Origin of the sequence: Streptomyces sp. NPDC029216 (genome assembly GCF_040648015.1) — a bacterium.
Classification (GTDB): Bacteria; Actinomycetota; Actinomycetes; order Streptomycetales; family Streptomycetaceae; genus Streptomyces.
Window position 1 is genome coordinate 56,388 of the sequence record NZ_JBEZWL010000009.1, and the last position, 54,084, is coordinate 110,471.

Genomic DNA, 54,084 nt, shown 5'->3' on the forward strand with positions numbered 1-54,084 from the left:
GCAGCAGCGACACCAGCAGCTGCGCGCCCACGGTCAGCGACCGGGCCAGCGGCACCCGCCGCGCCCCGGCGCCCACCGCGGCCTGCACGGCCAGCAGCAGGGCCGCCTGGACCAGCCAGCCGGAGGTCTCCACCAGCGGGGCCAGCGACCAGGAGGTCAGCAGCGTCGCCAGCGTTCCGAACAGCGTCACGCGCGTCCGCCCGCTCATCCCAGGCCTCCGGGTGTGTGCGTGCCGAGGGGGGCGTTCCCGGCCTGCCGCCACAGTTCGGCGAAGGCGGCGCCGGGCGGGACGGCCAGTGCCGTCCAGCCCGCGTCGCGCAGCCCGCGCAGCCGTTCCTCCACCCGCGAGGGCGCTCCGGCCCACAGTGCGGAGTCCAGTACGAACGCCACGGCGGCCGCGCTGCGCTGCCGCATCCGGGCCGCCATCTCGCTCTGTTCCTCGTCCAGGTCGCCGAAGAAGGCGACCAGCAGTCCGTCGCCGCCCGGGGAGCCGGAGCCCGGCCCGCCGCGCAGCGTGTCGTAGGCGCGGCTCAGGCCCGCGCCCTCGGAGTGGCCGACGATCGCGAGGGTGTCCATCATCAGCCCGGCCGCCTCGGCGGACTCCGGGCCCGAGCCGGAGGTTCCGCCGGCGAAGGCGCCGGCGCCGGGCACCGAGTCGCCGGTGTCGGTGAGCAGCCGCGCCGCGAAGCCCTGCTCCAGGACGTGCAGCAGGGTGGAGGCGGCGGCCGAGACCGCCCACTCGAACGCGGAGTCGGGGCCGGCGCCCTCGTAGGCGAGGTAGCGGGTGTCCAGCAGGACGGTGGCCTTGCTGCGCTGGGGCTGCTCCTCGCGGCGGACCATCAGCTCGCCGTAGCGGGCGGTGGAGCGCCAGTGGACCCGGCGCAGGTCGTCGCCGCGCCGGTAGGTGCGGGGGATCACGTCGTCCTCGCCGGCCAGGGCCAGGGAGCGGCGGGTGCCGTCGCCGTGGCCGCCCGCCTCGCCGGTCATCCGGACCGCGGGCAGGGGCTGGGTGCGCGGGACGACGGTGAGGGTGTCGTAGGCGGTGAAGGAGCGGGTCAGCTCGACCATCCCGAAGGGGTCGGTGAGCCGCAGCTGGAGGGGGCCCAGCGGGTAGCGGCCGCGCAGGTCGGAGCGGACCCGGTAGGACACCTCGCGGCGCCCGCCCTGCTCGACCCGGTCCAGTACGAAACGGGGCCGGGGCCCCAGCACGTAGGGCACCCGGTCCTGGAGCATCAGCAGCCCCGTGGGCATCCGGGAGACGTTCTCCAGCCGCAGCTGCACCCGGGCCTCGCCGCCGGCGGCCACCCGCGGCGGGGTCAGCCGGCGGCCGGCGGTGACCTGGTGGCGGGTGCGGTGCAGGGCCAGGACGCAGATCAGCGGCAGGACGACGAGCAGCAGCCCGACCCGCAGCAGCTGGCCCTGACCGAGGACGTACGCGCAGACGGCGGCGGCGGCCCCGGCGGCGAGGAACGAGCGGCCCCGGGTGGTGAGCCCGGACAGCGAGGCGCGCACCCCGCCGGGGTTCCGGGCGTGCCCGCCGGCGCCGTGCGGGGCACCGGCGGCCATCAGAAGCTCCGGGCGCCCGCGCCGGGCGGCACCTCGCCGCGGGTGTGCGCGGCGGGGACCGGCGTGCGCTGGAGGATGTCGTGGACGACCTGCTCGGCGGTGCGCCGGTTCAGCTGGGCCTGCGCGGTGGGCAGGAGCCGGTGCGCGAGGACGGGCGCGGCCAGCTGCTGGACGTCGTCGGGCAGCACGTATTCGCGGCCGGACAGGGCGGCGCCGGCCTTGACGGCGCGCAGCAGGTGCAGGGTGGCGCGGGGGGAGGCGCCCAGGCGCAGGTCCGGGTGGCTGCGGGTGGCGGAGACCAGGTCGACGACGTAGCGCTTGACCGGCGCGGCCACGTACACCTCGCGGACGGCCTCTATCAGCTTGACGATGTCGTGGGCGTGCGCGACGGCGGTGAGGTCGTCGAGCGGGGAGAGCCCGCCGTGCACGTCGAGCATCTCCAGCTCGGCCTCGGGGCTGGGGTAGCCGACGGAGACGCGGGCCATGAAGCGGTCGCGCTGGGCCTCGGGGAGGGGGTAGGTGCCCTCCATCTCGACCGGGTTCTGGGTCGCGACGACCATGAACGGGCTGGGCAGGGCGTAGGTGGTGCCGTCGATGGTGACCTGCCGCTCCTCCATGGACTCCAGCAGTGCCGACTGGGTCTTGGGGGAGGCGCGGTTGATCTCGTCGCCGATGACGATCTGGGCGAAGATCGCGCCCGGCTTGAACTCGAACTCGCGGCGCTGCTGGTCGTAGATGCTGACGCCGGTGATGTCCGAGGGCAGCAGGTCCGGGGTGAACTGGATGCGCTGGACCGAGCAGTCGATGGACTTGGCCAGGGTCTTGGCCAGCATCGTCTTGCCGACGCCGGGCACGTCCTCGATGAGCAGGTGGCCCTCGGCCAGCAGCACCGTCAGCGCGAGGCGGACGACCTCGGGCTTGCCCTCGATCACGCGCTCGACCGACTGGCGGACCCGCTCGGCCGTGCTGGTCAGATCAGCGAGGCTCGCTCGGTCGTCGTACGTGGTCACCTGTTCTCCTCGGCCCTTTCCCAGGGCCGACGCCCTTGGCGCATGGACCGGCCCACCCCGAAACACGGACACCGCCACGGAGGGGTGCCGGGCGACGTCTCACCGCATTCTTGACGGCGTCCGGCGCTCTGTCACTCAGGTGGCCGGATCGATCTCCCGCAGGAGCCCGGTGTGCACGTCGAAGACGAAGCCTCGCACATCGTCCCGGTGGGGCAGGAAGGGGTTCGTACGAACCCGCTGCATGGACTGGCGCACGTCCTGGTCCACGTCGCGGAAGGCCTCGACGGCCCAGGCGGGGCGCTGGCCGACCTCGTCCTCCAGCTCGTGCCGGAAGTCCTCGGTCAGGCTTTCGAGACCACATCCCGTGTGGTGGATCAGTATCACGGCCCGGGTGCCCAGGGCGCGCTGGCTGATGGTGAGCGAGCGGATGGTGTCGTCGGTGACCACGCCGCCCGCGTTGCGGATGGTGTGGCAGTCGCCGAGCTCCAGGCCGAGGGCCTTGTGCAGGTCGAGGCGGGCGTCCATGCAGGCCACGACGGCCACGTGCAGGACGGGCCGGGCGTCCATGCCCGGGTCGGTGAACGCGGCTGCGTAACGGCGGTTGGCCGCGACGAGCCTGTCCGTGACGGACTCGCCGCCGGATGCCGTGGGCGCGGGGTGTGCGGGCAGGGATGCGGATGTCGTCATGGATACGACGTTAGTGGTCACAGCCCGCCCGGGCATGGGGTGAGGAGGGACAAAGAAGGTCAACAATGCTTGTTGTGAGCTAACCCACAGGAGTGAGACGGAGGCCGCTGTCCGGGTGATTCACGGCTTTTGCGGGTGCGGCCGGGGAAGGGCGCACCGCGTGCGGGGCGGTTCGTTGACCGGGGCGGGCGTTGCACTAAAGTGACGCGAACCGGCCGGAGCCCGGCCCCACCGGCCGCCCGGCCCCCTGGTAACACTCCGCGTGCGCGGCGCGGCGTATGCCTGCCGCGCCGTTATCTGAGAGGGCGCTTTGACTAGCGAGTCCCGACATGTCCCGGTGATGCTCCAGCGGTGCCTGGACCTGTTGGCCCCGGCGCTGGAGAGGCCGGGGGCCGTCGTCGTCGACTGCACCCTCGGCCTCGGCGGCCACAGCGAGGCCCTGCTGACCCGGTTCCCCGAGGTACGCCTGATCGGCCTGGACCGCGACAAGGAGGCCCTGCGGCTCTCCGGCGAGCGCCTCGCCCCCTTCGGCGACCGGGCCACCCTCGTCCACGCGATCTACGCCGACCTCGCCGAGGTCCTCGACGGCCTGGGGCTGCCGACGGTCCAGGGCATCCTCTTCGACCTCGGCGTCTCCTCCATGCAGCTCGACGAGGCCGACCGCGGGTTCGCCTACGCCCAGGACGCCCCGCTGGACATGCGCATGGACCAGACGACCGGCATCAGCGCCGCCGAGGTCCTCAACACCTACGCCCCCGGCGAGCTCGTCCGCATCCTGCGCCAGTACGGCGAGGAGAAGCAGGCCAAGCGGATCGTCTCCGCGATCGTGCGCGAGCGCGAGAAGGAGCCCTTCACCAACAGCGCCCGCCTGGTCGAGCTGATCCGCGACGCGCTGCCCCAGGCGGCCAAGCGCACCGGCGGCAACCCCGCCAAGCGGACCTTCCAGGCCCTGCGCATCGAGGTCAACGGGGAGCTGGCCGGACTGGAGCGGGCCATCCCGGCCGCGGTCGACCGGATCTCGGTCGGCGGGCGGATCGCGGTCCTCTCCTACCACTCCCTGGAGGACCGGCTCGTCAAGCAGGTCTTCGCGGCCGGCGCCACCTCCACGGCCCCGCCCGGGCTGCCCGTCGTACCGGAGAAGTACCAGCCGAAGCTGAAGCTGCTCACGCGCGGCGCGGAACTGCCCACGGAGGAGGAGATCGCCGAGAACCGGCGGGCCGCCCCGGCCCGGTTCCGTGGCGTCGAGCGCATCCGCGAGGCGCGGCTGTGACCAAGGCCGGGAAGGCGGCGGGGAGGGCCGGGAAGGTGGCCACGCTGACCCGCGGGCAGGCGGCCCGCCTGGTACGGGGCGGCCGGCCCGGCGGGCCCCGCACCGGCTCCGGCGGCACCCGGCAGGCGGCGAAGATGCCGTTCGTGCTGCTGGTCGTGGCACTGCTGGCCGGGGGCCTGATCAGCCTGCTGCTGCTGAACTCGGCGCTCAACCAGGGGTCCTTCCAGCTGAGCAAGCTGAAGAAGGAGACCACCGCGCTGACCGACGAGCAGCAGGCGCTCCAGCGGGACGTCGACGGGTACTCCGCCCCCGACGCCCTCCAGCGGCGGGCCCGCGAGCTGGGCCTGGTGCCCGGCGGCAGCCCCGTCTTCCTCGGGCCCGACGGGAAGACCGCCGGCAGCCCGGTGGTGGCGGAGGCCCCGCCGCCGCCGTCCCCGGCCCCCTCCTCCGCGCCGCCCGCGCCCGTCCCGGCCGCCACGCAGAACCCGGACGGTCCGGTCCAGCCCGCCGCGAGCGGGACCCCGCAGCCCACCCCGACCCCAGGCAGGTGACGCAGTGACGCGGACCCCGAGCTCCGCCCGGTTCCCTGCGGGGCGGGCTGGAAAACCGGGCGGCAGCCCCGGGTCGCCCACGCGGCCGCCCCTGGCCCATGGCGGGCCGGTGTCGCGACAGGCGGCGGGCGCGTGAGCGCCAGGGTGCCGGGGCCGGGCAGGCCCCGGACCGGTGGCCGGGTCGGCGCGCAGCGCACCCCGCACACCATCCGGCTCGGCAACCCGCGGCCCCGGCTGCGCCTCGTCGGCGTCGGGCTCACCCTCGTGATGCTCGCCTTCGTCGTCCGGCTCCTCCAGGTGCAGGCCGTCGACGCCTCCGCGTACTCCGCCAAGGCCACCGAGAACCGCTTCGCCAGCTACCGCCTGGCCGCCGAGCGCGGGGAGATCACCGACCGCAAGGGCGTCGCCCTGGCCACCAGCGTCGACGCGTACGACATCACCGCCGACCCGAAGATGTTCACCCCCCAGGAGAGCAAGGCCCCCGACGCCCCCGAGCAGGCCGCCGCCCTCCTCGCGCCCATCCTCGGCAAGGACGCCAAAGAGCTCGCCGCCCGGCTGAAGACCAAGGACACCCGCTACGTGGTCCTGGCCCGCCGGCAGACCCCCCAGGTCTGGAACCAGATCAAGGACCTCAAGAAGCTCTTCGCCGACAAGGCGGCCGCCGACAAGCGCAACAACGGCCCCGGCGCCAACGTCATCGCCGGCGTGTTCAACGAGAACAGCAGCAAACGCGTGTACCCGAACGGCGACCTCGCCGCCGGGATACTGGGCTACGTCAACGCCGAGGGCAAGGGCGGCGGCGGCCTGGAGTCCGCCCTCGACAAGAAGCTGACCGGCAAGGACGGCGAGATCACCTACGCCCAGTCCGGCGGCCGCCGCGTGCCCACCGCCGGCTCCCACGAGAAGCCCGCCGTGCCCGGCGACGACATCGAGCTGACCATCGACCGCGACATCCAGTGGGCCGCGCAGAGCGCCATCACCGAGCAGGTCGAGAAGTCCGGCGCCGACCGCGGCTACGTCGTCGTCCAGGACACCCGCACCGGCGAGGTCCTCGCCATGGCCAACGCCCCCGGCTTCGACCCCAACGACCTCAGCCGGGCCAGCTCCGCCGCCATGGGCAACGCCGCCCTCCAGGACGTCTACGAGCCCGGCTCCACCGCCAAGGTGGTCTCGATGGCCGCCGTCCTGGAGGAGAAGAAGGCCACCCCCGACACCCACGTCGAGGTCCCCAACCGGCTGCACCGCGGCGACCGGCTCTTCAAGGACGACGTCGACCACCCCACCTGGTACCTGACCCTCAACGGGGTCCTCGCCAAGTCCTCCAACATCGGCACCATCCTGGCCACCGGCCAGCTCGGCGCCACCCAGCCCGAGGCCAACAAGGTCCTGTACTCCTACCTGGACAAGTTCGGCATCGGACGGCCCACCGGCCTGAACTACCCCGGCGAGTCCCGCGGCATCCTCGCCAAGCCGGAGGCCTGGTCCACCTCGCAGCAGTACACGATCCCCTTCGGCCAGGGCCTGTCCCTCAACGCCATGCAGGCCGCCTCCGTCTACTCGACGATCGCCAACGGCGGGGTCCGCATCACCCCGACCCTGGTGCGCGGCAGCAAAGGACCCGACGGCCGCTTCACGCCGGCCCCGGCGCCCGAACAGACCCGCGTGATCAGCCAGGGGACCGCCAAGACCCTCTCCGAGATGCTCGAATCCGTGGTCGACGACCAGGAGGGCACCGGAACCAAGGCGAAGATCCCCGGCTACCGGGTCGGCGGCAAGACCGGCACCTCCAACCGGGTGGATCCGGCCACCGGCCGCTACAAGGGCTACACCGCCTCCTTCGCCGGCTTCGCCCCCGCCGACAACCCGCGGATCACCGTCTACTGCGCGATCCAGAACCCCACCAAGGGCAGCTACTTCGGCGGCCAGATCTGCGGCCCGATCTACAAGACGGTCATGGAGTTCGCACTCAAGACCCTCCAGGTCGCGCCCACCGGAAAGGCCCCCGCGGGCCTCCCGGTGACCTACGGATCCGCTCCGCCGCCCGCCGCCCCGAACAGCGCGCAGCCCAGTCCGCAGCCCGGACAGTGAACCGACCCTCCCACCACCCACGCGTGAGGCTCCATCAGTGACAACGATCACCCCGAAACCCGGGAACCAGACGGCCGAAGCCGCCCAGGACGGGCCCTCGCTTCGCGAGCGGCCCGCCGCGCCCGGTACGCTCACCGCCGTGCCCCACGCTGATCAGCCCAGAACCGCCCAGAAAGACGCCCCGGCAGCGCCGCCGGGAGCGCCCCGGCCCGTGAACGCCCGCCCGACCCCCCTGGGCGAGCTGGCCGGCCTCCTGGGTCTGCCCGAGTCCGGCGCCGCTCAGATCACCGGCATCACGCACGACTCCCGTGCCGTGCGCCCCGGCGACCTGTACGCGGCCCTGCCCGGCGCCCGGCTGCACGGCGCCGACTTCGCCGCCCAGGCGGCCGCCCTCGGCGCCGCCGCCGTGCTGACCGACCCGCAGGGCGCCGAACGCGCCGCCGCGACCGGCCTGCCCGTCCTGGCCGTCGCCGACCCGCGCGGCCGGATGGGCGAGCTCGCCGCCGAGATCTACGCCCGCCCCGGCGAAGCCCTGCTCCAGCTCGGCATCACCGGCACCTCCGGCAAGACCACCACCGCCTACCTCGTCGAGGGCGGGCTGCGCGCGGCGGGCAAGACCACCGGACTGGTGGGCACCGTCGAGATGCGCATCGGCGACGAGCGCATCAAGTCCGAGCGCACCACCCCCGAGGCCACCGACCTCCAGGCCCTGTTCGCCGTCATGCGCGAACGCGGCGTCGAGGCCGTCGCCATGGAGGTCTCCAGCCACGCCCTGGTGCTGGGCCGGGTCGACGGCTGCGTCTTCGACGTCGCCGTCTTCAACAACCTCAGCCCGGAGCACATGGAGTTCCACTCCGACATGGAGGACTACTTCCAGGCCAAGGCACAGCTCTTCACCGAGCGCCGCGCCCGCCTGGGCGTGGTCAACGTCGACGACGAGTACGGACGCCGCCTCGCCAAGGAGTCGCCGATCCCGGTCGTCACCTTCTCGGCCGCCGGGGACCCGGCCGCCGACTGGCGCGCCCAGGACGTGGTCAGCGGCCACATGGACTCCACCCTGACCCTGGTCGGGCCGGAAGGACAGCGCGTACGGGCCAAGGCCCCGCTGCCCGGCCCGTTCAACGTCGCCAACACCGTCGCCGCCGTCGTCACCCTCGCCGCCGCCGGACTCGACCCGCAGACCGCCGCCGACGGCGTCGCCGCGGTTCCGGGCGTCCCCGGCCGGCTGGAGCGGGTCGACGCGGGACAGCCGTACCTGGCCGTCGTCGACTACGCCCACAAGACGGACGCCGTCGAGTCCGTGCTGCGCGCCCTGCGCGAGGTCACCGCCGGAAAGCTGCACATCGTGCTCGGCTGCGGCGGCGACCGCGACACCACCAAGCGCGGCCCGATGGGCGCCGCGGCGGCCCGGTACGCCGACACCGCCGTCCTGACCTCCGACAACCCACGCTCCGAGGACCCGCTGAAGATCCTCGCCGCGATGTTCGAGGGCGCCGTCTCCGTCCCCGCCGAGGAGCGCGCCGCCGTCCTCGTCGACGCCGACCGGGCCGCGGCCATCGCCGCCGCCGTCGCGCGCGCCGAGGCCGGCGACACCGTGCTCGTCGCGGGCAAGGGCCACGAGCAGGGCCAGGACACCGCGGGCGTCGTACGCCCCTTCGACGACCGCGCCGTGCTCCGCGCCGCCATCGAGAACCAGCAGCTCAGCGTCCGACAGGCCGAGGTGGACCAGTGATCGCCCTTTCCCTCGCCGAGATCGCCGACATCACCGGCGGGCGGCCCCACGACATACCGGATCCCTCCGCGACGGTCAGCGGCCCGGTCGTCATCGACTCCCGTCAGGTGGAGCCCGGCAGCCTCTTCGCCGCCTTCGCGGGCGAGCACGTCGACGGCCACGACTACGCCGAGCGCGCGGTCGCCGCCGGCGCCGCCGCCGTCCTGGCCGCCCGGCCCGTCGGCGTCCCCTCGATCGTGGTCGAGGACGTGGAGAGGGCGCTCGGCGCCCTCGCCCGTGCCGTCGTCGGCCGGCTCGGCACCGACGTGGTCGCACTGACCGGCTCGGCCGGCAAGACCTCCACCAAGGACCTGATCGCCCAGGTGCTCCAGCACCACGCCCCCACCGTGTGGACGCCGGGCTCCCTCAACAACGAGATCGGCCTGCCGCTCACGGCCCTGAAGGCCACCGCGGAAACCCGGCACCTGGTCCTGGAGATGGGCGCCCGAGGCATCGGCCACATCGCCTACCTCACCGGTCTGACCCCGCCGCGCATCGGCCTCGTCCTGAACGTCGGCACCGCCCACATCGGCGAGTTCGGCGGCCGCGAGGCCATCGCCCGGGCCAAGGGGGAGCTGGTCGAGGCCCTGCCGTCGGAGGCCGACGGCGGGGTCGCCGTCCTCAACGCCGACGACCTGCTGGTGCGCGCGATGGCCACCCGCACGAAGGCCCGTACGGTCCTCTTCGGCGAGGCCGAGGACGCGGACGTACGCGCCACCGAAGTGCGGATGACGCCCGCGGGACAGCCCTCCTTCACACTCCACACACCGACCGGGTGCAGCGATGTGACCTTGCGCCTGTACGGTGAGCACCACGTGTCGAACGCGCTCGCCGCGGCCGCCGTCGCCCATGTCCTGGGCATGCCAGTCGAGGAGATCGCCACCGCGCTCTCCGGGGCGGGCACCCTGTCCCGGTGGCGCATGGAGGTCACCGAGCGGGCGGACGGCGTCACGATCGTCAACGACGCCTACAACGCGAACCCCGAATCCATGCGGGCCGCCCTGCGCGCACTGGCCGCGATGGGCGGCGCCGGCAAGGAGGGCGGGGGACGTACGTGGGCGGTGCTCGGTCCCATGGCCGAGCTCGGTGACGCGTCGCTGGCCGAGCACGACGCGGTGGGGCGGCTTGCCGTCCGGCTCAACGTGAGCAGGCTCGTGGCAGTCGGGGGCAGGGAAGCGTCCTGGCTGCAGCTGGGCGCATATAACGAGGGTTCGTGGGGTGAGGAGTCGGTGCTCGTGTCCGACGCGCAGGCGGCTGTCGACCTGTTGCGCAGTGAACTGCGCCCGGGGGACGTCGTGCTGGTGAAGGCTTCCAGGTCGGTCGGTCTGGAGCGGGTGGCGCTGGCGCTGCTCCAGGGCGAGGGCGAGGTTGCCGGCCGATGAGGCAGATCCTGTTCGCCGGTGTCATCGGCATGTTCTTCACCGTCATCGGCACCCCGCTGCTGATCAAGCTGCTGGCCCGCAAGGGCTACGGCCAGTTCATCCGCGACGACGGCCCGCGCGGCCACGCCGGCAAGAAGGGCACGCCCACCATGGGCGGTATCTCCTTCATCCTGGCCACGCTCATCGCATACGCCCTGACGAAGGTCATCACAGGCGAGGAGCCGTCCTTCTCGGGCCTGCTGGTCCTGTTCCTGATGGCGGGCATGGGCCTGGTCGGCTACCTCGACGACTACATCAAGATCGTCAAGCGGCGCTCGCTCGGTCTGCGCGCCAAGGCCAAGATGGCCGGCCAGCTGATCGTCGGCATCGCCTTCGCGGTGCTCGCGCTCCAGTTCAAGGACTCGCGCGGGCTCGCCCCGGCCTCGACCAAGCTCTCGTTCGTCACGGACTTCGGCTGGGCCATCGGCCCGGTGCTGTTCGTGGTCTGGGCCCTGTTCATGATCCTGGCCATGTCCAACGGCGTGAACCTGACCGACGGTCTGGACGGCCTCGCCACCGGCGCCGCCGTGATGGTCTTCGGCGCCTACACCTTCATCGGCGTCTGGCAGTTCCAGGAGTCCTGCGCCAACGCGGCGACCCTGACCAATCCGAACGCCTGCTTCGAGGTCCGAGACCCACTGGACCTCGCGGTCGTCGCCTCCGCCCTCATGGGAGCCTGCTTCGGCTTCCTGTGGTGGAACACCTCGCCCGCCAAGATCTTCATGGGCGACACCGGCTCGCTCGCGCTCGGCGGCGCGCTCGCGGGTCTCGCCATCTGCTCCCGCACGGAGTTCCTGATGGCCCTCCTCGGCGGCCTCTTCGTGCTCATCACGATGTCGGTCGTCATCCAGGTCGGCTCCTTCAAGCTGACCGGCAAGCGAGTCTTCCGAATGGCCCCGCTCCAGCACCACTTCGAACTCAAGGGCTGGTCCGAAGTCCTCGTCGTGGTCCGCTTCTGGATCATCCAGGGCATGTGCGTGATCGTGGGTCTCGGCCTCTTCTACGCGGGATGGGCAGCGGACAAGTGACCCCCTGGCAGGACCGGAACATCACCGTCGCCGGCCTCGGCGTGAGCGGCATCAGCGCCGCCCGCGCCCTGGCCGGCCTCGGCGCCGTCGTGACCGTCGTCGACGGCGGCGACAGCGAGGGCCACCGGGCCCGCGCCGCCGAGCTGGAGGCGGAGGCCAAGGGCGTCACCGTGCGCCTGGGCGACGCCGAGACCCTCCCCGAGGGCACCGAGCTCGTCGTCACCTCGCCCGGCTGGAAGCCCGACAGCCCGCTGTTCGCGGCCGCCGCCGCGGCCGGGGTGGACGTCGTGGGCGACGTCGAGATCGCCTGGCGGCTGCGCGGCGAGAACGCCGCCCCCTGGCTCGCGATCACCGGCACCAACGGCAAGACCACCACCACCCAGATGCTGGCCTCGATCCTGCGGGCGGCCGGTCTGAAGACCGCGGCCGTCGGCAACATCGGCACCCCCATCATCGACGTGGTCACCGGCGAGGAGACGTACGACGTCTTCGCCGTGGAACTCTCCAGCTACCAGCTGCACTGGGCGCCCTCCGTACGGGCCCACTCGGCGGCCGTGCTCAACCTGGCCCCGGACCACCTCGACTGGCACGGCTCCATGGAGGCGTACGCCGCCGACAAGGGCCGCATCTACGAGGGCAACACGGTCGCCTGCGTCTACAACGTCGCCGACCCGGCCACCGAGCGGCTGGTCGAGGAGGCCGACGTCGAGGAGGGCTGCCGGGCCATCGGCTTCACCCTCGGCGCCCCCGCCCCCTCCATGCTCGGCGTGGTCGACGGGATCCTCGTCGACCGGGCGTTCGTGCAGGACCGGCAGAAGAACGCGCAGGAGCTGGCGCACGTCGACGACGTCAACCCGCCCGCCCCGCACAACATCGCCAACGCCCTCGCCGCGGCCGCCCTGGCCCGCGCCTTCGGCGTCGAGCCGCGCGCCGTGCGCGACGGGCTGCGCGACTTCCGCCCCGACGCGCACCGCGTGGCGTACGTGGACGAGGTCGACGGGGTCCGCTACGTCGACGACTCCAAGGCCACCAACACCCACGCGGCCGAGGCCTCCCTGGCGGCCTTCGAGCCGGTCGTCTGGATCGCCGGCGGCCTCGCCAAGGGCGCGACCTTCGACGAGCTCGTGCAGAAGTCCGCGAAGCGGCTGCGCGGCGTGGTGCTCATGGGCGCCGACCGGGCGCTGATCGCCGAGGCGCTGGCGCGACACGCGCCCGAGGTCCCGGTGACCGACCTCGAACGGACCGACACTGGGGCGATGCTCGCAGCGGTCCGGGAGGCGGCCCGGCTCGCGGAACCCGGGGACACCGTCCTGCTGGCACCCGCGTGCGCCTCGATGGACATGTTCGCGAACTACAACAAGCGGGGCGACGCGTTCGCCGACGCGGTGCGCGAACTCGCCTCCGGGAGCGCCGCGGACCCGGCCTAGCCGAGGGCGCCCGACAGGTTCCCTCCGGCCGGCTGCTCGCCCCGTACGAGTGGAGGGGAAGATCACAGATGCCGGCCAGACAGATGCTGCCGGGACGGCGGCCCCCCGCCGTCAAGGCGCAGGGCCGCAAACGTCCCGCCCCCGCCGACCGGCGGCCCGCCCGGCGCGGGCCGCTGGAGCGGCTGCGGCGTACGCGGCGGCAGTTGACGAAGGCCTGGGACCGCCCGCTCACGGCGTATTACCTGATTTTCGGCAGCTCGCTGCTCATCACCGTGCTCGGCCTGGTGATGGTCTACTCGGCGTCCATGATCAAGGCCCTCCAGCTGGGCCTGGGGGACGCCTACTTCTTCAAGAAGCAGTTCCTGGCCGCCGTCATCGGCGGCGTCCTCCTGTTCGCCGCCTCGCGCATGCCGGTCAAACTCCACCGCGCGCTGTCGTACCCCGTGCTCGCCGGCACCCTGTTCCTGATGGTCCTGGTCCAGGTCCCCGGGATAGGGATCTCCATCAACGGCAACCAGAACTGGATCTCCCTGGGCGGCCCCTTCATGCTCCAGCCCAGCGAGTTCGGCAAGCTGGCGCTGATCCTGTGGGGCGCCGACCTGCTGGCCCGCAAGGGCGACAAGGGGCTGCTGACCCAGTGGAAGCACCTGTTGGTGCCGCTCGTCCCGGTCGCCTTCCTGCTCCTCGGACTGATCATGCTCGGCGGGGACATGGGCACCGCGATGATCCTCGGAGCCGTCCTGTTCGGCCTGTTGTGGCTCGCCGGGGCGCCCACGCGGATGTTCGTCGGCGTGCTCGTCTTCGCGGGTGTGATCGTCGCACTGCTCATCAAGACCAGCCCCCACCGCATGGACCGGCTCGCCTGCATCGGGGCGACCGAACCGGGCAGGAACGACCTCTGCTGGCAGGCCGTGCACGGGATCTACGCCCTCGCGTCCGGCGGATGGTTCGGTTCCGGTCTGGGTGCGAGTGTGGAAAAATGGGGGCAACTGCCCGAAGCCCATACCGACTTCATCTTTGCCATCACCGGTGAGGAACTGGGCCTGGCGGGGACGCTGTCGGTGCTCGCCCTGTTCGCGGCCCTAGGCTATGCGGGTATCCGCGTGGCCGGACGCACGGAGGACTCCTTCGTACGGTATGCCGCGGGAGGCGTGACCACCTGGATCACGGCCCAGGCCGTGATCAACATCGGTGCGGTGCTCGGTCTGCTGCCGATCGCAGGGGTACCCCTCCCGCTGTTCTCCTACGGGGGGTCCGCCCTGCTGCCGACCATGTTCGCGGTCGGGCTGCTCATCGCGTTCGCGAGGGAGGAGCCGGCGGCGCGCGCGGCGCTCGCGATGCGAAAGCCGGGAGCCGGCTGGAGGCGGAGCGGGCCGATATGGAAGTCGATGAGACGGCGCGTCAAGAGGCGTCCGTCCGGAGAGCGGTGAATTTCGGTGCATGTCGTACTCGCCGGTGGGGGGACCGCCGGCCACATCGAGCCGGCGCTCGCCCTCGCGGATGCCCTGCGCAGGCAGGACCCGACCGTGGGCATCACCGCCCTCGGCACGGAACGCGGCCTTGAAACCCGCCTCGTACCGGAGCGCGGCTACGAACTGGGACTCATCCCCGCCGTGCCGCTGCCGCGCAAGCCCACCCCGGAGCTGATCACCGTCCCCGGGCGGCTGCGCGGCACCATCAAGGCCGCCGAGGAGATCCTCGTACGCACCAAGGCCGACGTGGTCGTCGGCTTCGGCGGCTACGTGGCCCTGCCCGGCTACCTCGCCGCCAAGCGGCTCGGGGTGCCGATCATCGTCCACGAGGCCAACGCCCGGCCCGGACTGGCCAACAAGATCGGCTCCCGCTACGCACACGCCGTCGCCGTCTCCACCCCCGACAGCAAGCTGCGCGGCGCCCGCTACGTGGGCATCCCGCTGCGCCGCTCCATCTCCACCCTCGACCGGGCCGCCGTCCGCCCCGAGGCGCGGGCCGTGTTCGGCCTGGACCCCAACCTGCCGACGCTGCTCGTCTCCGGCGGCTCGCAGGGCGCCCGCCGCCTCAACGAGACCATCCAGCAGGCCGCGCCGACCCTCCAGCGCTCCGGGATCCAGATCCTGCACGCGGTCGGCCCGAAGAACGAACTGCCGCGTGTCGACAACATGCCCGGGATGCCGCCCTACGTCCCGGTACCGTACGTGGACCGGATGGACCTCGCGTACGCCGCCGCCGACATGATGCTGTGCCGCGCGGGCGCGATGACCGTCGCCGAACTCTCCGCCGTCGGACTGCCGGCCGCCTACGTACCGCTGCCCATCGGCAACGGCGAACAGCGGCTCAACGCCCAGCCGGTGGTCAAGGCCGGCGGCGGCCTCCTCGTCGACGACGCGGAACTGACGCCCGACTGGGTGCTCGGCCAGGTCCTGCCGGTGCTGTCCGATCCGCACCGCCTGTACGAGATGTCCCGCGCCGCCGCCGAGTTCGGCCGCCGGGACGCCGACGATCTCCTCGTCGGCCTCGTCTACGAGGCGGTCGCGGCCGCACGCGGTTGACCGCAGACCCAGGAGGCGCAGGAGTGGCCGGAGCGACGACGGCACGACGCGGACCGTCCGGCCGGGCGGGCAAGGGCGACAAGGGCGCGGGCGCGCCCGGGCCGCCCCGCCCGCCCAAGTCGCCCAAGGGCACGGGCCCGCGCTGGTCCGGCAGACCCCGCAGGGTCCGCCTGCTGGTCTCCCTCGCCGCCGCGGCGCTCCTCGCCGCGGGCGGCACCTGGGCCCTCTACGGCTCCTCCTGGCTGCGCGTCGAGAAGGTCACGGCCTCCGGCACCGAGGTGCTCACCCCCGAGCAGGTCCTCTCGGCCGCGGCCGTGCCCGTCGGCGCACCCCTGGTGAGCGTCGACACCGACGAGATCGCGGACCGGGTGCGCGCCCGCCTGTCCCGCATCGATTCGGTCGATGTGGTGCGGGCCTGGCCGCACGGGATCGGGCTGAAAGTGACGGAACGCAAACCGGTCCTGCTCATCAAAAAGGGCGCGGACTTCATCGAAGTGGACGCGACGGGTGTGCGGTTCGACACGGTTGCGAAAGCACCCGTCGGCGTTCCGCTCCTCGAATTGGCCGCGGACCGCTCGCCGAGCGCCCGCCGCTTCGACGAGGAGCGCCTGCTGAGGGAGGCCGTGGGCATCGCCGGAAGCCTTCCCGACGCAGTCGCGAAGGAGACGCTGCAGGTCAAGGTGCGGTCGTTCGACTCGGTCGTCCTGGAGCTGACGAAGGGCCGCACCGCGGTGTGGGGGAGCGGCGAACTGGGTGAGGCCAAAGGCCGGGCGTTGACCGCTCTGCTGAAAGCCGCGCCCAAGGCCGACCACTTCGACGTGAGCGTTCCCACCGCCCCGGCGGTGTCCGGGAGTTGACGTCGGGTCGAGGGCCGACGCACCCTGGTTGGCCACCGATACGGGTGATCACATAGGGTGAAAAGAAAAACGGGAGGTTCGGCGTGTTCGTTGAACACGCGCTACTTGTCGACTTAGTGTCCTGTTCGGAAGAGTCCAAGGACAGGCACACCCTTAACCCTAAACTTCAGGGTCAGGGTTCGGGTCGGCGCGTACGGACCGTCCCACATTTCGGCATCAGTCGTCGCACCGCAGGCCCGCGAGGCGGCGACACGTAACTCGAGGCGAGAGGCCTTCGACGTGGCAGCACCGCAGAACTACCTCGCAGTCATCAAGGTCATCGGTGTCGGCGGCGGTGGTGTCAATGCCATCAACCGAATGATCGAGGTCGGTCTCAAGGGCGTCGAGTTCATCGCCATCAACACCGACGCCCAGGCGCTGTTGATGAGCGACGCCGACGTCAAGCTCGACGTCGGCCGAGAACTGACCCGGGGCCTCGGCGCCGGAGCCAACCCGGCCGTCGGCCGCAAGGCGGCAGAGGACCACCGCGAGGAGATCGAGGAGGTCCTCAAGGGGGCCGACATGGTCTTCGTCACCGCCGGCGAGGGCGGCGGCACCGGCACGGGCGGCGCGCCCGTCGTCGCCAACATCGCGCGCTCGCTGGGCGCCCTGACGATCGGCGTGGTCACCCGCCCGTTCACCTTCGAGGGCCGGCGCCGCGCGAACCAGGCGGAGGACGGCATCGCCGAGCTCCGCGAAGAGGTCGACACCCTCATCGTCATCCCCAACGACCGTCTGCTGTCCATCTCGGACCGCCAGGTCTCGGTGCTCGACGCGTTCAAGTCGGCCGACCAGGTGCTGCTCAGCGGCGTGCAGGGCATCACCGACCTCATCACCACCCCGGGTCTGATCAACCTCGACTTCGCCGACGTCAAGTCCGTGATGTCCGAGGCCGGCTCGGCCCTGATGGGCATCGGCTCGGCCCGCGGTGACGACCGTGCGGTGGCCGCGGCCGAGATGGCGATCTCCTCCCCGCTGCTGGAGGCGTCCATCGACGGCGCCCGCGGCGTGCTGCTCTCCATCTCCGGCGGCTCGGACCTCGGTCTCTTCGAGATCAACGAGGCCGCGCAGCTGGTGAGCGAGGCCGCGCACCCCGAGGCGAACATCATCTTCGGCGCCGTCATCGACGACGCCCTCGGCGACGAGGTCCGCGTCACGGTCATCGCGGCCGGCTTCGACGGCGGCCAGCCCCCGGCCCGCCGGGACAACGTCATCGGCGCCGCGTCCACCAAGCGCGAGGAGCCGGCCCCGGCGCCGGTCCGCGCGCCCGAGCCGGTCCGCCCGGCCTTCGGCGGACTCGGCACCGTGACCCCCCGCGAGGAGCCCCCGGCCCCGGTGGAGATCCCGGTCGAGACCGCGCCCGCCCCGCCGCAGGTCCCGACGGCCCGGCCCTACCAGGACAGCCCGGCCGAAGAGCTGGACGTTCCGGACTTCTTGAAGTGACGCTGGAGCAGCATCACGAGAGCGGCGCCCATTTCGCCTTCACCGACCGGTGGGGCGGGGTGAGCGCCGTTCCGTACGAGGAGCTCAATCTCGGCGGCGCGGTCGGTGACGACCCGGCCGCCGTTCGCGCGAACCGGGCGGCCGCCGCGAAGGGCCTGGGCATCGACCCCGGCCTGGTGGTCTGGATGAACCAGGTGCACGGGCGGGACGTGGCGGTGGTGGACGGTCCCTGGGGCGCCGACGCCGAGGTCCCCGCCGTCGACGCGGTGGTGACCGCCCGTCGGGGGCTCGCCCTCGCCGTGCTCACCGCCGACTGCACCCCCGTGCTGCTGGCCGACCCCGTCGCCGGGGTCGCCGGAGCCGCCCACGCCGGGCGGCCCGGGCTGGTCGCCGGGGTGGTGCCCGCCGCCGTCGAGGCGATGGTGGCCCTCGGCGCCGACCCCGCGCGCATCGTCGCCCGTACCGGACCCGCCGTCTGCGGGCACTGCTACGAGGTGCCGGCCGAGATGCGGGAGGCGGTCGCCGGGGAGGTGCCGGCCGCGTGGGCCGAGACCAGCTGGGGGACGCCGGCCGTCGACGTGGTCGCCGGGGTGCACGCGCAGCTCGCGGAGGCGGGGGTGGCGCACGCGCACCGTTCCCCGGTCTGCACACTGGAGTCGCGGGACCACTTCTCGTACCGCCGCGACCGGGTGACCGGGCGGCTTGCCGGATATGTCTGGTTGGACTGACTCATGACGGATCGTAAGTCCGAGCTCGCGGAGAACCTCGCGCGGGTGGAGGAGCGGATCGCGTCCGCCTGCGCGGCGGCGGGCCGGAAGCGGGACGAGGTGACCCTCATCGTGGTCACCAAGACCTACCCCGCGACCGACGTACGTCTGCTGGCGGACCTGGGGATCCGTCATGTTGCGGAAAATCGCGACCAGGATGCCGCCCCCAAGGCGGCGGCCTGCGCGGATCTGTCGCTGAACTGGCACTTCGTGGGCCAGTTGCAGACGAACAAGGTCCGTTCCGTGGCGGGATACGCGCACGTGGTGCAGTCGGTCGACCGGCCGAAGCTCGTCACGGCGCTCTCGGCGGCCGCGGTGGACCGGGGCCGCGAGATCGGCTGCCTCGTGCAGATCGCCCTCGACGCCGAGTCGGGGGAGCGCGGGACCCGGGGCGGCGCGGCGCCCGAGCAGATGGCCGAGTTGGCGGACCTCGTCGCCGGCGCGCCGGGGCTGCGGATCGACGGTCTCATGACCGTCGCCCCCCTCGCCGGGCTCTACGCGGGGCGCGAACAGGCGGCCTTCGAGCGGATGATGGAATTGTCATCCAGCCTGCGCCGGGACCATCCGGCTGCCACGATGGTGTCGGCCGGAATGAGTGCCGACCTGGAGCAGGCCGTGCTGGCGGGTGCGACACATGTACGCGTCGGCACTGCGGTACTCGGCGCGAGACCCCGGCTCGGGTAACGTCGCGAAGAAAGTCGGACCACAGCAGAAAATATGGTCATTTCCGCGGATGAGCGGACAGACCACGTGGATCGCGGGCAGTTGGTGACTTTGGTGACACAGCGACACCTGCGACAGGGCGATCCACCACAGAGCGGAGGACTCGGAGAATGGCCGGCGCGATGCGCAAGATGGCGGTCTACCTCGGCCTCGTGGAGGACGACCGGTACGACAACCCGGGGTACGACCCCGATGACGAATTCGAGCCCGAGCCGGAGCCCGAGCGCCCCCGGGAGCGGGAGCGGCGACAGCAGCCCGTGCACCAATCGCCCGTAACGGACGAACCGGTACGAGCGGTACAGCCGCCGGCGCCGCGCGAACCCCTCCCAATTCCGCCAGAAAACGGACGTCCCGCGCGAATTGCCCCCGTGGCATCCATCACACCTGACCGCACCAACCTGGAGAAGAACGCCCCCGTGATCATGCCCAAGGTCGTCTCCGAGCGGGAGCCGTACCGCATCACGACGCTGCACCCCCGGACCTACAACGAGGCCCGTACCATCGGGGAACACTTCCGTGAGGGCACCCCGGTGATCATGAATCTCACGGAGATGGACGACACCGACGCGAAGCGTCTGGTCGACTTCGCGGCCGGCCTCGTCTTCGGTCTGCACGGCAGTATTGAACGCGTGACACAGAAGGTGTTCCTGCTGTCGCCTGCTAACGTCGATGTCACGGCGGAGGACAAGGCCCGCATCGCGGAGGGCGGGTTCTTCAACCAAAGCTAGACCGATCCGTCAGATACGGGACCGGGAACAGAGCGGGAGCAGGGGAGAGGGAAGCGCGGGATGGGCATCGCACTGCAGGTGGTCTACATCGCGCTGATGTGCTTCCTCATCGTGCTGATCTTCCGACTGGTCATGGACTACGTGTTCCAGTTCGCACGTTCATGGGCACCCGGCAAGGCGATGGTGGTCGTTCTGGAGGCCACCTACACTGTCACCGATCCACCGCTCAAACTCCTTCGGCGGTTCATCCCGCCGTTGCGTCTCGGGGGCGTGGCGCTCGACCTGTCCTTCTTCGTTCTGATGATCATCGTTTACATCCTCATCAGCTTCGTGAGCACCGCTGCGAGAAGCGTGTGAACGATGAGCTCCCCCGCGCCTGCGGGGACAGTCCCGATACGGTCCTGCCGACTGCCGACGACTACGTAGAGGTGAAGAAGACATGCCGCTGACTCCCGAGGACGTGCGGAACAAGCAGTTCACGACCGTCCGCCTGCGAGAAGGCTATGACGAGGACGAGGTCGATGCCTTCCTCGACGAGGTCGAAGCCGAGCTGACCCGTCTGCTGCGCGAGAACGAGGACCTGCGCGCCAAGCTGGCCGCCGCCACGCGCGCGGCCGCGCAGAGCCAGCAGCAGGCCAACATGCGCAAGCCGGAGCCCCAGGACCAGCGAGGCCCGGGCGCCCCCGTGCCGGCGGCCATATCCGGCCCGCCGCAGCCGCAGCAGCCGCAGATGGGACCGCCGCAGCTGCCGGGCGGCCAGCCCCAGCTGCCTCCGGGCCCCGGCGGACACGGACCGCAGGGTCCGGGCCCGATGGGCGGCCCCATGCAGCAGCAGTCCATGGGTGGCCAGCACCCGATGGCGCCGCAGCAGCAGATGCAGCAGCAGCCCATGCCGCAGCAGATGCAGCAGCAGTCCATGGGCGGCCAGAACCAGCTCGGCCAGCCCATGGGCCAGCAGATGCAGCCCATGGGGCAGCAGATGCAGCAGATGGGCCAGCAGATGCAGCCCATGCAGCAGCCGCAGCTCCCGCAGCAGGGCCCCGGTGGCGACAGCGCCGCCCGCGTCCTGTCGCTCGCGCAGCAGACCGCCGACCAGGCGATCGCGGAGGCCCGTTCCGAGGCCAACAAGATCGTCGGCGAGGCCCGTTCGCGCGCCGAGGGCCTGGAGCGGGACGCCCGCGCCAAGGCCGACGCGCTGGAGCGGGACGCGCAGGAGAAGCACCGCGTCGCGATGGGCTCCCTGGAGTCCGCCCGCGCCACGCTGGAGCGCAAGGTCGAGGACCTGCGGGGCTTCGAGCGTGAGTACCGTACGCGTCTGAAGTCCTACCTGGAGTCGCAGCTGCGCCAGCTGGAGACCCAGGCCGACGACTCCCTGGCCCCGCCGCGCACCCCGGCCGGCCCGGCCCTGCCGCCGTCGCCGTCCCCGTCGATGGCTCCGGCCGGCGCCATGGGCATGGGCGGCCCGTCCCCGATGGGCGGTCCCTCCCCCATGGGCGGTCCCTCCCCGATGAGCGGTGCGCCGTCCTACGGCGGGCAGCAGCAGATGTCCCCGGCGATGACGCAGCCGATGGCTCCGGTGCGGCCGGCTGCTCCGCAGCCGATGCAGCAGGCGCCGTCGCCGATGCGTGGCTTCCTGATCGACGAGGACGACAACTGACGTAGCCGTCGGCAGTCTCTACGGGCCGGGCCCGGACCCCTCACGGGGATCCGGGCCCGGCCCGTTTTCCGTCCCCGCCAGGGGGGTGGGGGAATGCGAAAGCGGCGCCCTCCGGGAGGAGGGCGCCGCTTCGTTCAGCCGGTGGCTACGCCTTGCGGAGGCGGAACGTCAGGCCGAGGGGCTCGTCCGCGAAGGGGTCGCCGTACGAGGCGTCGGCCTCGCCCGTCGCGAAGTCCGTGGCGAGGACCTCGTCCGCGATCAGGGCCGCGTGGTCGGTCAGGGCCGTGACCACCTCGGGGTCCGACGAGGACCAGCGCAGGGCGATGCGGTCCGCGACGTCGAGGCCGGAGTTCTTGCGGGCCTCCTGGATCAGCCGGATCGCGTCACGGGCCAGGCCCGCCAGCCGCAGTTCCGGGGTGATCTCCAGGTCGAGGGCGACCGTCGCGCCGGAGTCCGAGGCCACCGACCAGCCCTCGCGCGGGGTCTCGGTGATGATGACCTCCTCCGGGGTGAGGGTGACCTCCTCCCCGTTCACCGTCACGACCGCCGAGCCGGAGCGCAGGGAGAGGGACAGGGCGGCGGCGTCCGCCGCGGCCACGGCCTTCGCCACGTCCTGCACGCCCTTGCCGAAGCGCTTGCCCAGCGCCCGGAAGTTCGCCTTCGCCGTCGTGTCCACCAGCGAGCCGCCCACCTCGGAGAGGGAGGCCAGGGAGGAGACGTTCAGCTCCTCCGTGATCTGGGCCTGGAGCTCCGGCGACAGCGCGTCGAAGCCCACGGCGCCGACCAGCGCCCGGGAGAGGGGCTGACGGGTCTTGACGCCCGACTCGGCGCGCGTGGCCCGGCCCAGCTCCACCAGGCGGCGGACCAGCAGCATCTGCTGGGACAGGGTCGGGTCGATCGCCGACGCGTCGGCCGCCGGCCAGGTCGACAGGTGCACCGACTCCGGCGCCTCCGGCGTGACCGGGACGATCATGTCCTGCCAGACCCGCTCCGTGATGAACGGGGTGAGGGGCGCCATCAGCCGGGTGACCGTCTCGACGACCTCGTGCAGCGTGCGCAGGGCCGCCTTGTCGCCCTGCCAGAACCGGCGGCGCGAGCGGCGCACGTACCAGTTGGACAGGTCGTCCACGAAGGCGGACAGCAGCTTGCCGGCGCGCTGGGTGTCGTACGACTCCATCGCCTCCGTGACCTCGGAGACGAGGGTGTTCAGCTCCGACAGCAGCCAGCGGTCCAGGACCGTGCGGTCCGCCGGCGCCGGGTCGGCCGCCGACGGGGCCCAGTTCGACGTACGGGCGTACAGGGCCTGGAAGGCCACCGTGTTCCAGTACGTGAGGAGCGTCTTGCGGACGACCTCCTGGATCGTGCCGTGGCCCACGCGCCGCGCCGCCCACGGGGAGCCGCCGGCCGCCATGAACCAGCGCACCGCGTCCGCGCCGTGCTGGTCCATGAGCGGGATCGGCTGGAGGATGTTGCCCAGGTGCTTGGACATCTTGCGGCCGTCCTCGGCGAGGATGTGGCCCAGGCAGACCACGTTCTCGTACGAGGACTTGTCGAAGACCAGCGTGCCGACCGCCATCAGGGTGTAGAACCACCCGCGGGTCTGGTCGATCGCCTCCGAGATGAACTGCGCCGGGTAGCGCTTCTCGAAGATCTCCTTGTTCTTGTACGGGTAGCCCCACTGCGCGAACGGCATCGAGCCCGAGTCGTACCAGGCGTCGATGACCTCCGGCACGCGGACGGCGGTCAGGGAGCAGCCCTCGTGCGTGCACGTGAACGTGACGTCGTCGATGTACGGGCGGTGCGGGTCCAGGGCGGAGTGGTCCTGCCCGGACAGCTCGCTCAGCTCGGCGCGGGAGCCGACGCAGGTGAGGTGGTCCTCCTCGCAGCGCCAGATCGGCAGCGGGGTGCCCCAGTAGCGGTTGCGGGAGAGCGCCCAGTCGATGTTGTTGTTCAGCCAGTCGCCGAAGCGGCCCTGCTTGACCGACTCCGGGAACCAGTTGGTCTTCTCGTTCTCCCGCAGCATCGCGTCCTTGACGGCGGTGGTGCGGATGTACCAGGACGGCTGCGCGTAGTAGAGCAGGGCCGTGTGGCAGCGCCAGCAGTGCGGGTAGCTGTGCTCGTAGGCGATGTGCTTGAAGAGCAGGCCGCGCGCGTCGAGGTCGGCGGTCAGCTTCTCGTCGGCCTTCTTGAAGAAGACGCCGCCGACCAGCGGGACCTCCTCCTCGAAGGTGCCGTCGGGGCGGACCGGGTTCACGACCGGCAGGCCGTACGCGCGGCAGACCGCGAGGTCGTCGGCGCCGAAGGCGGGGGACTGGTGGACCAGACCGGTGCCGTCCTCGGTCGTCACGTACTCGGCGTTCACGACGTAGTGGGCGGGCTCGGGGAACTCCACCAGGGAGAACGGACGCTCGTACGTCCAGCGCTCCATCTCCTTGCCCGTGAAGGACGGGCCGGTGGCCTCCCAGCCCTCGCCGAGCGCCTTCTCCAGCAGCGGCTGGGCGACGACGAGCTTCTCGTCGCCGTTCGTGGCGACGACGTACGTGACGTCGGGGTGCGCGGCCACGGCCGTGTTGGACACCAGGGTCCAGGGGGTCGTCGTCCACACCAGCAGGGCCGCCTCGCCGGCGAGCGGGCCCGAGGTCAGCGGGAAGCGGACGTAGACGGAGGGGTCGACGACCGTCTCGTAGCCCTGCGCCAGCTCGTGGTCCGAGAGACCCGTGCCGCAGCGCGGGCACCACGGGGCGACGCGGTGGTCCTGGACCAGCAGGCCCTTGTTGAAGATCTCCTTCAGCGACCACCACACCGATTCCACGTACTCGGGGTCCATGGTCCGGTACGCGTCGTCCAGGTCGACCCAGTAGCCCATGCGGGTCGTGAGCTCGGTGAACGCGTCGGTGTGGCGGGTCACGGACTCGCGGCACTTGGCGTTGAACTCGGCGATGCCGTACGCCTCGATGTCCTGCTTGCCGTTGAAGCCGAGCTCCTTCTCGACGGCGAGCTCGACGGGCAGGCCGTGGCAGTCCCAGCCGGCCTTGCGGGCCACGTGGTAGCCGCGCATGGTGCGGAAGCGGGGGAAGACGTCCTTGAAGACGCGGGCCTCGATGTGGTGGGCGCCGGGCATGCCGTTCGCGGTGGGCGGGCCCTCGTAGAAGACCCACTCGGGGCGTCCCTCGGACTGCTCCAGGGTCTTCGCGAAGGTCTTGCTCTCGCGCCAGAAGTCGAGGACGGCGTGTTCGAGGGCGGGCAGGTCGACCTGGGCGGGTACCGGGCGGTATTGCGGCGGTGTGGTCATGAGGCTGAACTCTTCCTCCGGCGGGTTGTCACTTCCGTCCGGAGGGACGAGAGCGTCTGCTGCTCCCGCGGTACCACCCTCCTTGGCCTCCGGACGGGTCCGGCGGCCCCCTCATTGGGGTGCGAAGCCGGTTCTACCGGCCCCACGGGAATCCCGTGCGGGCTTTCTTCCGGCGGCTCCGGGGTGATCCTTCACATCGCGCTCGCCCCCGGGCTCTCACCGTCCCCGGGTCGCTCCTGGCTGCGTCCGACGCTACTCGTCCCCATCCATGCCTTTCGCTGCGCCCAGTGTACGGGCCGGGGCGCGCGTCGGCAGACCGGTTTACGGCGGGGCGCGGCGGGTCCGCGGAGGGGGCCGGGCGCGCCCCGTACGGACCGATGGGCCGGTCGTGGATCCGCTGGGGCGGGTGGGGCGGATTACGGGGGCTTCCGCTGGGCACAACGGATGCAGGTTGACCTCGATGGACGCGTGGCCCGTTGCCGTGGGGTCGGAGGCGATTTATCGTTCCGGCACGATTTGGCTAAAAAGGGCCACATCCGGTGAAAAGGGGCCGCGGCCATGGTGGCGAAGAAGACGGCGACACGGGAGGTGGCTGTCATGCCGGGCTCCACGCCAGTGCCTCCGGCGGACGCGAAGGCACGGCCCGGCGGGGCGAAGAAGGCCCCGGCGGCCAAGGACGCCTCGGTACGGAAGGCCCCAGCCAGGACGGCCCCGGCCAAGACGGCCCCGGCGAAGAAGCAGGCTCCGGCCAAGAAGGCGGCGGCGAAGAAGGAGGCGGCGGCCGAGCAGGCTCCGGCCAAGAAGGCGGCGGCCAAGAAGACCGCGGTCGACGCGGCTCCGGCCAGGAAGACCGCAGCCGGCAAGGCCTCCGCCAAGAAGGCGGCGAAGACGGCCGGTACGGCGGCGGTGGCGGCCGAGCGCACCACGAGCAGGGCCACGGCCAAGGCGGCCGGGGCCGAGGGGGCGGCCGCGGCCGCGCGGAAGACGGGAGCTCGGAAAGTGGTTGCCAAGAAGACTGCGGGTACGGCCCGGAAGACGGCCGCCGAGGACACCGCCGGCGGGCTCGTGGCCGCGCCCCCCGGCGAACTGGCCGTACGCCCCGGGGAGGACCCCTGGACCGCCGGGGAGGTCGCGGAGGCCCGTACGGAGCTCCTCTCCGAGGTGATGCGGCTGCGCGTGGAGCTGGAGGCCTCCGAGATGGCCATCTCGGGCCTGATGCGGGACTCGGGCGACGGAGCGGGCGACGACCAGGCCGACACCGGCACCAAGAACATCACCCGCGAGTCCGAGCTGGCCCTGGCCGCGAACGCCACCTCCATGCTGGAGCAGACCGAGCGGGCCCTGGAACGGCTGGAGGCGGGCACGTACGGGCTCTGCGAGAACTGCGGCAAGCCCATCGGCAAGGCGCGGATGCAGGCCTTCCCGCGCGCCACGCTGTGCGTGGACTGCAAGCAGAAGCAGGAGCGAAGGCACTAGCCAGGACGCACGCACACTGACGTACCCTCGTGTCTCGTCGGGATCGAGCTAGTTCGAGGGACTCACGTGGCAGAGGCGGAGCGCATCATCGGTACGCCGGAGGTCGGGGACGACGCCGAGCCGCAGTCGGAGCCCGCCGTGCCCCGCGGGCGCAGGCGGATCGCGGCGCTGCTGGTCGTGGCGGTGCTGGCGTACCTGCTCGACCTCGGCAGCAAGATGCTGGTCGTGGCGCGGCTGGAACACCGGCCGCCGATCGAGATCGTCGGGAACCTGCTGAAGTTCGACGCCATCCGCAACCCCGGCGCGGCCTTCGGCTTCGGCGCGGCCTTCACGATCATCTTCACGGTGATCGCGTCGACCGTGATCGTGGTGATCGTCCGGCTGGCCCGCAAGCTGTACAGCCTGCCGTGGGCGATCGCCCTGGGCCTGCTGCTCGGCGGCGCGCTGGGCAACCTGACCGACCGGATCTTCCGCTCGCCGGGGGTCTTCCGGGGGGCCGTGGTCGACTTCATCGCGCCGGCCCACTTCGCCGTGTTCAACCTCGCCGACTCGGCGATCGTGTGCGGCGGGATCCTGATCGTCCTGCTGTCGTTCAAGGGCCTGGACCCGGACGGCACCGTCCACAAGGACTGACGGCGGCCCGCGCGCGGGAATGGTCGTCCGCCGAGTCCTGCATACTCGACGGGTGAGTACGATTCCCGAGATCCGCACCCTGCCCGTTCCCGATGGCCTGGAAGGCGAGCGCGTCGACGCCGCCATCGCCCGTATGTTCGGTTTTTCCCGGACGAAGGCGGCCGAGCTGGCGTCGGAGGGGAAGGTCTCGGTCGACGGCAGCGTCGTCGGCAAGTCCGAGCGCGTGCACGGCGGTGCCTGGCTCGAAGTCGAGATGCCGGCGCCCCCGCGGCCGGTCGAGCTGGTGGCCGAGCCGGTGCCCGGCATGGAGATCATCCACGACGACGACGACGTCGTGGTCATCATGAAGCCGGTGGGCGTCGCCGCGCACCCGAGCCCCGGCTGGACCGGCACCACGGTCATCGGCGGCCTCGCCGCGGCCGGCTACCGGATCTCCACCTCGGGCGCGTCCGAGCGCCAGGGCATCGTGCACCGCCTCGACGTCGGCACCTCCGGCCTGATGGCCGTGGCCAAGTCGGAGCGGGCGTACACCTCGCTGAAGAACCAGTTCCGCGAGCGGGTCGTGGACAAGCGGTACCACGCGCTGGTGCAGGGGCACCCGGACCCGATGAGCGGCACCATCGACGCGCCGATCGGACGGCACCCGAGCGCCGACTACAAGTGGGCGGTGACCCAGGACGGCAAGGCGTCGGTCACCCACTACGACCTGATCGAGGCGTTCCGGGCGGCGTCGCTGCTGGACATCAAGCTGGAGACGGGTCGTACGCACCAGATCCGCGTGCACATGTCGGCGCACCGGCACCCGTGCGTCGGTGACCTGACGTACGGCGCCGACCCGACGGTCGCGAAGCGGCTGGGGCTCACGCGGCAGTGGCTGCACGCGGTGCGGCTCGGGTTCGAGCACCCGGCGGACGGTCAGTGGGTGGAGTTCGAGAGCGGCTACCCCGCCGACCTCCAGCACGCCCTGGACGTCATCCGGGCCGAAAGCCAGTAGGAGGGCCCTGCGGGGCGGGGCTTCAATCCCCGGGCCGAGCGCAGCGGTGCGGCAGGGTGGGCGGGTGGATCAGCTCGCTCTGCTCTTCGTGCTGCTGCTCGGGGCCGTCGTCACCGTTCCGCTCGGGGACCGGCTCGGGCTGCCCGCGCCCGTCCTGATGACCCTCGGCGGGGTCGCGCTGGCGTTGGTGCCGGTCGTGCCCAACGTCGACGTCCCGCCCGAGTACATCCTTCCGCTGCTCCTGCCGCCCCTGCTGTACGCCTCCGCGCAGCGCACCTCCTGGCGGCAGTTCGCGGCCAACGTCCGCCCGATCCTGCTGCTGGCGGTGGCCCTGGTCTTCGTGACCACCGCCGCCGTGGCCGCCGTGGCGAACGCCGTCGTGCCCGGGCTGCCCCTCGCGGCGGCCGTCGCGCTCGGGGCGCTCGTCGCCCCGCCCGACCCCGTCGCGGCCACCGCCGTGGCCGGCTCGCTCGGGCTGCCGCGCCGGATGGTGTCGATCCTGGAGGGCGAGGGGCTGTTCAACGACGTCACCGCCATCGTGCTGTACCACGTGGCCATCGCCGCCGCCGTGAGCGGCAGCTTCTCCTGGCCCGACGCGCTCGGCGAGTTCGTCCTGTCCGCGGTGGTCGCCGTGGCCGTCGGTTTCGCCCTCGGCTGGGCCACGAACCGGCTGATGGACGGGCTCGGGGACGCCACCCTGCAGATCGGGCTGACGGTGCTGGTGCCGTTCGTCTCCTACGTGCTCGCCGAGGAGCTCCAGGGCTCGGGGGTGCTGGCCGTGCTGACCACCGCCCTGTTCCTCGCCGAGTACGCGACCGACGCCGACGACGTGCTGGGGCGCTTGGCCGGGCACACCTTCTGGGAGGTCATCGACGTCCTCGTCACCGGTGTGGCCTTCGGGCTGATCGGGCTGGAACTGCACAACGTCTTCGGCGTGGCGAAGGGCCGCGAGTGGGAGATGGCCGGCTGGGCGGCCGCCGTGGTCGCGGTCGTGGTCGCCGTACGGCTGGCGTGGCTGCTGCCGGCCGGCTGGCTGGCGAAGAAGCTGCACGGCCGGCGCGACTACGACGAGGAGATCCCGCTGAGCTGGCGGGAGAGCGTGGTGATGTGGTGGGCCGGGATGCGCGGGGTGGCCTCGGTGGCACTGGCGCTGGCCATTCCGTTCAGGACGGACGCCGGTGAGCCCTTCCCCGACCGGGACGAGATCGTCTTCATCGCCTTCGCCGTGATCATGGCGACCCTGGTGTTCCAGGGGCTGACCCTGCCCTGGCTGGTGCGGCGGCTGGGGGTGGAGGCGGACACGGACGCCGAACGCGAGAGCGAGCGGGGGCTCGCGCTGCGCGCGGCGAAGGCGGCGAAGCGGCGGCTCAAGGAGATCGAGGAGGCCGAGGACCTTCCCGAGGACCTGGTGGAGGTCCTGTACCGGCGCGCGTACGACGTGGGGGCGAGGATCAGCCCCGACCTGGTCGACGAGGAGCGGCGGGAGGCGTACGCGAAGCGGGTGGAGCGGATCCGGCAGGTCCAGCGGATCCAGCGGGAGATGATGTCCGCCGCCCGCCACGAGGTGCTGGCCGCCCGCAGCGAACCGGGGGCCGACCCGGAGATCGTCGACCGGGTGCTGCGGCACCTGGACGTGCGCAGCCTCAGGAGCAGCTAGGCCGGGTCCGGCCGGGCCGCTTCCGAGGTGGTGACGCGGGGGAGGGCGTGCGGGTGCGCGGCCGCCAGCCAGGTGATCATCCGCTCGCGGACCGCGCAGCGCAGGGTCCACACGTCGTCGCCGTCCTTGGCGGTGACCACGGCGCGGACCAGGATGGTGTTCGGTGTGGTGTCCGTCACGGCCAGGCTGCCCGTGCGGCCGTCCCACTCGGGGATGTCCTTCAGCAGTTCCGCGAGTTTGTCCCGCATGAGGGGGAGCGGCGCCGAGTGGTCCAGGTGCCAGAAGACCGTGCCGGTCATCTGGGCGCCGCCGCGCGACCAGTTCTCGTACGGCTTGCTCGTGAAGTACGAGACCGGCATCGTGATGCGGCGCTCGTCCCAGGTGCGGACCACCAGGAAGGTCAGGGTGATCTCCTCGACCTTGCCCCACTCCTTGTCCACGACCACCGTGTCCCCGATGCGCACGGTATCGCCGAAGGCGATCTGCAGCCCGGCGAAGAGGTTGCCGAGGGAGGCCTGGGCGGCGATGCCGGCCACGATGCCGAGGACTCCGGCCGAGGCCAGCACGGACGCGCCGACCGTGCGCATCGGCGGGAAGGTCAGCAGCATCGCGGCGGCGGCGACCACCACGGCGACGGCGGTGACCACCCGCTGGATCAGCGTGACCTGGGTGCGGACCCGGCGCACCCGTGCGTCGTCGGGCGCGGAGGCGGCGTAGCGGGCGTAGGCCGTGTCGACGACCGCTGTCGCGATGCCGACGAGCAGCCAGGCCGTCGAGGCGATCTGGACCAGGGTCAGGACGTGGCCCACGGCGGCCGCGTGACCGGGGAGGATGTGCGCCGGCCGGTACGCGGCCTGCAGCGCGGCCGTGCCGAGGACGAGCCGGAAGGGCAGGCCGCAGCGGCGCAGCAGCCCCCACAGCGGGGTCTCGGTGTGCCGGGCGTCGGCCTGGCGCAGCAGCAGGTCGAGCAGCCAGCCGGCGACCAGGGTGAGGATCAGCACGGCGCAGACGACGATCGAGGGACGCAGGACGTTCTCCATCTCCATGCCGGAGAACCTATCCACGGGGCGCCGCCGGACTCCTCCCTTTGCGCGCAATGGCACGATGGGAGGCATGAACATCATGCTCTTCCACTCGACGTACGGGCTGCGGCCCGCGGTGCAGGCGGCGGCCGACCGGCTGCGTGCCGCCGGACACCGGGTAGAGGTGCCCGACCTCTTCGAGGGCCGTACGTTCGGGACGTTCGAGGAGGGGGTGGCGCACTTGGAGGAGGTCGGCCGCGACGAGCTGCTCAAGCGGGCGGTCCTGGCCTCGGCGCCCTTCTCCGACCAGGGCCTGGTCTACGCCGGTTTCGACTTCGGCGGCTCCGTCGGCCAGCACCTGGCGCTGGCCGACGACAAGGCGCGCGGGCTGCTGCTCCTGCACGGTACGGCGGACCTGGAGGACGACGCCTCGGCGGACGAACTGCCGGTGCAGCTGCACATGGCGGACCCGGACCCCTTCGAGACGCACGACTGGCTGACGGCCTGGTACCTGAGGATGCGGCGGGCCGGGGCGGACGTGGAGATCCACAGCTACCCGGGTGCCGGGCACCTGTTCACGGACCCGGACCTGGACGACTACGACGCGGACGCCGCCGAGGAGGTCTGGCGGATCGCGCTGGCGTTCCTCGACAGCCTGTAGGGATGCGGAACGGGCGAGGCCCGGCGCGGGATGCGCCGGGCCTCGCCGCGTTCAGCGGTGGTACGTGCGCGGTCAGGCGCGGTAGGCCGTCCACATGCTCTTCATGCGCGACACCTGGCCGGCGGTGAACTGGTACATGCAGGAGTCGTACGTGTAGTCCATGAAGTTGTGGATCGGGTCGACGCCCGCCTTGCTGGCGCAGGAGTCACGGCCGGTCGGGCACTCGAAGGCAGCGCTCTTCTCGGCCGGGGTGTCGGAGACCGAGTCGCCGCTGCCCGAGCAGCCGCCCTGGAAGGTGTGGTACAGGCCCATCCAGTGGCCGACCTCGTGGGTGGCGGTGTCGCCCTCGTTGTAGTTGGCGGCGGAGCCGCCGGGCAGCGAGGAGTTGAGGAGGACGACGCCGTCCATCTGCGGGGCGGAGTTGTAGGAGCTCGGGAAGGTCGCCCAGCCGAGGAGGCCGCCGCCGAGGTTGGCGGTGTAGAGGTTGAGCGCGTTCTTGCCGCCCTTGCGCAGGGCGGTCTTCATGTCCTTCTCGGCCTGGGTGCCGTCGGAGACGTTGTACCAGGCGTCGTTGTCGGTGTAGTCGGTGCCGGCCAGGGAGAACTGGAAGCCGGAGTCGACGTTGCCGTTGCCCTGGCCGCTGTAGGCGGCGTTCAGGACGTTGATCTGGTTGGTGATGTCCGTGGCGGTCAGCTTGCCGGCGGTGCCGGAGGTGATCACGTGGACGTACACCGGGATGGTGGTCGCGGCGGCCAGGGAGGTGGCGCCCTCGCGTGCGCCGTAGACCTGCTGCGGCGACAGCTGCATCTGGCTGAGCTTCTTGGTGAGGTCCGCGTCCATGGCCTTGGTCTGGGCCTCGGACAGCTCGTTCGGCTCGGCCGCGTGGGTGTCCTTGGGCTTCGAGACACGGGCGTTGGCGGGGGCGGAGCCCTCGGCACAGGCCTCGGCGCCGGTCTGGGGGGCGGCGGCGACGGTGGTGGGGGCCGTCAGCGGGGCGAAGGCCAGGGTGGAGGCCAGAACGGCCGTGCCCATGAGGCGGCGGCGGAGAAGGGGGGATATGCGGGCAGCAGCGCGCACGGTAACTCCTCGCAAGCGTGGTGGGGGGTGAGGGATTTCCTCACGCTGGCCGGAAGTTTATGTGTGCATGTCATTCACTTCGCAAGTACCCGGAAGTTAAAGATTTGTTGCCTGCGGTACACACGGGGCTCCTGACCTGTATCAGGAGCCCCGTCGCACAGAAGATTTGACGGTACGTCAGTCCGCTCAGCGGACCGGCTGGTCGACCCGCTCCACCTTCTGCGTGCCGTTCAGGGTGCGGTACGAACGGGCCCAGGAGGAGGTCGCGTCCTGGCGCCGCTTGTCCGAGACCACGTAGTAGTCCATCTGCGAACGCTCGGCCGTCACGTCCAGCACGCCGTAGCCGTGCGAGTCCATGTCCAGCCACTTCACGTGCCAGTTCGCGGCCTTGATGGCCGATTCCGCCACCACCGAGACGGTGTGCGGCAGCACGTGCAGCGTGTCGTCTATGTTGTCGGAGGTCACCGAGGTGATCACGAACTCGGTCGCCGCCGTGCCCGATCCCGGGTACGTGGCCATGTTCACCGGCACGTCGTTCGCCCACGCCATGTGGATGTCGCCGGTCAGGAACACCGTGTTCTTGATGTTCCGGTCCTTCAAGTGGCCCAGGAGCTCCTTGCGATCGTCCGTGTAGCCGTCCCACTGGTCCACGTTGGCCGCGATGCCGCCCTCGGGCAGGCCCAGCAGGTGCGTGAGCGGCTGCAGCAGGTGCGCGGGCAGCGAGCCGAAGGCCACCGGCGAGATCATCACCGAGGTGCCGACCAGCTTCCACGTCGCCGTCGAGCCCGCCAGCCCGGCCTTCAGCCAGTCCAGCTGCGCCCGCCCGGTGATGGTGCGCTCCGGGTCGTCCACCGTGCCGCTGCCGGTCTTGGCCTGCTCCGAGCGGAACGAGCGCAGGTCCAGCAGGTGCAGGTCGGCCAGGTTGCCGAAGCGCAGGCGGCGGTACACGGTACCCGCGATGGACGTGCGTACGGGCATCCACTCGAAGTACGCCTGCTTGGCGGCGGCCGCGCGGGCCGCCCAGTCGCCCTCGGTCCCCGGGGTGTGGTTGGCGGCGCCGCCGGACCAGGCGTTGTCGGCGAACTCGTGGTCGTCCCAGATGGCCACGATGGGGTGGGCCGCGTGCAGCGCCTGGGCGTCGCGGTCCGTCTTGTACTGGCCGTGCCGGATCCGGTAGTCGGCCAGCGTGATGATCTCGTTCTTCGGCTCGTGCTGGCGTACGACGTACTTCGCGGCCGGGTACTCCCCGGTCTTGTACTCGTAGATGTAGTCGCCGAGGTGCAGGACCGCGTCCAGGTCGGTGCGGGCGGCCAGGTGGCGGTACGCCGAGAAGTAGCCGGACTCCCAGTTGGCGCACGAGACCACGCCGAAGCGCACGCCGGGCGTGGCCGCGTCCGCCGCCGGGGCGGTCAGGGTGCGGGCGACCGGGGAGACGGTGGCGCCGGCGGTGAAGCGGTACCAGTACGGGGTGTGCGGGCGCAGGCCGCGCACGTCCACCTTGACGGTGTGGTCGGAGGCGGCGCTCGCGGTGACGGAACCCTGCGCGACCACGCGGGAGAAGGCCTTGTCCTCGGCCACCTCCCAGCCCACGGCGGTGGCCGGGCCCAGGCCCGAGCCGGGTACGGCCTCCGGCGTGGGGGTGACGCGGGTCCACAGCAGGACGCCGTCGGGAAGCGGGTCGCCGGAGGCGACGCCGTGCAGGAAGGCGGGGGCGGCTTCGGCCGCGTGGGCGGCGGGGGCGCCCAGGGCCATCGGCGCGAGGGCCGCCGTGGCCGCGGCGGCCAGAACGACCGTGCGGCGGCGGGGGTTCGCCGCGCGCGCGGCGGAATCCGCCGCAGGGGAAAGGGGGATGAGATGACTGGTCACGGGTGGTCATATTACTGATCGGTATGTGGCCGGGAACAGTCACTGAACGACAACGGGCGGACGAACTTTGGGAGTTCGCCCGCCCGTTATGGCGGTAATGCGGAAGAAGGGTCGTTCGGTGCCGGCCCGTCAGCCGGCCAGCGCCTTGTCGATCGCCGCGGTGTACGCCTCCGGCGTGGCCGGGGTGTCGATCTTCTTGCCGTCCATCTTCAGCGTCGGGGTGCCCGTCACGCCGGACTTGTCGAACGCCTTCGACATGTCCATCGCCCAGCGGTCGTACGTGCCGTCCTCGACGGCCTTCTTGAACTCGGCGTTGCCCTTGAGCGCCGGGACCGTGTCGGCGACCTTGATCAGGTACTCGTCCTTGGCGAAGCTGTCGACCCGCTCGTCCGGGTGCAGGGCCTTGGAGTAGAGGGCCGCCTTGTACTCCAGGAAGGCCTCCGGGCTGACGTTCAGCGCCGCGCCCAGCGCGCTGAGCGCGTTCTTCGAGCCCTCGCCCTTGGCGCCGTTGTCGATGAAGGTGGCGCCGACGTAGCGGAGCTTGTACTTGCCCGCGTCCACGTCCTTCTTGACCTGCTCGCCGACCGACTGCTCGAAGGCGGCGCACGCCGGGCAGCGGGAGTCCTCGTAGAGCTCCAGGGTCTTCTTCGCCTCGGGCTTGCCGATGACCACGGTCAGGCCGTCCTCGCCCGTGGTGTTCTTCGGCTTGACCAGCGTGGCCTCGGCGGCCTTCTCCCAGTAGCCGGGCTGGTTGGACCGGACGACCGCGAAGCCGATGCCGCCGGCCAGCGCGAGGGCGGCGACGACGCCGCCGGCCACGAACACCTGGCGGCGGGCCTTGTCCTTCTTCGCCTGCTTCTCGCGCTCGACGCGCAGCTTCTCGCGGGCGGCGGCCTTGTTCTGCTGGCTGTTGCGTGAACTCATGGTGATCTCCGTGGGAGGGGGAAACGGGGGGACTGTCCGTACGTGCGGGTCAGACGCTCGCGAGCGTCGCCGTCCGTACGGGAGGTCCCCTCCGGCCCACGGAATGCGCGGGGAAACGGGTACGGGCCGACGTGCCGGACAGCGGGGGGCGCAGCGCCCGCCCGGTCCGGCCGGGGCCCGCCGCCACCGAGGCCGCCGCCAGCCGCAGCGGCCGGAAGGCGAAGGCGGCGACGGCCCGCAGCAGCCGCACCAGGGCCCGCTCGCCGTGCCGCAGCCAGGCGGCGGCGAGCAGTCCGACGGCGACGTGCGCGCCGAGCAGCAGCCAGGGCGTCCACGGCCCGGCCGAGGCCGGCAGCGCGGCCGGATCGCCGGCGGGCCCGGCCACCTCGGCCAGCGGCCCGCCCACCGGGGTCCCGCCGCACAGCTCGTCCAGGCCCAGCGCGTGCAGCGGACCGGAGACCGGCCCGCCGGCGGGGCCGTAGCAGACGCGCTGCCCGGCGGTGAAGACGGTGTCGGCCGCGAGCTCCAGCGGGACCAGCAGTCCGGCGATCGGGCCGAAGCCCCGCTCGCGGCCGGCCAGGGCGTAGGCGAGGGCGAAGACCCCGGCGAAGGCGCCGCCGGGCAGCGCGGGCGGCAGGGGCACCCTGGACAGGAGCACGTGGGAGCCCGCCGAGAGCAGCACGACGAGCGCGCTGAACAGCGCGGCCCGCAGCCCCCGGATTCCCGCCCCTGATATGTCCATCGCCGCGAGTCTGCCATGGCTTCCTGTGAGGGAGGGATCACGGGGTGGCTCGTCGGCCGCCCGGGGCCCGCCGCCCGGCCCCGCCCTACGACGTGATCCGGCCGTTCCTGAAGAGGTCCACGAAGATCTGGTGGTCGGCGCGGGCCCGGGCGCCGTAGGCGTGGGCGAAGTCGACCAGCAGCTTCGGGAAGCCCTCCTCGTCGGCGGCGATCGCCGCGTCGATGGCGCGCTCGGTGGAGAAGGGGACCAGGGACTGGCCGCTCTCCGCCTCGTCGGCCGAGGCGTGCATGGTGGCGGTGGCCCGGCCGAGGTCCGCGACCACCGCCGCGATCTCCTCCGGGTCGTCCAGGTCCGACCAGTCCAGGTCCACCGCGTACGGCGAGACCTCCGCGACCAGCTGCCCGGAGCCGTCCAGCTCGGTCCAGCCCAGCCAGGGGTCGGCGTGCGCCTGGAGGGCGCGCTGGGAGATCACCGTGCGGTGCCCCTCGTGCTGGAAGTACTCGCGGACCGCCCGGTCGGTGATGTGCCGGGAGACCGCCGGGGTCTGCGCCTGCTTGAGGTAGATCACGACGTCGTTCTCCAGGGCGTCGCTGTGCCCCTCCAGCAGGATGTTGTACGAGGGCAGCCCGGCCGAGCCGATGCCCACGCCCCGCCGGCCCACCACGTCCTTGACCCGGTAGGAGTCCGGGCGCACCAGGGACTCCTCCGGGAGGGTCTCCAGGTAGCCGTCGAAGGCGGCCAGCACCTTGTAGCGGGTGGCGGCGTCCAGCTCGATCGCCCCGCCGCCCTCGGAGAAGCGGCGCTCGTGGTCGCGGATCTCGGTCATCGAGTCCAGCAGGGAGAAGCGGGTGCGCGAGCGGGCGTCGCGCAGGGCGTCCAGCAGGGGGCCCTCGGCGGTGTCCAGGGTGAAGGAGGTCAGTTCCGACAAGTCACAGCTCTTGGCCCCCGTCGCCAGCCGGTGGATGCGCTCGCGGTAGGCGTCGGCGTAGGTCCGCACCAGGGAGCTGATCTGCTCGTCGCTGAGCGCCTTGGTGTAGCCGATCAGGGCGACGGAGGCGGCGAAGCGCTTGAGGTCCCAGGTGAAGGGGCCCACGTAGGCCTCGTCGAAGTCGTTGACGTTGAAGATCAGCCGGCCGTTGGAGTCCATGTACGTGCCGAAGTTCTCGGCGTGCAGATCGCCGTGGATCCAGACCCGGCCCGTCCGCTCGTCCAGGTAGGGGCCGCCGTGCCGGTCGCGCTCCAGGTCGGCGTAGAAGAGGCAGGCCGTGCCCCGGTAGAAGGCGAAGGCCGAGGCCGCCATCTTCCGGAACTTCACCTGGAAGGCGGCGGGGTCGGCGGCGAGCAGCTCCCCGAAAGCGGTGTCGAACACATCGAGTATCTGCTCGGCGCGCTGCTCGTCGGTCGTCTCGGGAACCGCCATGGCGGATGCCTCCTGGTGCACGGGGTGGTACAGGTTCTGACCGACTGGACGTCGGACTGGTGTTCCTGGTTCTGCAACGCCCGACCGTATATCTCCGTGCCCGGGATGTGTCACCCGTGGGACGTAGGATTCATAGCTGCCGCCCCACTCGCCCCCGGAGGCCCCCACCGTGTCCAAGACGCCGTTCACGCACCTGCACGTCCACACCCAGTACTCGCTGCTGGACGGTGCCGCTCGGCTGAAGGACATGTTCGCGGCCTGCAATGAAATGGGCATGACGCACATCGCCATGTCCGACCACGGCAACCTCCACGGCGCGTACGATTTCTTCCACTCCGCCCAGAAGGCCGGGATCACCCCGATCATCGGGATCGAGGCGTACGTCGCCCCCGAGTCCCGGCGCAACAAGCGGCGCATCCAGTGGGGCCAGCCCCACCAGAAGCGGGACGACGTCTCCGGTTCCGGCGGTTACACGCACAAGACGATCTGGGCGGCGAACAGCACCGGTCTCCACAACCTCTTCCGGCTCTCCTCCGACGCCTACGCCGAGGGCTGGCTGACCAAGTGGCCCCGGATGGACAAGGAGACCATCGCCCAGTGGTCGGAGGGCCTGATCGCCTCCACCGGCTGCCCCTCCGGCGAGGTGCAGACGCGACTGCGCCTCGGCCAGTTCGACGAGGCGATCAAGGCGGCCTCGGACTACAAGGACATCTTCGGCGAGGGCCGCTACTTCCTGGAGCTGATGGACCACGGCATCGAGATCGAGCGCCGGGTCCGCGACGGCCTGCTGGAGATCGGCAAGAAGCTCGGCATCCCGCCGCTGGTCACCAACGACTCCCACTACACCTACGCGCACGAGGCCGCCGCCCACGACGCCCTGCTCTGCATCCAGACCGGCAAGAACCTCTCGGACCCGGACCGCTTCCGCTTCGACGGCTCCGGCTACTACCTGAAGTCCACGGACGAGATGTACGCCATCGACTCCTCGGACGCCTGGCAGGAGGGCTGCGCCAACACCAGGCTGGTGGCGGAGCAGGTCGACACCGAGGGCATGTTCAAGTTCCGCAACCTCATGCCGAAGTTCGACATCCCGGAGGGCTACACCGAGGTCACCTGGTTCCGCGAGGAGACCATGCGGGGCATGCACCGCCGCTTCCCGGACGGCATCCCCGAGGACCGCATGAAGCAGGTCGAGTACGAGATGGACACGATCATCTCGATGGGCTTCCCGGGCTACTTCCTCGTGGTCGCCGACTTCATCATGTGGGCCAAGAACCAGGGCATCGCGGTCGGCCCCGGCCGAGGCTCCGCGGCCGGCTCGATCGTCGCCTACGCCATGGGCATCACCGACCTCGACCCCATCCCGCACGGCCTGATCTTCGAGCGCTTCCTCAACCCCGAGCGCGTCTCCATGCCCGACGTCGACATCGACTTCGACGAGCGCCGGCGCGTCGAGGTGATCAGGTACGTGACCGAGAAGTACGGCGCCGACAAGGTCGCCATGATCGGCACCTACGGCACCATCAAGGCCAAGAACGCGATCAAGGACTCCGCCCGCGTCCTGGGCTACCCGTACGCCATGGGCGACCGCCTCACCAAGGCCATGCCCGCCGACGTCCTCGGCAAGGGCATCCCGCTCTCCGGCATCCTCGACCCCTCGCACCCCCGCTACAGCGAGGCCGGCGAGATCCGCGGGATGTACGAGAACGAGCCCGACGTGAAGAAGGTCATCGACACCGCCCGCGGCGTCGAGGGCCTGGTCCGCCAGATGGGCGTGCACGCCGCCGGCGTGATCATGTCCAGCGAACGGATCACCGACCACGTACCGGTCTGGGTCCGGCACACCGACGGCGTCACCATCACCCAGTGGGACTACCCGAGCTGCGAGTCGCTCGGCCTGCTGAAGATGGACTTCCTCGGCCTGCGCAACCTCACGATCATGGACGACGCCGTCAAGATGGTGAAGGCCAACAAGGGGATCGACATCGACCTCCTGGCCCTCCCGCTCGACGACCCCAAGACCTTCGAGCTGCTCCAGCGCGGCGACACCCTCGGCGTCTTCCAGTTCGACGGCGGCCCCATGCGCTCCCTGCTGCGCCTGATGAAGCCCGACAACTTCGAAGACATCTCCGCCGTGTCCGCGCTCTACCGCCCGGGCCCGATGGGCATGAACTCGCACACGAACTACGCCCTGCGCAAGAACAAGCAGCAGGAGATCACCCCGATCCACCCCGAGCTGGAGAAGCCGCTCGAAGAGGTGCTCGCGGTCACCTACGGCCTGATCGTCTACCAGGAGCAGGTGCAGAAGGCCGCCCAGATCATCGCCGGCTACTCACTCGGCGAGGCCGACATCCTGCGCCGCGTGATGGGCAAGAAGAAGCCCGAGGAGCTCGCCAAGAACTTCACGATCTTCCAGGAGGGCGCCCGCAAGAACGGCTACTCCGACCAGGCCATCCAGGCCCTCTGGGACGTCCTGGTCCCCTTCGCCGGCTACGCCTTCAACAAGGCCCACTCGGCCGCGTACGGCCTCGTCTCCTACTGGACCGCCTACCTCAAGGCGAACTACCCCGCCGAGTACATGGCGGGCCTGCTCACCTCGGTCAAGGACGACAAGGACAAGTCCGCGATCTACCTGAACGAGTGCCGGCGCATGGGCATCAAGGTGCTCCCGCCGAACGTCAACGAGTCCGAGTCCAACTTCGCCGCCCAGGGCGACGACGTGATCCTCTTCGGCCTCACCGCCGTCCGCAACGTCGGCCAGAACGTCGTCGACTCGATCATCAAGACCAGGAAGTCCAAGGGCAAGTACTCCTCCTTCCCCGACTTCCTCGACAAGGTCGAGGCCGTCGTCTGCAACAAGCGCACCGTCGAGTCCCTGATCAAGGCCGGCGCCTACGACGAGATGGGCCACACCCGCAAGGGCCTCGTCGCCCACCACGAATCGATGATCGACAACGTGGTCGCGGTCAAGCGCAAGGAGGCCGAGGGACAGTTCGACCTCTTCGGCGGAATGGGTGACGAGGAGAGCAGCGAGCCCGGCTTCGGCCTCGACGTGGAGTTCTCCGACGTCGAGTGGGAGAAGTCCTACCTGCTGGCCCAGGAGCGCGAGATGCTCGGCCTCTACGTCTCCGACCACCCGCTCTTCGGCCTGGAACACGTGCTGTCCGACAAGACGGACGCCGGCATCTCCCAGCTGACCGGCGGCGAGCACTCCGACGGCGCCGTCGTCACCATCGGCGGCATCATCTCCGGCCTCCAGCGCAAGATGACCAAGCAGGGCAACGCCTGGGCCATCGCCACCGTCGAGGACCTCGCCGGATCCATCGAGTGCATGTTCTTCCCCGCGACCTACCAGCTCGTCTCCACCCAGCTGGTCGAGGACACCGTCGTCTTCGTCAAGGGCCGCCTCGACAAGCGCGAGGACGTCCCCCGCCTGGTCGCGATGGAGATGATGGTCCCCGACCTCTCCTCCGCCGGCACCAACGCCCCCGTCGTCCTCACCATCCCGACCGTCAAGGTCACTCCACCGATGGTCACCCGACTGGGCGAGATCCTGCGCCACCACAAGGGCAACACCGAGGTCCGGATCAAGCTCCAGGGACCGCGCACCACCACGGTGCTGCGCCTCGACCGGCACCGCGTCCAGCCCGACCCCGCCCTCTTCGGCGACCTCAAGGTGCTGCTCGGCCCGTCCTGCCTGGCCGGATAGCCCGGACGGGCGACGCGCCCGGCGCACGCACGGAAAGGGGGCCCGCCCCGGCACTGCCGGGGCGGGCCCCCTTGCGCTGTCAGCGCTTCCGCACGGAGGCGTCAGTTGTGGCCGAAGCGCTTCGACTTGCTCTTGTGTGCCATGTCCAGCGGGCTGGGCGACTGGGACGGGCGATCGTCGGAAGTCTCCGTCGAGCCCTTCGGCATGTCCTGCCCGCCCGAACGCGACTGCTGCTTCGCCGGCTGCTTCTGGTTCTTGTTCTTGGCCATGGGATGCCTCCGTGGGTGGTCTAGGGGCCAGGGCCGCCTTCACCCTCACACATACCCACAACCCGCGCATTTTGGATCATTGCTGTGCGTAGCGGCGCCCGTTGCGGGGCCTCCTGAGAGATACGCCACGCCGGTGATCCAGTTCCGGCCGTCAACGCCCTTGCAGTCGGGCAGACTCGGGGAAAACCTGTCGAGGACCCCCACGGAAGAGGGTGGAACGCGTGGACCGCTGCGTCGTCCTGGTGGATGCCGGATACCTGCTGGGCGCCGCCGCGAGCCTCCTCGCGGGAGAACCCTCGCGCTCGCGCATCACCGTCGACCACTCCGCCCTCATCCAGGGCCTGCGCGAGCGCGCCGAGGCCGACACCCAGCAGCCGCTGCTGCGGATCTACTGGTTCGACGGCGCACCCGACCGGGTGCCCCAGCCCGAGCACCGGCGGCTGCGCGTCATGCCCCGGGTCACCGTCCGCCTGGGCGCCCTGACCCGCAGCGACGGCCGCTGGGCCCAGAAGGGCGTCGACGCCGCCATGCACGCCGAGCTCACCGAGCTCGCCCGCAACCGGGCCTGCTCCGACGTGGTCCTCGTCACCGGCGACGGGGACCTGCTGCCCGGGCTGATGTCCGCCAAGGAGCACGGCGTCGCCGTCCACCTGTGGGCCGTCCAGGCCGCCGACGGGGACTACAACCAGTCCGAGGACCTCGTCGCCGAGGCCGACGAGCGCCGCGTCCTCGACCGCGCCTGGATCACCCGCGCCGTCCGCGCCCGCGACCTCACCGGACTGTGCCCCCCGCCACCGGCCCCCCGCCCCGAGATCGCCGCGATCCTCTCCGCCCCGCTGCCCGAGGCCGCCCTCGCCGAGGCCGCCCGCAACAGCACCCCGCCCGCCCCCGAACCCCCCTCGAACGGAGCGGCCGTACCGGCGCCCGCCACCGAGGGCGCCAAACCCTCCGTCCCCACCCCCAAGGACCTCGCCGCCCTGCGCGCCCCCGGCCAGGGCCCCGCCGCCGCGCACGCCGCCGGCACCCACAGCCCGGCCGGCAGCGCCCTGCGCTGGTCCTCCGACAAGGGCTGGATCGAACGCTCCGGCCCCCTCGGTGAACCCGCCGAGACCGCCTCCCTGCCCACCCTGGCCCAGCTCACCAGCGCCGAACAGCGGTGGGCCGACCGGGAGGAGGACATCACCACCGTCGGCGGCGACCCCTTCGAGGTGGGCCAGGTCTTCGCCCGCCGCTGGATGGAACGCCTCCCGGAAACCGTCCACCTGCAGAGGCTCGCCACCATGTACCCCCGCGTCCCCCACCGCATCGACGGGGAGCTGCTGCGCTACGCCGCCCGGTTCGGACTCCTCGCGCACAAGGACGACCAGATCGACGAGCACGACCGCTACGCCATCCGCGCCGGGTTCTGGAGGGAGATCGACGTGCGCGCCGCGGCCGAGCACGTGGGCGGAGCGGCGGCCTCCGCGGCTACGGCGCCGATGACCCCGGCCGCCGAGTAGGGCCGCGAGCCGCGTAGGCTGCTCCCTCGTGAGTACGGGCACAGCACAGGCAGGACACACCACGGCAGCGGCCGCCGCGCCGGCCTCCGGGGTGGTCTGCGCGGTGCGTGACCTGGTCAAGACCTACCCCGCGGTCCGCGGCCGGCGCGGGGCCCCGGCCCTGCCCGAGACCCGGGCCACCGACGGGATCTCCCTGGAGGTCCGGCGCGGCGAGATCTTCGGACTGCTCGGCCCCAACGGCGCCGGCAAGTCCACCCTGGTCCGCCAGCTGACCGGCCTGCTGCGGCCCGACTCGGGCTCCGTGACCCTGCTCGGCCACGACCTCGTACGCCACCCCGAACGGGCCGCGCGCCTCCTGGCCTACCTGGGGCAGGAGTCCACCGCCCTCGACGAGCTCACGGTCGCGCTGGCCGCCGAGACCACCGGCCGGCTGCGCGGGCTCGACGCCCGCGCGGCGCGGGCCGCGCGGGACGGCGTACTGGAGGAACTCGGGCTGACCGAGATCGCCGGACGCCCCCTCAAGAAGCTCTCCGGCGGACAGCGGCGGCTCGCCTGCTTCGCCGCCGCGCTCGTGGGGGAGCGGCCCGTACTCGTCCTGGACGAGCCCACCACCGGCATGGACCCCGTCGCCCGGCGCGCGGTCTGGGCCGCCGTGGACCGGCGCCGCGACCGGCACGGCGCCACCGTGCTGCTGGTCACCCACAACGTCATCGAGGCCGAGACCGTCCTCGACCGGGTCGCCGTCGTCGACCAGGGCAAGGTCATCGCCTGCGACACCCCGGCCGGGCTCAAGGCCAGGTTCTCCGACGAGGTCCGCCTGGAGCTGGTGTGGCGCACCGCCGCGCCGCTGGAGGTCCCCGAGGTCGCCGCGCTCGCGCCGCTGGCCGCCGAGGCGGGACGCCGCTGGGTGCTGCGGCTGGGCCAGGACGAGGCCCGCGCCGCCGTCGCCGCCGTCACGGGCGGGCCGGCCTTCGCCGCCCTCGACGATTTCACGTTGGCCACGCCGAGCCTGGAGGACGTCTACCTCGCGCTGGGCGGCCGGATGAAGGGTCTGGTCAAGTCGTGACCACCGCTGCCGCCCCCGCCGCCGTCCTGGCCCCCCGGGCCCGGCTCCTCCCGGCCCTCGCGGCCGTCTACCGGGCCCAGCTGTCCCGGGCGCGGGTGGCCCGCATCCCCCTCCTCTTCGTCGCCACCTTCCAGTCCGTCGGGATCATGGTCCTGATGCGGGGCGTGGTGGACGGCGGCTCCGAGGCGCGGGCGGTCGTCGCCGGCTCCTCGGTCCTGGTCGTGGCCTTCGTCGCGCTCAACCTCCTGGCCCAGTACTTCGGCCAGCTGAGGGCGAGCGGCGGGCTCGACCACTACGCCACCCTGCCGGTACCGCCCGCCTCCGTGGTGCTGGGCGCGGCCGCCGCGTACGCCTCCTTCACCCTGCCGGGGACGCTGGTGACGGCCGTCTTCGGATGCGTGCTGTTCGGGCTGCCGATGGGCGGGCTGTGGATCCTGGCCGCCGTGGTGCCGCTGGCCGGGGCCGCGCTGGCCGGGCTCGGCGCGGCACTGGGACTGCTGGCGCCCCGGCAGGAGCTGGCCACGCTGGCCGGGCAGCTGGGCATGTCGGCGGCGCTGCTGCTGGGGGTGCTGCCGGCCGAGCGGATGCCGGAGGTGATCGTGTGGGCGCGGAACCTGCTGCCCTCCACGTACGGGGTGGAGGCCTTCGCACGGACCTTCGCCCCGCACCCCGACTGGGCGGCGGTCGCCGCCGACCTCGGGGTGTGCGCGGCGGTGGGGGTGCTCTCCCTGGCCGTCGCGACCTGGGCGTACCGGCGGGCGGCGGTCCGCTGACGCCCCGGCCGGGGCCACCTGGCACGATGTGGGGGTGACCGAAGCCGTGACCCCGCTGCCGCCGCCCCCCGCCGACCTCCCCGGGCAGGAGCCCGCCGTCACCCCGGCGGACATCCGCGACGGGGCCGCCGTCGCCCTCGTGGTGGGTGTGGCCGGGGTGCTCCTCGGGCTGCTGTGGGTCTGGCTCGCGCCCCGCGTCCAGTACGTCTCCAACGGCCGGGCCGTCTTCCTGAAGAACACCGAGGGCGAGGCGCGGATCGGCTCCGACGGCACCTTCTTCCTGCTGTCGCTGGGGCTGGGCGTGCTGAGCGGGCTCGCGGTGTTCCTGTGGCGCCGGCGCGGGGGCGTCGCGCTGGTGGCCGGCCTCACGCTCGGGGCGTGCTTCGCCGCGCTGGTGGGATGGCGGACGGGGCTGTGGCTGGGGCCGGGCACCGATGTGCGGGCCGCGGCGGAGAAGGCGGGCGAAGGGGTGCCCTTCGACGCGCCGCTGCAGTTGCTGGCGTACGGGGTGCTGCTGGGGTGGCCGATGGCGGCGACCCTGACCCACCTGGGCCTGACGGCCGTCTTCGGCCCCCGGGACCCCGCCCCGGCCCTGCCGTGGGAGGCCGCCTACCCGCCGCCCCACCTCCACACCACGGACGCAAAGCCCCCACAGGCCTGACGGCCGCCGACCCGGTTACGGGCGGGCGATGGGGGCGAGGACCGCGGCCGTGAGGGTGGTCAGGGAGGTGGGGGCGAGTTCCACCTCCAGGCCCCGGCGGCCCGCCGAGACGCAGATCGTGGCGTGCCCGGACGCCGACACGTCCAGCACCGTCGGCAGCCGCCGCCGCTGCCCCAGCGGCGAGATACCGCCCCGTACGTACCCCGTGGTGCGCTCCGCCAGCGCCGGATCCGCCATCGCGGCCCGCTTCCCGCCCACCGCCGTGGCCAGGGCCTTGAGGTCCAGCGACCCCGACACGGGCACCACCGCCACCGTGAGGGCCCCGTCCACCTCCGCGACCAGGGTCTTGAACACCTGCTCCGGCGAGACCCCCAGGGCCTCGGCCGCCTCCTCGCCGTACGAGGGGTGTGAGGGGTCGTGCTCGTAGGCGTGGGTGGTGAACTCGACGCCGGCCGCCGTCAGGGCGGTGATGGCGGGGGTGCCTGCCGTCTGCTGCTTCTTCTTCGCCATGGCCTCAGTTCGGGCTCGTCGGGGCGCGCGTCAGATCCACCGCGGGGAGGGACGGGAGGTGGCGGATCACCGCGGTCTCGGTGCGGAGCAGCTTCAGTTCCTCCGCCAGCCGCGTCGCGGTGTCCGGCGCCTGGAGGAGGCGCTGCTTCGCCGGGATGTCCAGCACGGCCGCGGCCGCCACCAGGTACGACACCACCGACGGCTCGTCCGGCAGGTCCGGCGCCGAGGTCAGGGACCGCTCCCGCGCCCCGGCCAGCCGCTTCTGGTAGCTGCGGAAGGCCCGCAGGACCCCCTCGGACAGGGCGCCCGCCCCGTCCCCGGCGTCCTCCGGGAGCTCCTCCAGCTCGGCGACGAGGAAGGGGCCCGAGGCGTCGACCGACACCAGCCGGACCCGCGTCGTACCGGTGGCGAGGACCTCGAAGCTGCCGTCCTCCCGCTCGCGGATCGTCGCCGCGTCCGCGATGCAGCCCACCCGGTGGAACGCCTGGATGGGGTCCGCGCCGAAGCCCGCCGCCGGGCCCTTCTCGGGCAGGGACGTCGGGTCGGGCAGCCCGGGCGCGGTCGGCGCGACCTCCCGGCCGTCGCGGATGGCGACGACGGCGAACCGGCGCGGCTCGTCCTCACCGAGCTTCAGCAGCTCGCGCATCATGGCGCGATACCGCTCCTCGAAGACGTTCAGCGGCAGCACGAGGCCCGGGAACAGTACCGAGTTCAGCGGGAAGAGGGGCAGGCGAACGGTGGTCACGCCCCAAAGGGTAGTGGCCGCGGCGGCCGGGCCGTCACCCCCGCCGCAGCAGCCGGGACGCGCCCGCGGCCACCGTCGTGGCCAGGATCCACCCCAGCAGGACCAGCGCCGCCGACCCCCACTGCCAGGCCCCCTCCGTCTTCCACTGGCCCTCCTGGCCGAGGTCGATCACCGGCAGGAGCAGGTCGAGGGCGTACAGGGCGGCGTTCCAGACGGGGTGCTCGTCGCCCTTGAGGGGCTCCGGCCGGTGCCGCAGGAACAGCAGGGTGCCCGCCGCCCACAGGACCGCCATCCACAGCGCGGCCCGCCCCGGCCGGTACCCGTAGACCACCGTCCAGTCCTGCAGGTACCCCCAGGCCCGCCCCGCCGGCGCCAGCGTGGCCCGGCGGCGCCGCTCCTTGGCCAGCAGCACCTCACGGGCGTCCGCGTCCTCGCCCCGGGCCCGCAGCACGGCGGCGAGCCGCTCGTACGGCTCCGGCGAGTAGTCGGGGCTGGCCGCGCCGACCCACTCCAGGCGGCGCTCCAGCGGGAAGTGCCCGCGCGGCGCGAGGGTCTCGTACGCGAAGCCCTCCATGAGCAGCCGGCCCGGCCCCGGCCAGCTCGTGGAGCGGTCCACCAGCCGCACCACCTTCGCCCCGGACAGCACCACCCGGCCCTGCTCCGGCGCGTCCCCGACGAAGCGCAGCTCGGGCGTCTGGATCCGCCGCAGCGAGACCTCCTGCTCGGGCTGGAGCTCGAAGCGGGCCGAGTAGAAGTCGACGGAGTCCCCGAAGCGGCCGTCGTCCAGCCGCAGCCCGCCCCGGCACTCGAACGGCCGCGTCGGCACGCCCCGCGTGGGGGTGCGGCTCCAGTCGTACGGGCGCGACGGGTCCCCGGACGCGGGCTCCAGGGCGGCGGAGGTCAGGTAGAGGGTGCGTTCGACGGTGAGGGTCGGGGCGTTCAGGGCGCGCCGGCCGTAGGGGTTGTGCAGCCGGGCCCCGCGCAGGCTCATCGAGGCGCCCACCCGGGCCCCGCGCAGGCTGACCTCGCCGGTCGTCTCCAGCAGCTCGGCCTGGAAGTCCTGCGCCACCGCCAGGCCGTCGGCGGCGATCGCCCGCCCCCGCCCGTCCCGCTGCACGACGGAGCTGCTGATCAGCAGGTCGGTGCCGATCTGCGCGTCCGTCAGCCGTATCCCGCGCGCCACCCGGCAGCGCGCCAGGTGCAGGTCGCCCTCGGTGTGCAGCCGGGCCCCCTCCAGCCGGGGGATCGCGCAGTTGTCGAGCCGCAGGGTGCCGAAGCGGGTCTCCGAGAGCTGGATCTCGCCCTCGAAGCGGCAGGAGCGGATCTCCACGTACGGGGCGACGGTGCCGCCCGAGAGGTCCAGCCGACCGGTGATCTGCGCGCCGCGCAGCTTGAGGCAGCCGACCCGGCCGGGTACGGGCGCGGGCCCGGCCAGCAGCAGCCGGGCCACCACCTCGGCCCGGACCCGCCGCTCGGGCCCCCAGGACGGGCCCGTGTGCGGATCGTCCCGGTCGGCGGCGCGTGCGCTGAGGTCGCAGACGGTGCCCGCGCGGAAGGTCTCCCACATGTGCCGTTCGGGTTCGGTCAGATCGTCCGGACGGCCGTCCGGGTGTGCCTCCGCGTACGCCTCTGCCATGGCAGCCCCCCGCTGTCCTTTACGTGTAGGGGAACGCTAAGGGGAGGCCGTGACATCCGGGGCGTGTATCAGCCAGTGATACGGGCGGACGGTGGTGGGAGCCGGTCTGAGAGAATTGTGGGGTGATCTCTCGTATCGACCTGCGCGGTGACTCCCTCCCCGAGGGCGGCGCCCTGCGCGATCTGCTGCCCCGTGCCGAGTTCGACGTGGAAGCCGCCCTGGAGAAGGTGCGGCCCATCTGCGAGGACGTCCATCATCGTGGCACGGCGGCGCTGATCGAGTACGCGCGGAAGTTCGACGGGGTAGAGCTCACGCAGGTCCGGGTACCCGCGGAGGCCCTCACGGCCGCCCTGGAGCAGCTGGACCCGGCCGTCCGCGCCGCCCTGGAGGAGTCCATCCGGCGCGCCCGGATCGTGCACCGCAACCAGCGCCGCAACGAGCACACCACCCAGGTGGTCCCCGGCGGCACCGTGACCGAGAAGTGGGTTCCGGTCGAGCGCGTCGGCCTGTACGCGCCCGGCGGCCGCTCCGTGTACCCGTCGTCCGTCGTGATGAACGTGGTCCCCGCCCAGGAGGCCGGCGTCGAGTCGATCGCGCTCGCCTCCCCGCCGCAAAAAGAGTTCGGGGGCCTGCCGCACCCGACCATCCTGGCCGCGTGCGCGCTGCTCGGCGTGGACGAGGTGTACGCGGCCGGCGGCGCCCAGGCCGTCGCGATGTTCGCGTACGGCACGGACGAGTGCGCCCCCGCGAACATGGTCACCGGCCCCGGCAACATCTGGGTCGCCGCCGCCAAGCGCTACTTCACCGGGAAGATCGGCATCGACACCGAGGCCGGCCCGACCGAGATCGCCGTCCTCGCCGACTCCACCGCCGACCCGGTGCACGTCGCCGCCGACCTGATCAGCCAGGCCGAGCACGACCCGATGGCCGCCGCCGTGCTCGTCACGGACTCCGCCGAGCTCGCGGACGCCGTCGAGAAGGAGCTGGAGCCGCAGGTCGCGGCGACCAAGCACGTCGAGGACCGGATCAAGCCCGCCCTGGCCGGCGAGCAGTCCGCGATCGTGCTGGTCGACGACCTGGAGGCGGGCCTGAAGATCGTGGACGCGTACGGCGCCGAGCACCTGGAGATCCAGACCGCCGACGCCGCCTCCTGGGCCGCCCGCGTCCGCAACGCCGGCGCGATCTTCGTCGGCCCCTGGTCGCCGGTCTCCCTCGGCGACTACTGCGCCGGCTCGAACCACGTCCTGCCCACCGGCGGCTGCGCCTGCCACTCCTCGGGCCTGTCCGTGCAGTCCTTCCTGCGCGGCATCCACATCGTCGACTACACCCGCGACGCCCTCGCCGAGGTCACCCACCACGTGGTCACCCTCGCCGAGGCCGAGGACCTGCCCGCGCACGGCGCCGCCCTGAAGGCGCGCTTCGAATGGAAGGTCCCCGGGCAGTGAGCGGCACCATCGGCATCGACGACCTCCCCATCCGCGACGAGCTGCGCGGCAAGACCCCGTACGGCGCGCCGCAGCTCGACGTGCCCGTCCAGCTGAACACCAACGAGAACCCGTACGAGCTCCCCGAGGAGCTGGTCCGGCGCATCGCCGAGCGCGTCGCCGACGCCGCCCGCACCCTCAACCGCTACCCCGACCGGGACGCGGTCGAGCTGCGCACCGAGCTCGCGAGGTACCTCACCCGCACCGGCAAGCACCCGGTCACCCGGGAGAACGTCTGGGCCGCCAACGGCTCCAACGAGGTCCTCCAGCAGCTGCTGCAGACCTTCGGCGGACCGGGGCGCACGGCGATCGGCTTCGAGCCCTCGTACTCGATGCACGCGCTGATCGCCCGCGGCACCGGCACCGGCTGGATCTCCGGCCCCCGCCGGGAGGACTTCACCATCGACGTGCAGGCGGCCGAGCAGGCGATCGCGGAGAACGCCCCCGACGTCGTCTTCATCACCTCGCCCAACAACCCCACGGGTACCGCGGTCGAGGCGGAGACGGTCCTCGCCCTCTACGAGGCCGCCCAGGCCGCCAAGCCCTCCCTGGTCGTCGTGGACGAGGCGTACGTGGAGTTCTCCCACCGCGACTCCCTCCTCCCGCTGATCGAGGGCCGCCCGAACCTGGTGGTCTCCCGGACCATGTCCAAGGCCTTCGGCGCCGCCGGCCTGCGCCTGGGCTACCTGGCCGCGCACCCCGCCGTGGTCGACGCCGTCCAGCTGGTGCGCCTGCCGTACCACCTGTCCGCCGTCACCCAGGCGACCGCGCTGGCCGCCCTGGAGCACACCGACACCCTGCTCGGCTACGTCGAGCAGCTCAAGGCCGAGCGGGACCGCCTCGTCACCGAGCTGCGGGCCCTCGGCTTCGAGGTCACCGAGTCCGACGCGAACTTCATCCAGTTCGGGAAGTTCGAGGACTCCCACACCGCCTGGCAGACGATCCTCGACCAGGGCGTCCTGGTCCGGGACAACGGCGTACCGGGCCGGCTGCGGGTCACCGCGGGCACACCGGCCGAGAACGACGCGTTCCTGGAAGCGGTTCGCGCACTGAAGAAGGAGCAGCAGGCATGAGCCGCATCGGACGGGTCGAGCGCACCACGAAGGAGACCTCGGTCCTGGTCGAGATAAACCTCGACGGCACCGGCCAGGTCGACGTCGCGACGGGCGTGGGCTTCTACGACCACATGCTCGACCAGCTCGGCCGCCACGGCCTCTTCGACCTGACGGTCAAGACGGACGGCGACCTGCACATCGACAGCCACCACACCATCGAGGACACCGCCCTCGCGCTGGGCGCCGCCTTCAAGCAGGCCCTCGGCGACAAGGTCGGCATCTACCGCTTCGGCAACTGCACCGTGCCGCTGGACGAGTCCCTCGCCCAGGTCACCGTCGACCTCTCCGGCCGCCCCTACCTCGTGCACACCGAGCCCGAGAACATGGCGCCGATGATCGGCGCGTACGACACGACGATGACCCGGCACATCCTGGAGTCCTTCGTCGCCCAGGCGCAGATCGCCCTGCACGTGCACGTCCCGTACGGCCGCAACGCCCACCACATCGTGGAGTGCCAGTTCAAGGCGCTGGCCCGCGCCCTGCGCTACGCCGCCGAGTTCGACCCGCGCGCCGCCGGCATCCTGCCCTCCACGAAGGGCGCCCTCTAGCAGTGAACGGCCTGAACACCGTCCTGATCGTCCTCGGCCTGTTCCTGGCCGGGGGCGTCTACTCCTTCCAGAAGCAGAAGATGCCCAAGTCGGTCGTCCTCCTGCTCGCCCTCGGCTCCGCCATGTGCCTGGCCGCGGGGATCCTGCGAATCCAAGGAATCTGGGAATGAGCGCTACGAAGAACGTCGTGGTCTTCGACTACGGCTTCGGCAACGTCCGCTCCGCCGAGCGCGCCCTCGCGCGCGTCGGCGCGGACGTCGAGATCACCCGCGACTACGACAAGGCCATGGACGCCGACGGCCTCCTCGTGCCCGGCGTGGGCGCCTTCTCCGCCTGCATGCAGGGCCTCAGGGACGCCCGCGGTGACTGGATCATCGGCCGCCGGCTCTCCGGCGGCCGCCCGGTCATGGGCATCTGCGTCGGCATGCAGATCCTCTTCGAGCGCGGCATCGAGCACGGCGTCGAGACCGAGGGCCTCGACGAGTGGCCCGGCACGGTCGGCCCGCTGAAGGCCCCCGTCGTCCCCCACATGGGCTGGAACACCGTCGAGGCCCCCGCCGACAGCCAGGCCTTCGCCGGCCTGGACGACGACGCGCGCTTCTACTTCGTGCACTCCTACGCGGCCCACGACTGGACCCTGGAGGTCACCAACCCCAGGATCAGGGGCCCCAAGGTCACCTGGGCCACGCACGGCGAGCGCTTCGTCGCGGCGGTGGAGAACGGGGCCCTGTGGGCCACCCAGTTCCACCCCGAGAAGTCCGGCGACGCCGGCGCCCAGCTCCTCACCAACTGGATCGAGACCCTGTGATGACCGCACCCACGCTCGAACTCCTCCCCGCGGTCGACGTCCGCGACGGCCAGGCCGTACGCCTCGTGCACGGCGTCTCCGGCAGCGAGACCTCCTACGGCTCCCCGCTGGAGGCGGCCCTCGCCTGGCAGGCCTCCGGCGCCGAGTGGCTGCACCTGGTCGACCTGGACGCCGCCTTCGGCACCGGCGACAACCGGGCCCTGGTCGCCGAGATCACCCGTGCCATGGACATCAAGGTCGAGCTGTCCGGCGGCATCCGCGACGACGCCACGCTCGCCGCGGCCCTCGCCACCGGCTGCACCCGCGTCAACCTCGGCACCGCCGCCCTGGAGACCCCCGAGTGGGCCGCCAAGGCCATCGCCGAGCACGGCGACAGGATCGCCATCGGCCTGGACGTGCGCGGCACCACCCTCAAGGGCCGCGGCTGGACCAGCGAGGGCGGCGACCTCTACGAGACCCTCGCCCGCCTCGACTCCGAGGGCTGCGCCCGCTACGTCGTCACCGACATCGGCAAGGACGGCACCCTCAGCGGCCCCAACCTGGAGCTGCTGAAGAACGTCTGCGCCGCCACCGACCGGCCCGTCGTCGCCTCCGGCGGCGTCTCCTCCCTGGACGACCTGCGGGCCCTGTCCGCCCTCGTCCCCCTGGGCGTCGAGGGCGCCATCGTCGGCAAGGCCCTGTACGCCAAGGCCTTCACCCTGGAAGAGGCACTGGAGGCGGTCCGCGCATGAGCACCTCCGACGTACGCCGCATCTCCTCCGGCGGCCCCTACGAGGACGTCATCGGCTACTCCCGCGCCGTCGCCCTCCCCAACGGCCTGGTCCTCGTCTCCGGTTGCACCTCGGCCGACGCGAGCGGCCCGTACGACCAGACGGTCAAGGCCTTCGAGGTCGCCTTCAAGGCGCTCGCCGAGGCCGGCCTGGGCCCCGAGCACGTGGTCCGCACCCGGATGTACCTCACCCACGCCCGGGACGTGGACGAGGTGGGCCGCGCCCACAAGACGCTCTTCGACGCCGTCCGGCCCGCCGCGTCCATGATCATCGTCAGTGGCTTCGTCGACCCGAACATGGTCGTCGAGGTGGAGGTCGAGGCCTTCAAGGCCGAGGCGTTCGAGGAGGCCGCGGGATGACCCTCGCCGTACGTGTGATCCCCTGCCTGGACGTGGACAACGGCCGCGTCGTCAAGGGCGTCAACTTCCAGAACCTGCGCGACGCCGGAGACCCGGTGGAGATGGCCAAGCTCTACGACGCCGAGGGCGCCGACGAGCTGACCTTCCTCGACATCACCGCCTCCTCCGGCAACCGCGAGACCACGTACGACGTGGTGCGGCGCACGGCCGAGCAGGTCTTCATCCCGCTCACGGTGGGCGGCGGCGTCCGCACCGCCGAGGACGTGGACAAGCTGCTGCGGGCCGGCGCGGACAAGGTGGGCGTGAACACGGCCGCCATCGCCCGCCCCGAGCTGATCCAGGAGATCGCCGAGCGCTTCGGCCGCCAGGTGCTGGTGCTGTCGGTCGACGCCCGCCGCACCGAGTCGGGCTCCTTCGAGGTCACCACCCACGGCGGCCGCCGGGGCACCGGCATCGACGCCGTGGAGTGGGCGCACCGGGCGGCCGAGCTGGGCGCCGGGGAGATCCTGCTCAACTCGATGGACGCCGACGGCACCAAGGACGGCTACGACACGGAGATGATCGCCGCCGTCCGCAAGCACGTCACCGTCCCGGTGATCGCCTCAGGCGGCGCCGGCCGGCTGGAGCACTTCCCGCCCGCCATCGAGGCGGGCGCCGACGCCGTGCTCGCGGCGTCGGTGTTCCACTTCGGCGACCTGCGGATCTCCGAGGTCAAGGCGACCCTGCGCGAGGCGGGCCACCCGGTCCGCTGACCGCCGTCGCACCCACCCCGGCCGGGGGGGGGGGGGGGGGGCGCCCCCGCCCCCC

49 protein-coding genes (1 of these 49 cut by a window edge) are annotated in these 54,084 nt (G+C 72.0%); 34 read left to right on the top strand and 15 right to left on the bottom strand.

Features of this window, described 5'->3' with window-relative positions:
• The 4 genes from AB0F18_RS05990 to AB0F18_RS06005 all read right to left on the bottom strand — a co-directional run.
• Positions 1-190, bottom strand: the 5' end (the start) of a protein-coding gene (locus AB0F18_RS05990; protein WP_362055428.1) for a DUF3488 and transglutaminase-like domain-containing protein. It extends 2,222 nt beyond the left edge of the window; the window shows 190 of its 2,412 coding nt (coding positions 1-190); the start codon lies at positions 188-190; the stop codon falls past the left edge of the window.
• Between the two features lie 14 nt (positions 191-204).
• Complete coding sequence (locus AB0F18_RS05995; RefSeq protein ID WP_362055429.1) at positions 205-1,566, bottom strand: DUF58 domain-containing protein; 1,362 nt, start codon at positions 1,564-1,566, stop codon at positions 205-207.
• Positions 1,566-2,576 carry a MoxR family ATPase gene (locus tag AB0F18_RS06000; protein ID WP_362055431.1) on the bottom strand — a complete coding sequence of 337 codons (1,011 nt, stop codon included), beginning with the start codon at positions 2,574-2,576 and terminating at the stop codon, positions 1,566-1,568. Before AB0F18_RS06000 ends, AB0F18_RS05995 begins: the two co-directional genes overlap by 1 nt.
• A gap of 135 nt (positions 2,577-2,711) precedes the next feature.
• Positions 2,712-3,299 carry a carbonic anhydrase gene (locus AB0F18_RS06005; RefSeq protein WP_362055433.1) on the bottom strand — a complete coding sequence of 196 codons (588 nt, stop codon included), beginning with the start codon at positions 3,297-3,299 and terminating at the stop codon, positions 2,712-2,714.
• Between the two features lie 274 nt (positions 3,300-3,573).
• Between AB0F18_RS06005 and rsmH the strand changes: the two genes are divergently transcribed.
• The 16 genes from rsmH (at position 3,574) to AB0F18_RS06085 (ending at position 21,561) form a co-directional block, all read left to right on the top strand.
• Positions 3,574-4,533: a 16S rRNA (cytosine(1402)-N(4))-methyltransferase RsmH gene (rsmH, locus tag AB0F18_RS06010; RefSeq protein ID WP_362055435.1), complete on the top strand. Its 960-nt coding sequence runs from the start codon at positions 3,574-3,576 to the stop codon at positions 4,531-4,533.
• 68 nt (positions 4,534-4,601) lie between these two features.
• Positions 4,602-5,084 (top strand): hypothetical protein, encoded by a 483-nt coding sequence (locus tag AB0F18_RS06015; protein ID WP_362055518.1) that lies wholly within the window; start codon positions 4,602-4,604, stop codon positions 5,082-5,084.
• A 144-nt stretch (positions 5,085-5,228) separates the two neighbouring features.
• Positions 5,229-7,172 carry a penicillin-binding protein 2 gene (locus AB0F18_RS06020; RefSeq protein WP_362055520.1) on the top strand — a complete coding sequence of 648 codons (1,944 nt, stop codon included), beginning with the start codon at positions 5,229-5,231 and terminating at the stop codon, positions 7,170-7,172.
• Between the two features lie 37 nt (positions 7,173-7,209).
• Positions 7,210-8,904 (top strand): UDP-N-acetylmuramoyl-L-alanyl-D-glutamate--2,6-diaminopimelate ligase, encoded by a 1,695-nt coding sequence (locus AB0F18_RS06025; RefSeq protein WP_362055437.1) that lies wholly within the window; start codon positions 7,210-7,212, stop codon positions 8,902-8,904.
• Positions 8,901-10,325, top strand: a complete 1,425-nt coding sequence (gene murF / locus AB0F18_RS06030) for a UDP-N-acetylmuramoyl-tripeptide--D-alanyl-D-alanine ligase (protein ID WP_362055439.1) — start codon at positions 8,901-8,903, stop codon at positions 10,323-10,325. The genes AB0F18_RS06025 and murF overlap by 4 nt, the downstream gene beginning before the upstream one ends.
• On the top strand, positions 10,322-11,392 hold the full coding sequence (gene mraY / locus AB0F18_RS06035) for a phospho-N-acetylmuramoyl-pentapeptide-transferase (RefSeq protein WP_362055441.1): 1,071 nt from the start codon (positions 10,322-10,324) through the stop codon (positions 11,390-11,392). The genes murF and mraY overlap by 4 nt, the downstream gene beginning before the upstream one ends.
• Positions 11,374-12,819: a UDP-N-acetylmuramoyl-L-alanine--D-glutamate ligase gene (gene murD, locus AB0F18_RS06040; protein WP_362055443.1), complete on the top strand. Its 1,446-nt coding sequence runs from the start codon at positions 11,374-11,376 to the stop codon at positions 12,817-12,819. Before mraY ends, murD begins: the two co-directional genes overlap by 19 nt.
• A gap of 68 nt (positions 12,820-12,887) precedes the next feature.
• Entirely contained in the window at positions 12,888-14,249 is a 1,362-nt protein-coding gene (gene ftsW / locus AB0F18_RS06045; RefSeq protein WP_362055445.1) for a putative lipid II flippase FtsW, read from the top strand.
• Positions 14,250-14,255: 6 nt separating this feature from the next.
• The gene (murG, locus tag AB0F18_RS06050; protein ID WP_362055446.1) at positions 14,256-15,347 is read left to right on the top strand and encodes an undecaprenyldiphospho-muramoylpentapeptide beta-N-acetylglucosaminyltransferase; all 1,092 of its coding nucleotides are present in this window, start codon (positions 14,256-14,258) and stop codon (positions 15,345-15,347) included.
• Positions 15,348-15,370: 23 nt separating this feature from the next.
• Entirely contained in the window at positions 15,371-16,204 is an 834-nt protein-coding gene (locus AB0F18_RS06055; RefSeq protein WP_362055448.1) for an FtsQ-type POTRA domain-containing protein, read from the top strand.
• 279 nt (positions 16,205-16,483) lie between these two features.
• The gene (gene ftsZ, locus AB0F18_RS06060; RefSeq protein WP_007263607.1) at positions 16,484-17,686 is read left to right on the top strand and encodes a cell division protein FtsZ; all 1,203 of its coding nucleotides are present in this window, start codon (positions 16,484-16,486) and stop codon (positions 17,684-17,686) included.
• Complete coding sequence (pgeF, locus tag AB0F18_RS06065; protein ID WP_362055450.1) at positions 17,683-18,414, top strand: peptidoglycan editing factor PgeF; 732 nt, start codon at positions 17,683-17,685, stop codon at positions 18,412-18,414. The genes ftsZ and pgeF overlap by 4 nt, the downstream gene beginning before the upstream one ends.
• Positions 18,415-18,417: 3 nt before the next feature.
• A complete protein-coding gene (locus AB0F18_RS06070; RefSeq protein ID WP_362055452.1) occupies positions 18,418-19,137 on the top strand; it encodes a YggS family pyridoxal phosphate-dependent enzyme in 720 nt (239 codons plus the stop codon).
• A gap of 149 nt (positions 19,138-19,286) precedes the next feature.
• Positions 19,287-19,904 carry a cell division protein SepF gene (sepF, locus tag AB0F18_RS06075; protein ID WP_362055454.1) on the top strand — a complete coding sequence of 206 codons (618 nt, stop codon included), beginning with the start codon at positions 19,287-19,289 and terminating at the stop codon, positions 19,902-19,904.
• A gap of 60 nt (positions 19,905-19,964) precedes the next feature.
• Positions 19,965-20,261 carry a YggT family protein gene (locus AB0F18_RS06080; RefSeq protein WP_362055456.1) on the top strand — a complete coding sequence of 99 codons (297 nt, stop codon included), beginning with the start codon at positions 19,965-19,967 and terminating at the stop codon, positions 20,259-20,261.
• Positions 20,262-20,343: 82 nt separating this feature from the next.
• On the top strand, positions 20,344-21,561 hold the full coding sequence (locus AB0F18_RS06085; protein ID WP_362055457.1) for a DivIVA domain-containing protein: 1,218 nt from the start codon (positions 20,344-20,346) through the stop codon (positions 21,559-21,561).
• Positions 21,562-21,706: 145 nt separating this feature from the next.
• Here the strand turns inward: AB0F18_RS06085 and ileS are convergent, their stop codons facing one another.
• Positions 21,707-24,853: an isoleucine--tRNA ligase gene (gene ileS, locus AB0F18_RS06090; protein ID WP_362055458.1), complete on the bottom strand. Its 3,147-nt coding sequence runs from the start codon at positions 24,851-24,853 to the stop codon at positions 21,707-21,709.
• Between the two features lie 558 nt (positions 24,854-25,411).
• Here ileS and AB0F18_RS06095 point away from each other — a divergent pair.
• The 4 genes from AB0F18_RS06095 (at position 25,412) to AB0F18_RS06110 (ending at position 29,613) form a co-directional block, all read left to right on the top strand.
• On the top strand, positions 25,412-26,329 hold the full coding sequence (locus AB0F18_RS06095; protein ID WP_362055460.1) for a TraR/DksA C4-type zinc finger protein: 918 nt from the start codon (positions 25,412-25,414) through the stop codon (positions 26,327-26,329).
• A gap of 66 nt (positions 26,330-26,395) precedes the next feature.
• Entirely contained in the window at positions 26,396-26,962 is a 567-nt protein-coding gene (gene lspA, locus AB0F18_RS06100) for a signal peptidase II (RefSeq protein ID WP_362055462.1), read from the top strand.
• 52 nt (positions 26,963-27,014) lie between these two features.
• Positions 27,015-27,956, top strand: coding sequence for an RluA family pseudouridine synthase (locus tag AB0F18_RS06105; protein WP_362055464.1), 942 nt, complete (start codon positions 27,015-27,017; stop codon positions 27,954-27,956).
• 64 nt (positions 27,957-28,020) lie between these two features.
• A complete protein-coding gene (locus tag AB0F18_RS06110) occupies positions 28,021-29,613 on the top strand; it encodes a Na+/H+ antiporter (RefSeq protein ID WP_362055466.1) in 1,593 nt (530 codons plus the stop codon).
• Here the strand turns inward: AB0F18_RS06110 and AB0F18_RS06115 are convergent.
• The gene (locus AB0F18_RS06115) at positions 29,610-30,653 is read right to left on the bottom strand and encodes a mechanosensitive ion channel domain-containing protein (RefSeq protein WP_362055522.1); all 1,044 of its coding nucleotides are present in this window, start codon (positions 30,651-30,653) and stop codon (positions 29,610-29,612) included. The genes AB0F18_RS06110 and AB0F18_RS06115 overlap by 4 nt on opposite strands.
• A gap of 64 nt (positions 30,654-30,717) precedes the next feature.
• On the opposite strand from AB0F18_RS06115, the gene AB0F18_RS06120 reads away from it, so the two are divergent.
• Entirely contained in the window at positions 30,718-31,296 is a 579-nt protein-coding gene (locus AB0F18_RS06120) for a dienelactone hydrolase family protein (RefSeq protein WP_362055468.1), read from the top strand.
• 72 nt (positions 31,297-31,368) lie between these two features.
• Here the strand turns inward: AB0F18_RS06120 and AB0F18_RS06125 are convergent, their stop codons facing one another.
• The 5 genes from AB0F18_RS06125 to AB0F18_RS06145 form a co-directional block, all read right to left on the bottom strand.
• On the bottom strand, positions 31,369-32,328 hold the full coding sequence (locus AB0F18_RS06125; RefSeq protein WP_362055524.1) for a zinc metalloprotease: 960 nt from the start codon (positions 32,326-32,328) through the stop codon (positions 31,369-31,371).
• 231 nt (positions 32,329-32,559) lie between these two features.
• Positions 32,560-34,125 carry an alkaline phosphatase D family protein gene (locus AB0F18_RS06130; protein ID WP_362055526.1) on the bottom strand — a complete coding sequence of 522 codons (1,566 nt, stop codon included), beginning with the start codon at positions 34,123-34,125 and terminating at the stop codon, positions 32,560-32,562.
• A gap of 243 nt (positions 34,126-34,368) precedes the next feature.
• A complete protein-coding gene (locus AB0F18_RS06135) occupies positions 34,369-35,163 on the bottom strand; it encodes a DsbA family protein (RefSeq protein ID WP_362055470.1) in 795 nt (264 codons plus the stop codon).
• Positions 35,164-35,212: 49 nt separating this feature from the next.
• The gene (locus AB0F18_RS06140; protein ID WP_362055472.1) at positions 35,213-35,905 is read right to left on the bottom strand and encodes a hypothetical protein; all 693 of its coding nucleotides are present in this window, start codon (positions 35,903-35,905) and stop codon (positions 35,213-35,215) included.
• Positions 35,906-35,990: 85 nt separating this feature from the next.
• Positions 35,991-37,325, bottom strand: coding sequence for a DUF2252 domain-containing protein (locus tag AB0F18_RS06145; protein WP_362055473.1), 1,335 nt, complete (start codon positions 37,323-37,325; stop codon positions 35,991-35,993).
• 169 nt (positions 37,326-37,494) lie between these two features.
• On the opposite strand from AB0F18_RS06145, the gene dnaE reads away from it, so the two are divergent.
• Complete coding sequence (gene dnaE, locus AB0F18_RS06150) at positions 37,495-41,034, top strand: DNA polymerase III subunit alpha (RefSeq protein WP_362055475.1); 3,540 nt, start codon at positions 37,495-37,497, stop codon at positions 41,032-41,034.
• A gap of 101 nt (positions 41,035-41,135) precedes the next feature.
• Here dnaE and AB0F18_RS06155 read toward each other — a convergent pair whose 3' ends face one another.
• Positions 41,136-41,303 carry a hypothetical protein gene (locus tag AB0F18_RS06155; protein WP_362055476.1) on the bottom strand — a complete coding sequence of 56 codons (168 nt, stop codon included), beginning with the start codon at positions 41,301-41,303 and terminating at the stop codon, positions 41,136-41,138.
• 212 nt (positions 41,304-41,515) lie between these two features.
• Between AB0F18_RS06155 and AB0F18_RS06160 the strand changes: the two genes are divergently transcribed.
• The 4 genes from AB0F18_RS06160 to AB0F18_RS06175 all read left to right on the top strand — a co-directional run bounded on the left by AB0F18_RS06160 (position 41,516) and on the right by AB0F18_RS06175 (position 45,302).
• Entirely contained in the window at positions 41,516-42,802 is a 1,287-nt protein-coding gene (locus AB0F18_RS06160) for an NYN domain-containing protein (RefSeq protein ID WP_362055478.1), read from the top strand.
• Positions 42,803-42,893: 91 nt separating this feature from the next.
• Positions 42,894-43,868 (top strand): ABC transporter ATP-binding protein, encoded by a 975-nt coding sequence (locus AB0F18_RS06165; protein ID WP_362055528.1) that lies wholly within the window; start codon positions 42,894-42,896, stop codon positions 43,866-43,868.
• On the top strand, positions 43,865-44,641 hold the full coding sequence (locus tag AB0F18_RS06170) for an ABC transporter permease (RefSeq protein ID WP_362055480.1): 777 nt from the start codon (positions 43,865-43,867) through the stop codon (positions 44,639-44,641). Before AB0F18_RS06165 ends, AB0F18_RS06170 begins: the two co-directional genes overlap by 4 nt.
• A gap of 34 nt (positions 44,642-44,675) precedes the next feature.
• Positions 44,676-45,302 carry a hypothetical protein gene (locus AB0F18_RS06175; RefSeq protein WP_362055482.1) on the top strand — a complete coding sequence of 209 codons (627 nt, stop codon included), beginning with the start codon at positions 44,676-44,678 and terminating at the stop codon, positions 45,300-45,302.
• A gap of 15 nt (positions 45,303-45,317) precedes the next feature.
• Here AB0F18_RS06175 and ybaK read toward each other — a convergent pair whose 3' ends face one another.
• The 3 genes from ybaK to AB0F18_RS06190 are packed head-to-tail and all read right to left on the bottom strand — an operon-like array spanning position 45,318 to position 48,193.
• Positions 45,318-45,812: a Cys-tRNA(Pro) deacylase gene (ybaK, locus tag AB0F18_RS06180; protein WP_362055484.1), complete on the bottom strand. Its 495-nt coding sequence runs from the start codon at positions 45,810-45,812 to the stop codon at positions 45,318-45,320.
• Positions 45,813-45,816: 4 nt separating this feature from the next.
• Positions 45,817-46,557 carry an LON peptidase substrate-binding domain-containing protein gene (locus AB0F18_RS06185; protein WP_362055486.1) on the bottom strand — a complete coding sequence of 247 codons (741 nt, stop codon included), beginning with the start codon at positions 46,555-46,557 and terminating at the stop codon, positions 45,817-45,819.
• A 34-nt stretch (positions 46,558-46,591) separates the two neighbouring features.
• On the bottom strand, positions 46,592-48,193 hold the full coding sequence (locus tag AB0F18_RS06190; protein ID WP_362055488.1) for an oxidoreductase: 1,602 nt from the start codon (positions 48,191-48,193) through the stop codon (positions 46,592-46,594).
• Between the two features lie 122 nt (positions 48,194-48,315).
• On the opposite strand from AB0F18_RS06190, the gene hisD reads away from it, so the two are divergent.
• From hisD to hisF, 8 genes are read left to right on the top strand one after another with little or no spacing between them, the layout of a single operon-like run.
• Entirely contained in the window at positions 48,316-49,638 is a 1,323-nt protein-coding gene (hisD, locus tag AB0F18_RS06195) for a histidinol dehydrogenase (RefSeq protein WP_362055490.1), read from the top strand.
• Positions 49,617-50,750, top strand: a complete 1,134-nt coding sequence (locus tag AB0F18_RS06200) for a histidinol-phosphate transaminase (RefSeq protein WP_362055492.1) — start codon at positions 49,617-49,619, stop codon at positions 50,748-50,750. Before hisD ends, AB0F18_RS06200 begins: the two co-directional genes overlap by 22 nt.
• Positions 50,747-51,340, top strand: a complete 594-nt coding sequence (gene hisB / locus AB0F18_RS06205; RefSeq protein WP_362055494.1) for an imidazoleglycerol-phosphate dehydratase HisB — start codon at positions 50,747-50,749, stop codon at positions 51,338-51,340. The genes AB0F18_RS06200 and hisB overlap by 4 nt, the downstream gene beginning before the upstream one ends.
• Positions 51,341-51,342: 2 nt before the next feature.
• Positions 51,343-51,510, top strand: a complete 168-nt coding sequence (locus tag AB0F18_RS06210; RefSeq protein WP_362055496.1) for a hypothetical protein — start codon at positions 51,343-51,345, stop codon at positions 51,508-51,510.
• Entirely contained in the window at positions 51,507-52,148 is a 642-nt protein-coding gene (gene hisH / locus AB0F18_RS06215; protein WP_362055498.1) for an imidazole glycerol phosphate synthase subunit HisH, read from the top strand. Before AB0F18_RS06210 ends, hisH begins: the two co-directional genes overlap by 4 nt.
• Positions 52,148-52,879: a bifunctional 1-(5-phosphoribosyl)-5-((5-phosphoribosylamino)methylideneamino)imidazole-4-carboxamide isomerase/phosphoribosylanthranilate isomerase PriA gene (gene priA, locus AB0F18_RS06220; RefSeq protein ID WP_362055500.1), complete on the top strand. Its 732-nt coding sequence runs from the start codon at positions 52,148-52,150 to the stop codon at positions 52,877-52,879. Before hisH ends, priA begins: the two co-directional genes overlap by 1 nt.
• Positions 52,876-53,277 (top strand): RidA family protein, encoded by a 402-nt coding sequence (locus AB0F18_RS06225; RefSeq protein ID WP_362055502.1) that lies wholly within the window; start codon positions 52,876-52,878, stop codon positions 53,275-53,277. Before priA ends, AB0F18_RS06225 begins: the two co-directional genes overlap by 4 nt.
• Positions 53,274-54,029 (top strand): imidazole glycerol phosphate synthase subunit HisF, encoded by a 756-nt coding sequence (gene hisF / locus AB0F18_RS06230; protein WP_362055504.1) that lies wholly within the window; start codon positions 53,274-53,276, stop codon positions 54,027-54,029. Before AB0F18_RS06225 ends, hisF begins: the two co-directional genes overlap by 4 nt.
• Positions 54,030-54,084 lie beyond the last annotated feature (55 nt).

Excerpts from the sequence above, each read along its gene's own strand:
- AB0F18_RS06095 (WP_362055460.1), top strand. The coding sequence starts at position 25,412 with ATGGTGGCGAAGAAGACGGCGACACGGGAGGTGGCTGTCATGCCGGGC.
- priA (WP_362055500.1), top strand. The coding sequence starts at position 52,148 with ATGACCGCACCCACGCTCGAACTCCTCCCCGCGGTCGACGTCCGCGAC.
- mraY (WP_362055441.1), top strand. The coding sequence starts at position 10,322 with ATGAGGCAGATCCTGTTCGCCGGTGTCATCGGCATGTTCTTCACCGTC.
- AB0F18_RS05995 (WP_362055429.1), bottom strand. The coding sequence starts at position 1,566 with ATGGCCGCCGGTGCCCCGCACGGCGCCGGCGGGCACGCCCGGAACCCC.
- AB0F18_RS06120 (WP_362055468.1), top strand. The coding sequence starts at position 30,718 with ATGGGAGGCATGAACATCATGCTCTTCCACTCGACGTACGGGCTGCGG.
- AB0F18_RS06140 (WP_362055472.1), bottom strand. The coding sequence starts at position 35,905 with ATGGACATATCAGGGGCGGGAATCCGGGGGCTGCGGGCCGCGCTGTTC.
- AB0F18_RS06070 (WP_362055452.1), top strand. The coding sequence starts at position 18,418 with ATGACGGATCGTAAGTCCGAGCTCGCGGAGAACCTCGCGCGGGTGGAG.
- AB0F18_RS06085 (WP_362055457.1), top strand. The coding sequence starts at position 20,344 with ATGCCGCTGACTCCCGAGGACGTGCGGAACAAGCAGTTCACGACCGTC.
- AB0F18_RS06005 (WP_362055433.1), bottom strand. The coding sequence starts at position 3,299 with ATGCCCGGGCGGGCTGTGACCACTAACGTCGTATCCATGACGACATCC.
- AB0F18_RS06115 (WP_362055522.1), bottom strand. The coding sequence starts at position 30,653 with ATGGAGAACGTCCTGCGTCCCTCGATCGTCGTCTGCGCCGTGCTGATC.
- AB0F18_RS06145 (WP_362055473.1), bottom strand. The coding sequence starts at position 37,325 with ATGGCGGTTCCCGAGACGACCGACGAGCAGCGCGCCGAGCAGATACTC.
- AB0F18_RS06155 (WP_362055476.1), bottom strand. The coding sequence starts at position 41,303 with ATGGCCAAGAACAAGAACCAGAAGCAGCCGGCGAAGCAGCAGTCGCGT.
- ftsW (WP_362055445.1), top strand. The coding sequence starts at position 12,888 with ATGCCGGCCAGACAGATGCTGCCGGGACGGCGGCCCCCCGCCGTCAAG.
- sepF (WP_362055454.1), top strand. The coding sequence starts at position 19,287 with ATGGCCGGCGCGATGCGCAAGATGGCGGTCTACCTCGGCCTCGTGGAG.
- AB0F18_RS06125 (WP_362055524.1), bottom strand. The coding sequence starts at position 32,328 with ATGGGCACGGCCGTTCTGGCCTCCACCCTGGCCTTCGCCCCGCTGACG.
- AB0F18_RS06225 (WP_362055502.1), top strand. The coding sequence starts at position 52,876 with ATGAGCACCTCCGACGTACGCCGCATCTCCTCCGGCGGCCCCTACGAG.
- AB0F18_RS06135 (WP_362055470.1), bottom strand. The coding sequence starts at position 35,163 with ATGAGTTCACGCAACAGCCAGCAGAACAAGGCCGCCGCCCGCGAGAAG.
- murD (WP_362055443.1), top strand. The coding sequence starts at position 11,374 with ATGGGCAGCGGACAAGTGACCCCCTGGCAGGACCGGAACATCACCGTC.
- hisH (WP_362055498.1), top strand. The coding sequence starts at position 51,507 with ATGAGCGCTACGAAGAACGTCGTGGTCTTCGACTACGGCTTCGGCAAC.
- AB0F18_RS06080 (WP_362055456.1), top strand. The coding sequence starts at position 19,965 with ATGGGCATCGCACTGCAGGTGGTCTACATCGCGCTGATGTGCTTCCTC.
- AB0F18_RS06200 (WP_362055492.1), top strand. The coding sequence starts at position 49,617 with ATGGAAGGTCCCCGGGCAGTGAGCGGCACCATCGGCATCGACGACCTC.
- hisF (WP_362055504.1), top strand. The coding sequence starts at position 53,274 with ATGACCCTCGCCGTACGTGTGATCCCCTGCCTGGACGTGGACAACGGC.
- AB0F18_RS06190 (WP_362055488.1), bottom strand. The coding sequence starts at position 48,193 with ATGGCAGAGGCGTACGCGGAGGCACACCCGGACGGCCGTCCGGACGAT.
- ybaK (WP_362055484.1), bottom strand. The coding sequence starts at position 45,812 with ATGGCGAAGAAGAAGCAGCAGACGGCAGGCACCCCCGCCATCACCGCC.
- hisB (WP_362055494.1), top strand. The coding sequence starts at position 50,747 with ATGAGCCGCATCGGACGGGTCGAGCGCACCACGAAGGAGACCTCGGTC.
- ileS (WP_362055458.1), bottom strand. The coding sequence starts at position 24,853 with ATGACCACACCGCCGCAATACCGCCCGGTACCCGCCCAGGTCGACCTG.
- AB0F18_RS06130 (WP_362055526.1), bottom strand. The coding sequence starts at position 34,125 with ATGGCCCTGGGCGCCCCCGCCGCCCACGCGGCCGAAGCCGCCCCCGCC.